The 57,671-nt window shown below is 58.8% G+C and carries 48 protein-coding genes (1 of these 48 running past the window's edge); 17 read left to right on the top strand and 31 right to left on the bottom strand.

Annotated features, from left to right (window positions below):
- From traM to EU556_RS24855, 10 genes are all read right to left on the bottom strand, one after another.
- Positions 1-1,267 carry the 5' portion of a conjugative transposon protein TraM gene (traM, locus tag EU556_RS24895; RefSeq protein ID WP_135436961.1) on the bottom strand. The gene continues 29 nt to the left of window position 1, outside the view, so only the first 1,267 of its 1,296 coding nucleotides appear in the window; the start codon lies at positions 1,265-1,267; its stop codon lies off the left edge, out of view.
- A gap of 11 nt (positions 1,268-1,278) precedes the next feature.
- A complete protein-coding gene (traK, locus tag EU556_RS24890; RefSeq protein WP_262709684.1) occupies positions 1,279-1,839 on the bottom strand; it encodes a conjugative transposon protein TraK in 561 nt (186 codons plus the stop codon).
- A gap of 90 nt (positions 1,840-1,929) precedes the next feature.
- Positions 1,930-2,949 (bottom strand): replication initiation protein, encoded by a 1,020-nt coding sequence (locus tag EU556_RS24885; RefSeq protein WP_135436959.1) that lies wholly within the window; start codon positions 2,947-2,949, stop codon positions 1,930-1,932.
- Between the two features lie 1,156 nt (positions 2,950-4,105).
- Positions 4,106-5,140: a replication initiation protein gene (locus EU556_RS24880; RefSeq protein WP_135436958.1), complete on the bottom strand. Its 1,035-nt coding sequence runs from the start codon at positions 5,138-5,140 to the stop codon at positions 4,106-4,108.
- Positions 5,141-5,273: 133 nt separating this feature from the next.
- Positions 5,274-5,396, bottom strand: a complete 123-nt coding sequence (locus EU556_RS26720) for a hypothetical protein (RefSeq protein ID WP_262709681.1) — start codon at positions 5,394-5,396, stop codon at positions 5,274-5,276.
- A 773-nt stretch (positions 5,397-6,169) separates the two neighbouring features.
- Positions 6,170-6,472 carry a hypothetical protein gene (locus EU556_RS24875; protein ID WP_135436957.1) on the bottom strand — a complete coding sequence of 101 codons (303 nt, stop codon included), beginning with the start codon at positions 6,470-6,472 and terminating at the stop codon, positions 6,170-6,172.
- Between the two features lie 117 nt (positions 6,473-6,589).
- Positions 6,590-7,342 carry a ParA family protein gene (locus EU556_RS24870; protein ID WP_167855713.1) on the bottom strand — a complete coding sequence of 251 codons (753 nt, stop codon included), beginning with the start codon at positions 7,340-7,342 and terminating at the stop codon, positions 6,590-6,592.
- Positions 7,343-7,893: 551 nt separating this feature from the next.
- Positions 7,894-8,301, bottom strand: a complete 408-nt coding sequence (locus tag EU556_RS24865; protein ID WP_135436955.1) for a hypothetical protein — start codon at positions 8,299-8,301, stop codon at positions 7,894-7,896.
- Between the two features lie 20 nt (positions 8,302-8,321).
- Complete coding sequence (locus EU556_RS24860) at positions 8,322-9,644, bottom strand: Y-family DNA polymerase (protein ID WP_135436954.1); 1,323 nt, start codon at positions 9,642-9,644, stop codon at positions 8,322-8,324.
- A gap of 36 nt (positions 9,645-9,680) precedes the next feature.
- On the bottom strand, positions 9,681-10,148 hold the full coding sequence (locus EU556_RS24855; protein ID WP_135436953.1) for a LexA family protein: 468 nt from the start codon (positions 10,146-10,148) through the stop codon (positions 9,681-9,683).
- Between the two features lie 590 nt (positions 10,149-10,738).
- On the opposite strand from EU556_RS24855, the gene EU556_RS24850 reads away from it, so the two are divergent.
- The 6 genes from EU556_RS24850 (at position 10,739) to EU556_RS24825 (ending at position 17,007) form a co-directional block, all read left to right on the top strand.
- Positions 10,739-11,377: a vWA domain-containing protein gene (locus tag EU556_RS24850; RefSeq protein WP_135436952.1), complete on the top strand. Its 639-nt coding sequence runs from the start codon at positions 10,739-10,741 to the stop codon at positions 11,375-11,377.
- A gap of 202 nt (positions 11,378-11,579) precedes the next feature.
- The gene (locus tag EU556_RS24845) at positions 11,580-12,986 is read left to right on the top strand and encodes a PP2C family serine/threonine-protein phosphatase (protein ID WP_135436951.1); all 1,407 of its coding nucleotides are present in this window, start codon (positions 11,580-11,582) and stop codon (positions 12,984-12,986) included.
- 69 nt (positions 12,987-13,055) lie between these two features.
- Positions 13,056-14,609 (top strand): helix-hairpin-helix domain-containing protein, encoded by a 1,554-nt coding sequence (locus EU556_RS24840; protein ID WP_210116374.1) that lies wholly within the window; start codon positions 13,056-13,058, stop codon positions 14,607-14,609.
- Positions 14,610-14,692: 83 nt separating this feature from the next.
- Positions 14,693-15,727 (top strand): hypothetical protein, encoded by a 1,035-nt coding sequence (locus EU556_RS24835; protein ID WP_135436950.1) that lies wholly within the window; start codon positions 14,693-14,695, stop codon positions 15,725-15,727.
- Positions 15,728-15,738: 11 nt separating this feature from the next.
- Positions 15,739-16,482 carry a hypothetical protein gene (locus EU556_RS24830; RefSeq protein WP_135436949.1) on the top strand — a complete coding sequence of 248 codons (744 nt, stop codon included), beginning with the start codon at positions 15,739-15,741 and terminating at the stop codon, positions 16,480-16,482.
- A gap of 258 nt (positions 16,483-16,740) precedes the next feature.
- Positions 16,741-17,007 carry a hypothetical protein gene (locus EU556_RS24825; protein WP_135436948.1) on the top strand — a complete coding sequence of 89 codons (267 nt, stop codon included), beginning with the start codon at positions 16,741-16,743 and terminating at the stop codon, positions 17,005-17,007.
- Between the two features lie 1,128 nt (positions 17,008-18,135).
- Here EU556_RS24825 and EU556_RS24820 read toward each other — a convergent pair.
- The 6 genes from EU556_RS24820 to EU556_RS24795 all read right to left on the bottom strand — a co-directional run bounded on the left by EU556_RS24820 (position 18,136) and on the right by EU556_RS24795 (position 24,990).
- A complete protein-coding gene (locus tag EU556_RS24820; protein ID WP_210116373.1) occupies positions 18,136-18,696 on the bottom strand; it encodes a hypothetical protein in 561 nt (186 codons plus the stop codon).
- A gap of 73 nt (positions 18,697-18,769) precedes the next feature.
- Positions 18,770-19,249, bottom strand: coding sequence for a hypothetical protein (locus EU556_RS24815; RefSeq protein WP_135436946.1), 480 nt, complete (start codon positions 19,247-19,249; stop codon positions 18,770-18,772).
- Positions 19,250-19,355: 106 nt separating this feature from the next.
- Positions 19,356-21,104, bottom strand: coding sequence for a S8/S53 family peptidase (locus EU556_RS24810; protein WP_135436945.1), 1,749 nt, complete (start codon positions 21,102-21,104; stop codon positions 19,356-19,358).
- An 11-nt stretch (positions 21,105-21,115) separates the two neighbouring features.
- Complete coding sequence (locus EU556_RS24805; protein WP_135436944.1) at positions 21,116-21,976, bottom strand: caspase family protein; 861 nt, start codon at positions 21,974-21,976, stop codon at positions 21,116-21,118.
- Positions 21,977-22,049: 73 nt separating this feature from the next.
- Positions 22,050-22,646, bottom strand: a complete 597-nt coding sequence (locus EU556_RS24800) for a M15 family metallopeptidase (protein WP_135436943.1) — start codon at positions 22,644-22,646, stop codon at positions 22,050-22,052.
- Entirely contained in the window at positions 22,627-24,990 is a 2,364-nt protein-coding gene (locus tag EU556_RS24795) for a C1 family peptidase (protein WP_135436942.1), read from the bottom strand. The genes EU556_RS24800 and EU556_RS24795 overlap by 20 nt, the downstream gene beginning before the upstream one ends.
- A 658-nt stretch (positions 24,991-25,648) precedes the next feature.
- On the opposite strand from EU556_RS24795, the gene EU556_RS24790 reads away from it, so the two are divergent.
- Positions 25,649-26,389 (top strand): hypothetical protein, encoded by a 741-nt coding sequence (locus tag EU556_RS24790; RefSeq protein WP_135436941.1) that lies wholly within the window; start codon positions 25,649-25,651, stop codon positions 26,387-26,389.
- Between the two features lie 416 nt (positions 26,390-26,805).
- Here the strand turns inward: EU556_RS24790 and EU556_RS26225 are convergent, their stop codons facing one another.
- Complete coding sequence (locus EU556_RS26225; protein ID WP_167855712.1) at positions 26,806-26,958, bottom strand: erythromycin esterase family protein; 153 nt, start codon at positions 26,956-26,958, stop codon at positions 26,806-26,808.
- Between the two features lie 290 nt (positions 26,959-27,248).
- Between EU556_RS26225 and EU556_RS24785 the strand changes: the two genes are divergently transcribed.
- The 5 genes from EU556_RS24785 to EU556_RS26800 all read left to right on the top strand — a co-directional run bounded on the left by EU556_RS24785 (position 27,249) and on the right by EU556_RS26800 (position 35,650).
- On the top strand, positions 27,249-31,763 hold the full coding sequence (locus EU556_RS24785) for a hypothetical protein (protein WP_135436940.1): 4,515 nt from the start codon (positions 27,249-27,251) through the stop codon (positions 31,761-31,763).
- An 856-nt stretch (positions 31,764-32,619) separates the two neighbouring features.
- Positions 32,620-33,588 carry a tyrosine-type recombinase/integrase gene (locus EU556_RS24780; RefSeq protein WP_135436939.1) on the top strand — a complete coding sequence of 323 codons (969 nt, stop codon included), beginning with the start codon at positions 32,620-32,622 and terminating at the stop codon, positions 33,586-33,588.
- 633 nt (positions 33,589-34,221) lie between these two features.
- Positions 34,222-34,374 carry a hypothetical protein gene (locus EU556_RS26220; protein WP_167855711.1) on the top strand — a complete coding sequence of 51 codons (153 nt, stop codon included), beginning with the start codon at positions 34,222-34,224 and terminating at the stop codon, positions 34,372-34,374.
- 308 nt (positions 34,375-34,682) lie between these two features.
- Entirely contained in the window at positions 34,683-35,093 is a 411-nt protein-coding gene (locus EU556_RS24775) for a hypothetical protein (RefSeq protein WP_135436938.1), read from the top strand.
- Between the two features lie 98 nt (positions 35,094-35,191).
- Positions 35,192-35,650 carry an NAD-dependent epimerase/dehydratase family protein gene (locus EU556_RS26800; protein WP_317128734.1) on the top strand — a complete coding sequence of 153 codons (459 nt, stop codon included), beginning with the start codon at positions 35,192-35,194 and terminating at the stop codon, positions 35,648-35,650.
- Between the two features lie 168 nt (positions 35,651-35,818).
- Here the strand turns inward: EU556_RS26800 and EU556_RS24765 are convergent, their stop codons facing one another.
- From EU556_RS24765 to EU556_RS24740, 5 genes are all read right to left on the bottom strand, one after another.
- Entirely contained in the window at positions 35,819-36,181 is a 363-nt protein-coding gene (locus EU556_RS24765; protein WP_135436936.1) for a DoxX family protein, read from the bottom strand.
- Positions 36,178-37,245, bottom strand: a complete 1,068-nt coding sequence (locus tag EU556_RS24760; protein ID WP_210116372.1) for an alpha/beta fold hydrolase — start codon at positions 37,243-37,245, stop codon at positions 36,178-36,180. Before EU556_RS24760 ends, EU556_RS24765 begins: the two co-directional genes overlap by 4 nt.
- 126 nt (positions 37,246-37,371) lie before the next feature.
- Positions 37,372-38,007: a hypothetical protein gene (locus EU556_RS24755; RefSeq protein WP_135436935.1), complete on the bottom strand. Its 636-nt coding sequence runs from the start codon at positions 38,005-38,007 to the stop codon at positions 37,372-37,374.
- On the bottom strand, positions 38,004-38,516 hold the full coding sequence (locus EU556_RS24750; RefSeq protein ID WP_135436934.1) for an RNA polymerase sigma factor: 513 nt from the start codon (positions 38,514-38,516) through the stop codon (positions 38,004-38,006). The genes EU556_RS24755 and EU556_RS24750 overlap by 4 nt, the downstream gene beginning before the upstream one ends.
- A gap of 806 nt (positions 38,517-39,322) precedes the next feature.
- Positions 39,323-39,709: a hypothetical protein gene (locus tag EU556_RS24740; protein WP_210116371.1), complete on the bottom strand. Its 387-nt coding sequence runs from the start codon at positions 39,707-39,709 to the stop codon at positions 39,323-39,325.
- 1,080 nt (positions 39,710-40,789) lie between these two features.
- On the opposite strand from EU556_RS24740, the gene EU556_RS24735 reads away from it, so the two are divergent.
- Both EU556_RS24735 and EU556_RS24730 read left to right on the top strand, forming a co-directional pair.
- Positions 40,790-42,208, top strand: coding sequence for a trypsin-like serine peptidase (locus tag EU556_RS24735; protein ID WP_135436931.1), 1,419 nt, complete (start codon positions 40,790-40,792; stop codon positions 42,206-42,208).
- Between the two features lie 134 nt (positions 42,209-42,342).
- Entirely contained in the window at positions 42,343-42,675 is a 333-nt protein-coding gene (locus EU556_RS24730) for a carboxypeptidase-like regulatory domain-containing protein (protein ID WP_167855709.1), read from the top strand.
- 904 nt (positions 42,676-43,579) lie between these two features.
- Here EU556_RS24730 and EU556_RS24725 read toward each other — a convergent pair.
- Positions 43,580-45,301, bottom strand: a complete 1,722-nt coding sequence (locus tag EU556_RS24725; RefSeq protein WP_135436929.1) for a serine hydrolase domain-containing protein — start codon at positions 45,299-45,301, stop codon at positions 43,580-43,582.
- A gap of 97 nt (positions 45,302-45,398) precedes the next feature.
- Positions 45,399-46,208, bottom strand: a complete 810-nt coding sequence (locus tag EU556_RS24720; protein ID WP_135436928.1) for a helix-turn-helix transcriptional regulator — start codon at positions 46,206-46,208, stop codon at positions 45,399-45,401.
- A gap of 814 nt (positions 46,209-47,022) precedes the next feature.
- On the opposite strand from EU556_RS24720, the gene EU556_RS24715 reads away from it, so the two are divergent.
- The 3 genes from EU556_RS24715 (at position 47,023) to EU556_RS24705 (ending at position 49,320) form a co-directional block, all read left to right on the top strand.
- On the top strand, positions 47,023-47,724 hold the full coding sequence (locus EU556_RS24715) for a hypothetical protein (protein WP_135436927.1): 702 nt from the start codon (positions 47,023-47,025) through the stop codon (positions 47,722-47,724).
- Between the two features lie 239 nt (positions 47,725-47,963).
- Positions 47,964-48,797, top strand: a complete 834-nt coding sequence (locus EU556_RS24710) for a helix-turn-helix domain-containing protein (RefSeq protein ID WP_135436926.1) — start codon at positions 47,964-47,966, stop codon at positions 48,795-48,797.
- Positions 48,798-48,876: 79 nt separating this feature from the next.
- Positions 48,877-49,320, top strand: a complete 444-nt coding sequence (locus EU556_RS24705; protein ID WP_135436925.1) for a nuclear transport factor 2 family protein — start codon at positions 48,877-48,879, stop codon at positions 49,318-49,320.
- A 342-nt stretch (positions 49,321-49,662) separates the two neighbouring features.
- Here EU556_RS24705 and EU556_RS24700 read toward each other — a convergent pair whose 3' ends face one another.
- The 7 genes from EU556_RS24700 to EU556_RS24670 all read right to left on the bottom strand — a co-directional run bounded on the left by EU556_RS24700 (position 49,663) and on the right by EU556_RS24670 (position 57,522).
- On the bottom strand, positions 49,663-50,142 hold the full coding sequence (locus tag EU556_RS24700) for a DUF3641 domain-containing protein (protein WP_135436924.1): 480 nt from the start codon (positions 50,140-50,142) through the stop codon (positions 49,663-49,665).
- Positions 50,048-52,327, bottom strand: a complete 2,280-nt coding sequence (locus EU556_RS24695) for a histidine kinase dimerization/phosphoacceptor domain -containing protein (protein WP_135436923.1) — start codon at positions 52,325-52,327, stop codon at positions 50,048-50,050. The genes EU556_RS24700 and EU556_RS24695 overlap by 95 nt, the downstream gene beginning before the upstream one ends.
- Positions 52,328-52,403: 76 nt before the next feature.
- The gene (locus EU556_RS24690; protein WP_210116370.1) at positions 52,404-53,759 is read right to left on the bottom strand and encodes an FAD-dependent oxidoreductase; all 1,356 of its coding nucleotides are present in this window, start codon (positions 53,757-53,759) and stop codon (positions 52,404-52,406) included.
- Between the two features lie 95 nt (positions 53,760-53,854).
- Complete coding sequence (locus tag EU556_RS24685) at positions 53,855-54,433, bottom strand: PPC domain-containing DNA-binding protein (protein WP_135436922.1); 579 nt, start codon at positions 54,431-54,433, stop codon at positions 53,855-53,857.
- A gap of 152 nt (positions 54,434-54,585) precedes the next feature.
- Positions 54,586-55,389 (bottom strand): enoyl-CoA hydratase/isomerase family protein, encoded by an 804-nt coding sequence (locus tag EU556_RS24680; RefSeq protein WP_135436921.1) that lies wholly within the window; start codon positions 55,387-55,389, stop codon positions 54,586-54,588.
- 121 nt (positions 55,390-55,510) lie between these two features.
- Positions 55,511-56,509 (bottom strand): alpha/beta hydrolase, encoded by a 999-nt coding sequence (locus EU556_RS24675; protein ID WP_135436920.1) that lies wholly within the window; start codon positions 56,507-56,509, stop codon positions 55,511-55,513.
- 74 nt (positions 56,510-56,583) lie between these two features.
- Positions 56,584-57,522 carry an NADP-dependent oxidoreductase gene (locus EU556_RS24670; protein ID WP_135436919.1) on the bottom strand — a complete coding sequence of 313 codons (939 nt, stop codon included), beginning with the start codon at positions 57,520-57,522 and terminating at the stop codon, positions 56,584-56,586.
- Positions 57,523-57,671 lie beyond the last annotated feature (149 nt).

The following is a 57,671-nucleotide window of genomic DNA, read 5'->3' as shown; positions in this document are numbered from 1 at the left end:
CTTTGAGGTGGATTTTAACCAGCTTGATTTTCTTGCCGGCCAGCGCCTTACCAGTCTGCAGCGCGATGCCCGCGGCCTGGGCTCCTAAGTTGGGCGACATGGTGGGCAGGTCGGCCGAGCTGGCCCCACCCGCCAGGCCCTGCTTGGCCGCGTCCCGGTTGACCGAGCCCGGAATGCTCAAGCCCTCGCCCCCATCCATATCGTAGGCTTTCAGGCGGAGGGGCAGCACGCTGTTTTGGTACTGCACCGCCGTCGCTTCAATGGTCAGGCGGTTGCCCGACACGTCACAGGTGCCATAGACAAAGCTATTGCGCGGAATAACGCGGCCTTCCAGCTGCACATCGGCGAGCAGGCGCATCTTCACCGTCGAACCCTGGCTCACGATCACGTCGTCATGAATCACGGCCGGTACCGAGTTCAGCTGGCCAGCGTTGCTTTCCCCCAGGCCGTGGAAAGAGTTGCCGGCAGTCACCACCACGACGGGCGTGCCCAGGCCGGCGCGGCTGCCCAGGCTGGTGACCACCGATTGCGGCACTTCCGTCATCACGCTCATGCCTTTCGGCTTGGGGGCTGTCGCACTCGTGGCCACCAGCGGCGCCGCTGGGGCCGCAGCGGGAGCAGCGACCGGCGGCGAGTTGAGGGCCTGCAACCGCCGCTCATACTGGCGCCGCAACTCATCCAGCTCCCGGATGGCGTGGTCTAGCTCGGCATCCTTGCCGGAGGACGCCGGCGCGTCGGCGCTCGGCGGAGCGTACCCGCTACTGCCATATCCCCCGCTTGACCGACTGTAAGCGGGCTGAGGGGCCGCCTGTTGCTGCAGGTGCTGCAGGCGGCTTTGCACGGCCGCCACATTGGAGTCATGGTGGGGGTCGTAGCACTGGGACGACTGGCCGGGCTGTACGGCGTAGTTTAGCCCACCAGGTACGGCCGTGGTGCTCGAGGCCTCAGGCGCCGCAGCGGGTGCATCCATTGGCTCGGTAATGTCCCCGACTGGAGTAAAGGCCAGGCCGTTGCGATGGGTGCTATCCTGGGGAGCCTGGTAGGCTTCCATCTTATCCTCATACAGCGAGCTTGTGCCCGCGGAGGGAAGCGACGTGTTGATGCCCGTAAGGCTCGAACCGGCGTTGGCCGTCGCTTCCGCCACGCCCTGGCCGCCGCCACCCAGATGGAAGAGCAGCGTTAAGCAAATAACCCCCGGTAGCGGAATAAAGACCATCATCCGACGCTTGTGGATGAACTCCTGCGTCTGTTTGGGAGAGGTTGCCATAGCGATAGGGGTTAGCGGCGCTCGGTGCGCAAATCGTTATTTTGGACCACCCGCCAGCGCTCCATCAGAAAACCGTGCGGGTTGTTGCTGGAGCGCGACACGTCGCGCAGGTAGCACTCGGAGATGAGCAGGCGGCTTGTGGTGTTTGAGGCCCGGATGATTTGCTGGTGCGCATAACACTTCGCGTAATAAGGGTAGCGGGCCGCGTTGATGCGTACGCTGTCGACCTTGATGTCCTGGCTGATGTTGGCCTGAATCAAGTCGTTGTAGTAGCCGCTCTCCTTCAGGTTCTCGTACGCGCGCCGGGCGCTTTCATCGGCCAGAAACAGCGACTGGCTCACGTTGTACTCGATGGCCTTGGCATCGGGGTCGAGCGTGAAGAAAAATTCGTGGAAGCGCTTGACGTGGTTCTGGGCTTCGACCGGGCGGTTCTCCTTGACATTGTGGGAGACGGCCGCCAGCAGGTTGCCCTGATCGAGCACGTAGATGCGCCCTTGGGCAGCGGCCGTCGTTTGCCGGGCCGAGTACACGGCGTAGGCGGCCAACGAGAAGCACAGCAGCATGAAGAGCAGCGCCAGCGTTTTCGTCTAATATGGGCGCTACTGCCGCGCCCTAGCCAGAGAAGCCGCAGAGTCAGCAGAACCAGAACCAACCTCAGTCGGCTAGAGCTTCGCGAACAGCCCAGGGATTTCGGTCTTCAGGTGATTGATAGTTGCTCCTCCAATGTTGTCATACACCTTGGATTTTGTTTCGTAGTTGACGAGCAGCTGATGCGTGGATTTCAGCAGCTTCGTAAACTTAGTTTCATCATCGCCCAGGTAATCGAGTACCGTTCTGATCTGCGCATCGGTGACCTGGAGCTTTTGCAGCCGCGCAACAATGCGCTGGTGCAGCGTGGGCATTTCCGAAATGATTCCTAGTGCCAGCTGATCCGATTGCTTCTGCTTGGCGCGTCCTTTCGGGGTTATATCGATTGTTTGCGGTCCGGTACTCTCCGCAATGACGTGCTTGGGAATGGTGAAAAGAACTTTGCCGACCTTCTTACCCACTTTTATTGGTTCCCAGCTAACCATCCAACCGATATCCTGGAGCTCCTTGACCGCGGGCTCCAGGACATACCGTTTGAAGTCATAAAAGATGGTGTACGCCGTATCCTCAGTCCCGACCATCTGCTCCCGCAGGGTATCTAACTCTACTTCCCAACTCCCAACGTCATCCCAGCTGGTTAACAGCCAATACAAGCGATGCGCATGGGCGCTTTTAAGGGTCAGGATGGTTTCAATTTCTACGGTGGTGTACTCACTGGCTAGTTCCAGCAAGAAAGGCTTTATTTCTGGCGCAAAATTGCCCGTCACGTACCCAGTGCCTTCGTCAATCTCCATGAAGCTGATGATACCGTAGTTCTTGATATTCATCTTGCCCTTGGAGTTGGTTTTGGCAATGCTCACCACTTTGCTCATCAACGTCTTACAGGCCGCATCAATCTGCTCGTAGACTGGGCCCGATTTAGACTTTGGGATCACCCGCAGCATGGGGATTCGGATCTGGGGTAATTCCAGCGACTTTGAGTTGATGCAACCTAGTGATAAGGCAAAGATCCGAGCCTCAATATGATTGAGCTTGAGGGGAGAACGAACTAGAATGTTGGCTTGACGGGCCTGGGGGTACAGGGTAGGTTCCATAAGGGAGGGTAATCATGGCGAGCGTAGTCTAAATACGGAAATTTTATAGATTTTTCCGTACGTGAGCCTAATTCCATTCCGAAAGTGTAGTTTCTTCCGTAGGTGGTGTAACTTCTTCCGTGGGTAGTGTAGTTTCTTCCGTAGATGGTGTAACTTCTTCCGTAGGTGGTGTAGTTTCTTCCGTAATAAGGTGTAATTCCTTCCGTACTTGGGTGTAATTCCTTCCGCATTTGGGTGTAGTTTCTTCCGTAATAAGGTGTAATTCCTTCCGTATCAAATCAAGCTAATTATCTGCTTTACAGCGCTTTATGGTGACAGAAGAAAGAAGAAAGGAAGTATAGAAAAAACTGAAGAGACTTCTGTTTTTTAAAGGGGTAGCTTGACGAAAAAGCTTCCCCGGGGTCCCGGCTACTTCTTACCCAGCCTAATTAGCCTCTAGCAACCTATGACTCAAATCTTTCCGAGCAACTACGGAAGAAATTACACCGCAATCCCACTCGTACCGCCTACTACTGCCCTCCTAACCACCCCTTATTAACTCAGGACCGCCGGTTGGTTTCGCTTTACGAGCCCCTCCTCCCCTGCCCGCTGCTCTATCGGCAAGCCATCCTGCCGGTACACCTGGTGCAGGTGGTGTCCGAACGTGTCCGCGCGTTGACCAGGGCGTTGTGCTGGACCACGATTTTGCTGCTGGCCTCCTCCGGCTTGGGCGAATCAGACAACAGTACTTGCATCAGGGGCGAACGGGTAGCCGGGTCAAGATGACACCTTCTTCCCGCTACTACAGAACTCCAGGTTTGCAATAGATTCTTAGCCACGCGGCCTTTAGTAAGTGAAGATTCCGGCTCTCGTGGTTTTGGTAATAGGTAAGGGCATTTTTCTCGTGGTTTCTGTAATCGCGACCGGGACCAGGTAGCCTCAAACTATTGGGCCATCACTACCTGGAAAGTCTAGCTACTCCCTACTTGACCCCCTTATTCAGGCGTGAAGTAGGACGTAAAAGCGGGGAAGCTTATCCGGCCTGGTTTACCGCCCAGCCAACCGCGGCGGCCCAACGTTTAGCTAGCGACGCCAAACTCATTACTCCCTGGTGTAGCAGTGATCAGGCTACTGCTACCGGACTAAGACGCTACTGAGGGAGCCATTAGCTGCTGGCCTATTTCAGGATCGCGTACAGCCCCGGAAATTCCGTTTTCAGCAGGTTAACCGTGGTTCCCCCCAGGTTGTCGAACACCTTGTTGCCGGCTTCGAAGTCCCGCAGCACCGGGTGCGTGACTTTCATCAGGCGGGCAATCCGAACTTCATCATCCCCCATAAACTCCAGCACGTGCTGGATCTGAGCCGAAGTCATCTTCAGTTTCTGCAGGCGGGTGATGATGCGCTGCTGCAGGGTGGGCAGCTCCGCCGGCAGGGCCAGCGTCATCTGCTTTTCCACCGGTCGGACCGGACTGGTGGTGGTCAGGGGACTCCCCTCCGCCGCCGGCTCGGCGAGCCGAACCTGCGGCTTGGGAATCAGGAAGCGGACGGCCTTGACCTTCTTGCCATCCTTGAGGGGCTCGTAGTTGACCACCCAGCCCAGGGAGTGCAGCTCGCGCATGGCGGGCTCGAGCACGTAGCGCTTGAAGTCGTAGAAGAGCGTGTACGTGACGTCGTTGTCATCGCCGAGCACCTGCTTGCGCAGGGCTTCGAACTCCACCTCCCACACCCCCACGTCATCCCAGGACTTCAGCAGCCAGTACAGGCGGTGGGCGTGCGCGGATTTAAGCGTGAGCAGCGACTCCAGCTCCACGTGGGTGTACTGCTCGGCCAGCTGCAGCAGAAACGGCTTGATTTCCGGGGCGAAGTTCCCCGTCAGCAGGCCCGTGCCTTCGTTCAGGTCCAGGTAGCTGATGATGGAGTAGGCCGTAAAGCGCTTCTTGTTGCCCTTCTGCGACTCAATGCTGACGACCTTGGACATGAGGCTTTTGCAGGCGTCGCGGATGGTCTCGTACACGCTGCCCCCCTTCTTTTGGGTCATCACCCGGTTGATGGGAATCGAGATGCCGGGCAGCTCCGTCTGGTCCTGGTGAATGCAGCCCAGGGCCAAGGCAAATATCCGGGCTTCCACGTGCGTGAGCTTCAGGGGCGCCCGCACCAGCGCGTTGGCCTGGTAGGCCCGGGGATAGAGCACGGGAACGAGCGGAGCATTCATACGCAGGCAAATACGGGAGGCTACCCCACGAAGTTAGAAGGATCAGCGTGAAATTCTAGGGGCTTTCACGCAACAGGTCGGGGAGTGCCATTTTTCACGCAGCACCGGACGGGCCCGCACCGGGTGCCATTTTTCACGCTGCACCGACCGCTCCGGCGGCCCCGGTGCCATTTTTCACGTAGTGGTGCCATTTCTCACGCCGCAGAGTGCCGTTTTTCACGCAGATGGTGCCATTCTTCACGCAGATGGGTGCCATTTTTCACGCAGCAGAGTGCCATTTTTCACGCAGATAATCGCCTTAAAATGTTATGGACCAGAGGGTTACGCCGACCTGAATATAGAATAGATAGAATAGCTTAAGAAGACAGAAGAGGCTCTGCTTTTTGGCTGGATATTTTTTTGCTGATGGCTGGCTAAAAAGTTCGTTTTCGGCTCGCCCAGGCTGTTTTTAGGGGGTTTGGCCCGGACCAGGTGATGGCCACCTGGGAAAAATCTCTCCGGGGATCTGCGTGAAAAATGGCACTCCCACCCCTACCCCCAACCTACGGTCTTCCCGGCTTCGGAATGAGCCACTTAGCATCTGCGTGAAAAATGGCACCCGACCGCCCCCGACTTTTACCGGGCTACCCTTCGGGCAAGCCCCGACTGGTCAGAAGCTCTCCGCGGCGGCTGGGGAGGAGGTTGGCCAACCAGCCGGCGATGCTTTGGGGCAGGAAAGGCCAAGATGGTTGAGCGGGGCGGCGGCCGTCACCTCGCCTTTCAGGTCACGAACGAGGATATTCCCAAAGCCCGCCGGCTGAGGCGCTAGCTCGGGGCCTGAGCAGTCCCAGGCCAGCCACCGGCAGGCAGAGCAACCGAGCCCTGCAAAAGGATAGGCCCGCCCTTATCGGCGGGCCTATCCTTTTGCAGAGGGGGCTTCATTGGGCGCTCCGGCCCGGCTGTCAGCTCGCGACGTAGGGACTGCCTACGCGTGGAGCGCTCACCGTTCGGATACTTGGCTGACCCGGGCCCGCTAGCCGCGGCGGGTTGCTACGGCAGCTTGCGGCGTTTCTTTTCCTCCGCCGGCAGCTCCCGCTGGGAGTCGGGGTGCTGGGCGAAGAAGGCCAGCAGGGCCTGGTCGAGCACGGTGGCCAGGTCCTTGCGCTCCCAGAACGAATACTGGTGCAGCTGGCGCCAGGTATCGAGCGGCAGTTGATTCGAGAACTTGATCTTGACCGCTTCGACTGCCGGCGCCTCGGGCAGAGGGGCTTTAGCAGCCTTGGGTTTGAGCAGGAAATCATCGGGATTAGCGGGCAGCAGCTGATCCAGGTCGAATTTGGGTTTGGAGGCCATGGTAACGGGTCTTTAGCGTAAAGCCGGTCTTTATTATCCTGCCAATATAGCTTATCTTGATAGTATGTATTATCAAGAATGTAAATATCATCAAGATAATAAAGACTGGCAAGACAATCAGGCCAGGATTTCCTGGGTGAGGGCCTGATAATCCAGCTGGGCATTCGAGCCCGGAGCAGTCTCGTGCAGGGGCCGCCGCTGCACCTGCGCTTCCGGGATGGCCACGTTATCGCGGATGGTGGTGTGCATGATCAGGGGGCCGAACTGGTCCCGCATGCGCTTCACGAACTGGTGGTGTAAGCCCTTGCGGTAGGTGGCGGCGTACTTGGTCAGGAAGATGCCGCCCACTTCCAGCTCCGGATTGTAGCTGTCCTGGATCTTGGTCACGAGCTCCAGCAGGCTGTTCACCCCGTCGAAGCTGAACAGCTCGGGCTGGGCCGGCACGTACACCTTCGTGGACGCGGTCAGGGCCGCCACGGTTAGGGGGGAGTTGGGCGAGGGCGGGCTGTCGATCAGCACGTAGTCGATGTGGGCCGCGAGGTTTTTCAGGGCCTTCTTGAACAGGAGCGGATACGCCAGGTCGGCGCCCAGCCCCTTCTCGGCCACGACCAGGGACTCGTCCGCCGCCACCAGCCACAGGTTCGGGCCCACGGGCTGCATGACCTCGAGCAGGGTCGCCTTGTGGTCAATAACCCGGGTTAAGCCCTTATCCGGGGCCACGGCGGGCAGGCACCGGGTGAGGTTGGCCTGGCCATCAGCATCAATCAGCAGCACCCGGTGGCCGGCCTGGGCCAGGCAGTGGCCCACGGCCCAGGCGGAAGTGCTTTTTCCCGTGCCGCCCTTGCGCAGGGCAAAAGTGAAGATTTCCATACGTTCTTGCTTATCTAGGCGATAAAGAACGTCCATCCAACGTAGATAAGCAAGGAAAGCAGGACAATCTATATTATCAAGATCATAAATATAATCTTGATGAACTTGATCCTTCTGCCCGTTATCCAGCACGGAAGGGAGGGGCCCGAGGGAACCGATCTGCTCCGGAGCGGGGCATTGGGAAGGCGCAGCCGGCTGATCGCCACCCTAGGGGCCAAGGAGGAGGGGCGCTGAGAGTACGACGAGGCGCTTCCCAGCCAAACGGGCTCACCGGTCTAAGCTAGATCATCTATCTAATCTTGTTTATCTATCTTATCTTGATCATCAAGATAAGATAGATAAACAAGATTAGATAGATGATCTAGATGCTATCAGTCCCGCGCTGCTACCCCACCCGTACCGGTCCACGGAGGTGCCACGGCGAGCCCGGCGGCGCTGCCGAAGCGCGCCAGCGGCGGGTCGACCAGGGCCCGGGCTCCCGCCCGGGGCGGCGGGAATGGGCACCGGGGAGCAGGGGAGGAGGAGCTTTCGGAAGATCGGGCCGGGGCCGGCTAGGCCGCCCGCAGCTCCGCTTCGTAGTAGCAGTCCCAGTAGCCGTTGTCCAGCCGGTACACGTTGAGGCGCTGCACCAGGCCGGTGCGCGGGTGACGCGCTTTGAGCTGGCCGCGCCAAATAACGGGCCGGACCGGCGCCCCGGGGGCGGGCTGCACCGCCTGCCCCAGGGCGTAGGCAAAGCCGCCGGCGGTCCCGGCGGCCGGAGCTTCGGCTGCGGCTTCCCGGCCGGCGGCCGGGGGCGCGGTACTGCAGGCCGCTTCGTGCCAGGCCAGCAGCTCGCCGCAGCTTGGGCACAGGGATGCCTGCACATCATCGGGGGAGTCCAGGGCCGCCGGGTACTCGGCATCTTCCGGCCGGGGGGCATCGAGGACGAGGGTTTGCGGAGCTTTCTTGCGGGTTGCCATAACGAAAGAAGTGAGGAAAGTTAGCGGACCAGCAGCAGGTCCTCCAAGCGAGTGGTGTAGGCCGGGCTGCGGTACTGGGCGTTGCCTTGCCAGGGGGCCGGCTGGCGGCCGGGGATATTTGTGGCGGCGGGCCGCACGGCGCCGCGGCCAAACTGCCGGTTCAAGCGGTCGAGCGTGCGCATCAGCTGCTGGGCGCGGCCCGCCTCCGGGGCGGGGACCAGGGCCGGCGCGGCGGGAGCGAACAAGCTCAGCTGCTGGCCCCGGCCGGGCGGCTCCAGGCCGTCGAGCACCACGCCGGCTTTCACGTAGACGCGGCCCGGCTCGTAGAGCCGTTCGAGCAGCCGGCGGGCGTAAGCCAGCAGCTGCAGGGTGTGGCTGGTGGGCCCGCCGGGCAGGGTGAGGGTGGTGGAGCGGGTGTGGGGTGGGGGCAGGCGCGGGTCGTAGCGGTCCTGGCTGAGGAAGACGGTCAGCACGTGGGCCTGGTCGCCCTGGGCGCGCAGCTTCTCGGCGGCCCGGCTCAGGTAAGTCGTCACGGCCCCCCACAGGTCCTCGAAGGCGGTCAGGCGCTGGCCGAAGGAGCGGGAGCAGCGGATACTGCGGCGGGCCAGGGTGCCGTCCTCACTCGGCAGCAGCCCCTGGCAGGGCTGGCCGCGCAGCTCCTGGATGAGGCGCCACCCCACGACTCCGCCCAGGTGCTTGCGGGCCCAGGCCTCGGACACCCCGGCCAGCTCCCAGGCCGTGCCGATGCTGTGGGCGGCCAGCAGCTGGGCGTACTGGCGGCCGATGCCCCACACGTCGGCGACCGGCAGCGCGCGCAGGGCCCGCTCGCGGCGGCTTTCCGTGTCGAGGCGGAGCAGGCCCTGCAGCTCGGGGTACTTTTTGGCCAGGCGGTTGGCGGCTTTGGCCAGGGTCTTGGTCGGGCCCATCCCCACGCAGGTGGGAATGCCGGTGCAGGCCAGCACGTCGCGGCGGATGGTGCGGGCGCGCTCGTCGAGGCTGCCGCAGTAGGTGGTCAGCCCGTGCAGGTCGAGGAAGGCCTCGTCGATGCTGTACACTTCCACGGCGGGCGCCTGGTCGGCCAGGCGGGCCATGACGCGGCGGCTCATGTCGCCGTAGAGGGCGTAGTTCGAGCTCAGGGCGTGGCCCTGGTGGCGGCGCAGCAGCGCGCGCACCTCGAAGTAGGGCGCCCCCATGGCAATGCCCAGCTGCTTGGCTTCGGCGGAGCGGCTCACTACGTTGCCGTCGTTGTTGCTCAACACCACGACGGGGCACCCGTCGAGCCGGGGCTGGAACACCCGCTCGCAGCTTACGTAAAAGTTGTTGCCGTCCACTAAGCCGAACATGCCTGGGGTAAGTTACAGTGAGAGAAAAGATGCGGCCTAGTCGCGGCTGCGCAGCAGGGCGGTGAGCTTGCCGGGAATCAGCTCGTGGACGACGTGGGTGACCACGCCCCAGATGCGCAGGCTCTCCGGATCGGTGATCTCGTAGTCGGGGTAATCGGGGTTTTCCGCCTGCAGCCACCAGCCGCTGCCCCGCCGCACCAGGCGCTTGACGGTGCACTCCCCGTCGAGCACGGCGACGACGATGTGGTTGTGGTCGGCCTCGAGGTGCTTGTCCACGGCCAGCAGGTCGCCGGCGTGGATCTCGGCGTTGGTCATGCTTTCCCCGGCGACGCGGATCAGGTAGGTGGCCTCGGGGTGGCGGAACAGGATGCGGTTCAGGTCAAAGAGCTCTTCCAGCTCGTCGGAGGCGGGCGACGGAAAGCCGGCGGGCACCAGCGTCGCGAATAAGGGCAGCCACCGGGTGGTGGTCGGATCGCCAACTTCGATCAGTTCGATAGTTGTCATAGGGGCAGTGGGGTAAAGAGCACCGCAATTATACTAAAATAATTAGTAGTTGGTTGGCTAGGCGAAACGCCGAGGGGTGCTGGGACGGTGGATTATTATATTGATTTACTGCTATATGTAATTGCTGGCTGGGATGTCCGCTGGCTTCGCCGCCTTCGCTTTATGCGCTGAGGATACTGTTTGGGCGCTAAAATAACTAGTACGCTCGCCGTTCAATCCAGCGTCAACCGAAAGGGCGGTTATTAGAGCGGTGAGGACCCATGGAAACCGCTCAAAAAGTAATAGTGCCCAGCCCAGCAGACTTCCTGCGCGAACATATCCTGGATGAGCCGGTAGTACCCGCCTAGCGGCCAGGCATCTTACTTGCTTCCTAAATCTACCTCCGGGGAGGTCGGGCTGTCTCGCTTGGTGAATGCGCCGCGGGACAAAGGCAGATGCGTGCCCTCCCAATCGAATAGAAGCCCACGGGGTGCCAGCATGCTGGCACCCCGTGGGCTTCTATTCGATTGGGAACATTGCCAAGGCAGCTACCAAACCTTGCCCAAACGGCTTCGTTAAACGGGTCAACCGCTAATTCAAACCCTAACACGATGAGGAGACTACCCGTCTATTTATTACTGGACACCTCCGGTTCCATGACCGGCGAGCCCATTGAAGCAGTTAAAAATGGGGTTCAGGTCATGATTAGTTCGTTGCGGCAGAATCCGCAGGCCATTGAGACGGCCTTCATCAGCATCATCACCTTTGACAGTGAGGCCAAGCAAGTAGTGCCCTTAACCGACCTGGCTTCCTTTCAGATGGTGGACATCCGGGCCACGGGCACGACCAGCTTGGGCGAAGCGCTGAAGCTAGTTTCTACCTGCATCGACCAGGAGGTTACCAAAACCACGGCCGAGCAGAAAGGCGACTGGAAACCCCTGGTGTTCATCATGACCGATGGTATTCCCACCGATGACTGGCAACTGGGCCTAGAGGAATTCCGAAAACGCAAAACCGCCTTTACCGTGGCTTGCGCCGCGGGTAGCGCCGCCGATTCTGCGCTCCTGCAGCAGATCACGGAAAATGTCGTCAGCCTTGACACCGCCGACAGCCAAAGCATTGCCAAGTTCTTCACCTGGGTGAGCGCCTCCATTGGCGTTTCCTCCACCAAGGTGGAGGATGGCGGCCAGGAAGTAACCGGAATGGGAGAATTGCCCCCGCCTCCCGCCGAGTTGAATATCGTCACCTAAGCACGTGCCCACCTCCCCAAGCAAGGAAGGGGCTGACCAGAATATGCAGCTGCCTCTTCCTTGCTTTCTTATCGGATTAGGCCCCCGGCAGTAGACTGCGCGGTCAAGGACGATCAGGGAGCGGCAGCCTCAAGGGCAACAGGGTAGCCTGGAGAGTAAGCCTCGAGCAAGTGAGTTTCACCCCGTAAGCCCAACCGCAGGAATGGCCGATGCAAAACAACTGGTAACTGATCTTTTCAAGCGCAACGGCCTACTCATTCCCGAGCACCGGATGCAGTTGTTCGACCGCTTTTTACAGGAAGAACACAATCTTGCCATTCTCGACCAACTCAGAAAAAATCAGGAACAGCTCATGGCTAATTGGAAAACCAAAGACCGAATAGCTGAGATCGTGCAGCAGCCCATTCGTATTCCAAATGCTACCGTGGGCAAACCCTATGCGGCTCCCTTTGACTTTGAGGCCTATGGGTGGAACGACCTTATCGCCTTTAAAATAGAGGGGCTGGAAGCCCTGGGGTTGAGCTACAGCGCCGAAAACAACCAGATTACTGGGGTGCCCACCCAAAGCGGCGACCTGAAGTTTACGCTTCACTTCAAGGTGGAAGGACAGCCTGAGGAGGCACCCTTCCACCAAAAAGACATTCTGCTCATCATCAACCCCGATCCTAAAGGCCTCTGGAAAAGCCTGGAGAGCGACAGGAACGATCCCTACTGGAAGGAAGACGAGGTCACCTTGCTCTCTCCCCTGGGCGACCGGCACCTGCTGGTTTCTTCCAAGCGCGGGCGCTCCCACGCCAACGTGGGCTCGTTCCGGGAAGATGACTTTGCGTTCAAGGAGCTGCCCAATGGCTGGAACATCGTGGTAGTGTCGGATGGGGCCGGGAGTGCAAAACTATCCCGCAAAGGCTCGGCGCTGGCCTGCACCGGCGTGGTCGACTATTTTCTGGAGCCCGCGTCCGTGGAGAGCATGACCGAGTTTGACAGCCTGGTCCAGCAGCACGCCAGCCAAACCGGGGAAGACACCCAGAAAAACCTTAACCGCTTCGTTTACAACAACCTGGGCAAAGCGGCCTTTCAGGTGCACAAGCAGCTGGAAAGCTTCGCCAAGGCGCAGGAGGTCACGTTGAAAGACCTCAGCAGCACGCTCATCTTCACCCTGTTCAAGAAGTTCGACGTGGGGTACGCCCTGCTTTCCTTTGGCGTCGGCGACTGTCCCATGGCCGTGCTCAGCAAGGACGTGAGTGAAGTGACGCTCATGAACTGGATCGACGTGGGCGAGTTCGGGGGCGGGACCCGGTTTATCACCATGCCCGAGATTTTCCAGAATGAAAAGTTCGCTACCCGCTTTGGGTTTAAGCTGCTCGACGACTTCTCTTACCTGATCATGATGTCGGATGGCATCTATGACCCCAAGTTCGTGGTGGAGGCCAACCTGCCTAACGTGGCCAAGTGGCAGGAGTTTCTCGCGGACTTACAGGGGCAGAACGAGGATAAGGCCGCGGTGGAGTTGAGCACCACGAACCCCGACATTGAAGCGCAGCTCTCCCGCTGGATGGATTTCTGGAGCCCCGGTAACCATGACGACCGGACGCTGGCCATCGTTTTCTAGCTCGTTAAGGGAAGAAAACCTGAAAAGGCACCTGAAACAGAGTACTACCTCTATTATAGCATTGAACCTGTGAGCCAAGGCAGTATCCCCACCTTCTCCGTTAACCTCGGCCAATCCGCGAAGTCGGTGCCATCCATCATCACGCCCGGTAAAACCTACCCCTACGTGGATACGGGCGAGCCCATGCGCGGCGGCATGAAGGACGTGTATTTCGGGCCCGATAAATCCTACGTCATCGCTTTCTACCGCGACAAGCAGGATTACAACTCCCGGGAGCGGCTCCGGAAACTGGTGACCCAGTACTACGATAGCTTCTTTAACCGGGAAGGGGGGCAATATTATAAGGAGCTGTACTGCTGGCCCACCGACATGGTGGAAACCCCCGACGGCAAAGTTGGGCTCGTGGTGCCCACCTATAACAAGAACTTCTTTTTCCAGAAAGGCTACGCCACCAGCGAAGGCATCAAAGGCAAAGAAAAGCAAGGCTTGTGGTTTGCCTCGGCCAAGTTTCGGCACCCGCAGTTCACCCTGCGGCTGGATGAGAGCGAGCTGGGCAACTGGCTTAGCTATTTCCAGATCTGCGTGAAAATTGCCCGGGGGGTGAAGCGCCTCCACGCCGCCGGGCTGGCCCATTCGGATTTATCCTACAAAAACGTGCTGATTGATCCGGTCAGCAAATCCGCCACCATCATTGACATTGACGGGCTAGTAGTACCGGGTTTGTACCCCCCGGATGTTATCGGCACCGCCGATTTCATTGCCCCCGAAGTCCTGGCCACCAAGCACCTGGAGCTGCGCGACCCCAACCGCAAGCACGCCAACCGCACCACCGACCTGCATGCCCTGCCGGTCATGATTTACCTCTATCTGCTCTACCGGCATCCGCTGAAAGGCGGCAGGGTCAACTCCCTGGATACGGAGCAGGACGATCTGCTGTCCATGGGGGAGAAGGCCTTGTTCATTGAGCACCCCACGGACCTCTCCAACCGGCCGAAGCTGGATCAGGTGTCCAAGTGGACGCTGCCCTGGGCGGATGTTACGAAGCTGCCTTACACCATCACCGGCCCCTACCTGAAGGCGTTGTTTGACCAGGCCTTTATCACCGGCCTGCACGACCCTAACCAGCGGCCCAACGCCGACCAGTGGGAGCAGGCCCTACTCAAAACCACCGATCTGATGCAGCCCTGCAGCAACCCGGCCTGCCAGCAGAAGTGGTTTGTGTTTGATAATACCACCTCGCCCAAGTGTCCGTTTTGCGGCACCCCGGTAAAGGGCACGCTGCCCGTACTGGACCTGTATTTTGAGTTCAAGCCCACCGTCTGGCGCCCCGAGAATCACCGCCTCATGGTCTACCATAACCAGTACCTGTTCCAGTGGCACGTGAACCGGAACGTCGTCCGAAATGAAAAACTGACGGACGAGCAAAAGACCCCGGTGGGGTACTTCACCTTTCACCAGAATAAGTGGGTCTTTGTCAACCAGAAGCTCACCTCTCTGAAAGACCTCACCGAAGACAAGGAGATACCCGTGAACACCATGGTAGAGCTCACCGACGGCAAGAAGCTCCTGCTCTCCAAGGAAGAAGGCGGCCGGGTGGTGGTGATTACCATGGCCAACAAGTAGAGCCGCTACGGTCGTGAGAGACCAGAAAAAACAGAGAAGCTGAGAGAGGGGAATAACATAAAGACTCACTAACCCTTACCACGATGAGAATAAAGCCACTAGGAATACTTGTTGTTCTGTTGATCATGGGGGTGCTGGCCTATTTCGCCCTCAAACCTCGTTTGTCAGGGAGCACTACCGACAGTACTACCTCCGCTACTACCTCACCCACCATACCCGGTAGTAACCAGACCACGGACAATACCACGGCGGCAGCGGCTGGCTCAACGACTACGCCTGGTACCGCTGCGGCCGGCCCGACCGAGGAAACCCGCGAATTCACCTACACGCCCGAGAAACCCGAGAATGGAACGCTGCGGGGGGTAGTGGAAGTAGGAGCCACGGGCTTTAACTCCTTCGTCATCAACATGGATCGGCAGAAGCGCTGGGAGATTGTGTCCAAAGATTTCGGCGAATCCCTGGCCTACGAAGGCCTGGCCACCACCGCCGACATCAGAGCCGGCCTGAAAAAATACCTGTCGGCCATGTTTGACAAAGGCGTGGCCAATAGAAACATGCACTTCGTCATTTCCTCGGGCGCCCAGAAAGAACCTAAAACCGCCATCATCAGCAACGAGCTGAAGAAGATGGGGTATGTCGTAAACAATGTCACGGCCGAGCAGGAAGGCAAGCTGGGCTTCTCGGCCACCGTCCCGCCCGCCTTCGCCGACAACTCTTTCCTGGTAGACATTGGCTCCGGGAATACCAAAATCTCCTGGCAGGAGAATGGCCGCCTCCAATCCATTGAGCTGCCCGGCGCCAAGTACTACGAGAAAGGCATCGCCGATGAGCAGGTGTACAACCAGGTGAAAACGCTGGTGGCTAAACTGCCCGAGAATAAGCGCAATATCGGCTTCATCTTGGGTGGGGTACCCTTTACTCTGGCCAAGCAGCACCGCCAAGGGCAGGAGAGATATACCGTATTAAGGGATCCCGGGGCGTACCAGGCAGTAGATAAGAAAATGGCCTCCGGCTTGACTATTTACAAAGCCTTGGCTGAGGCCTCCGGCACCGACACCTTCGTGTTTGACTGGGATGCCAACTTCACCATCGGGTTCCTGCTGAGCCTCAACCAATAAGGCCTCTTCTCATGAGTTTCTTAAAGCAGTTGTTGACTCCTTTTGTGGAGTTTGAAGACGAGTCCAAGCAGAAACCCGCAAAACCAACGCCACCGGTCCCCGCTCCGGCGGAGCCTACATCCCCTTCCTTCCTCCCTCCAGCAGTACCGGCTGCTCCCGAGAACGCCCAGCATCCGCTGATCAATGGCCCCACCGCCCCTATTACGATTCCAGACCATGTGCCCACCTATTCGGCCGGAGGTACCATCACGGAACCCTTGCCCGAGCACGCCCAGTACTTTGAACGGTTGGTGGAGGAGGCCAACGCCCGCAACCCCTTGTTCCAGGGAGCGGATTACAAAGAGTTCGTGGACAGCAAACTAGACATCGACGACATTCAGGACGAAGCCCTCAAGTACCAGACTGCTTTCAACGTGTTGAAAAGCACCGGCCTCACCAAGGAAAAGCTTCTGGCAACCGGACAGGAATACCTGAATTTGATTGGTCGGGATTTAAATGCTTTTCAGAGCGCCCAGGCGCAGCAGTACCAGAAGGAGGTGCGGCCCCGGGAAGAGCAGCTGCAGCAGAAAGCGCAGGAGCTGCAAACCCTTACCCAACGCCTGAATACCCTGAAAACGGAGATCAACCAGATATCCCAGGAGATCACCCTCACGAAGGAGAAACTGAACACGACTAAAAACTCTTTCTTGCTGGCTGGCGAAAACAAGCAAAAGGAAATTCAGACCGAGCTGCAGAAAATAGCGCAACACTTTTAAAGGGTTAGCACCCGGCGAGGTGAAACTCGCTTGCTCTGCGGCGTGGCCTCTTCTCTGGTTGAAGACATTCACCGCGGCGCCTTTAGAAGCGAAGCCGGGTGTAGCTGCCGCCAATTCCTGCCAGTCAAGCAGCAGGGTCTTCTATTTGGGGCATCGGGGTGCAGGTGGGGTGGGCCACTACAGAAAGGCTGTTGCACTATGCGATATATGATGCCTCGCTTAGCAGGACTTATAACAGGGGTTGATATTGTATAGGCTATGAACATCCGTGCCCTTGCCCATCTGGAGGGGAAAGCCATTCCCTGCGTAGGGAAAATAACGCTTCGGTCTCTTACGTACCCGACCGCCTACCTGATCTGGTATTTAGCGAGTGAGCAGGACGTGATCGCCTACAAAGCGGCCCCCTTGTACTTCCCCTATGGCGAGGAGGAAGCGCATCGCTTGTTCGAGATGGTGCTGGCCTACATCCCCACCTATCGCATCGGCCGGAAGCGCGTCTTTACTGACGTAATGGTTGTTCTATAAGCATTAGAAGCACTCAACGTGCTACCTAGACTCCGCTGCTCACTAGCGTATCTGTTCTGCTGGCCCTGGGCTGGTCTAGTCAAAAGCTCTGCTTTATCTGAACATCATGTTTAGCTTAACGAGGTATGCTGGTGACCACTATATACTGCGTGAGGCGGGTTCCGAAAGAGCAGCCAAGCATCTAGTTGGCAGGCTAGAACCAAGGAATCCACGAGGCCAAACCCGTTCCCTTTTCAGTTCAGCAGCAACCCGCGCAGGTTTCTCCCGAATGCGTCCTTATTGAACCACGAAAGGAAGGCGGTAAAAAAGAGTACGCCACCTACCATGAGCAGCAGCGACCGCACACAGGTGGGAACAAGTAGGTGTTCGTTGAGCGCGTACGTGACCATCCACGGAAGCCCAACGTCGGCAGGTGGACGGGCCTAATGAAAACTAGAAAGGCCAGCTTGAAGGGGTAAAGTAGCAGCGCCACCAACAAACTCACAGTCAGCCAAATCATGCGCTTTATCATCGTTATGTTAACGGTAACGTAGTGCATGCACCCTATGATATAGGGCTAACAGATACAGTAGGTTAAATTTGGAGTACCCTTCTTTTCCTGTTGTTAATGCCCGTTTACCGCACGTAAAACTACCTTTAACACAGTGTTTTTTAAGTCAGATGCTGCTTGCGAGAAGAGGCTCCGTATCTATCGGCCTGCGCTTTTTTGTTAGCCGCACGATGGTTGGGCGCGAGATACTAGTCAATCGAACAATTAGTTGCGAAAATCCCTACTAGTAGCTTTCCTGTGTGTAGTGCGCTGCTTCATGGGGCTCCGTTGGCGTAAACAACGTCTGGATAACGGCAAGTGTGTATTGATACTCGGGCTGCACGTTCAGGCTACCGTTTTTGCATAGTGCCGCGCTACCGCATTTTCTGCTAGGAAGCGTAGTTGGGAGCATCGGACAAGCTAACAATCACCTGTGATTTTACCACAGTCAGATAATATAACAAATCATCTAATTAATCGAGCCGGATATGATGAATAAATTATATCCAATAATATTCTATAGTATCAATTAAGATCAAATTATATTTATTATAGTTATAGTAAAATTAATATAAAAAATGCAATATCAAATCTATGAACTATTTGTTTTTTTCATCAATGACTGTAATGTCATGTCCGAATAAAAAGCACAGTTGCTTCACGTCATTAAACTCGTATCTGTCTATATACCCCCATAATTCATGCTGCAGCTCTTTTAGGTTCTCTTCCTCTGTAGGTCCTGCTATTAGTTTAATATGATATTTAATATAGGGCTCTATATCTTCCTTAGTCATTAAGCCGCTTTGTTCATAGCGGTTAAATAAGCTAAGCTTGTCTAAATATTGATCAAAGTTTGCTCGCACCATAGCATTTAATTTCATATCAACACCTTTTGGTTTTGGCTGCAAACAAAGAGTTACCTTGTCTCTGGTAATAATTCCAAGTTGCTTATTTACAAATCTTGATTGATAGTCAAGTGTCTTAATGGCAAAAATAACCGCTGTATCACTAGCAAATTTTTCATACTGATTAACAATAAATTCCCCTTTTTTCCACTTCTCTGTGTCGCGAATATTTTGTGAGGAAAACCACAGAGCACCAGCGGTAGCAATTAGACCTAACAATGTAAAAAAATGGTCTAGATTCATTTTTTTAAACATAATACAAGTGTTTTTAAGTAGTTTGCCTTACAAAATATGCTATTTTAGAATGAATAAAGAAGTCATTGTAATTCTATTGTATCATAAAAGTATAAGTGCTCTTGAATCCTGGTATTTGTTTTATGCCGTTTGTGTATGTATTATTTTCATATATTTTAATCCAAAAAAATACTCCCTTACACGGGGATATTTCATTCGCTTTGAATTTTATTTCAATTGAATTATTCCCTACTTGGTTATTGAAATTAACCATATATCTATATTTTGTTTCATCTTTAGATAATTTATTATATAAACTAAATATTTTATTTGAAGCTTGTTGTTCCATGCTTTGTTCCGGGTTGGAGTAGCATGCTGTAGCTTCTACTTTATCCAAGGCATGGCTACTTGGAATTGAATTAGGTAAAGTGATTAATATTTTTATGATATCTTCGTTCTTAACAAGAATTTTACGATCATTGTTTACAATTCCATTAATAGTGAGTGTGGCATTTTGTCCGAGTACAAACCTAGAGCAAACCGCCAGAAGCAACGTCAGAATAAACTTTACCATAAACGTTAAATTAAAGTTGTAAATTACTTCTGTGTAATTTAAGACGTTGAATAATTAATTTAACCAAGAAGGTAGGTTCTGTTATTTAATAATTGATAATGCTAACCTAGGCTCTCGACTTCAAATATGTCCTGAGGGCCTGAGAAGATTCGTGCATTGCTAGAACTCTCTCAATAAACTCATTACGCGCTGGACGGGCGAGTTGGGCAGGGTATAGAAGTTGGTCCCCGAGTAACTCTTCTAGCTCATGGTGCTGTTGGGTTAGCTGCAGCAGTTCTTGAGTCAGCATTTCAATAGCAACGCTGTCAGGAGCCGGACGAGTGGCACCTTCTCCGCGTAATGAACTTGGTGGAGCCTCCCGAAAGAGTACATTGAAGATGGGAAAATGGACCTCGTCAGCCGGTGTGAGTTGTAACTGATCAGGCGCTGGTACGGGCACCTCTAAGGCGGCACGGGCCCGCAGCAGCCCATGCCCAAAGAACAAATCATGATCCTCGTCATCCGTTATGATTGTGCTGCGGCCAGCCGTACTAAACAGGGCTCGACGAACCGCTTCTACCCGCATCCAGGGAGCCGGTAGTTGCTGGAGTTCTTTCTCGTGCCGTCGCCAATAGCAAGCGGCGGCGGCGGCCACCTGTGGGGTAGCCGACGAGGTGCCCGCCCCATCCAGATCTATTTGGGCGGCATCAGCCATCTTAGCCCAGGGTAGATTAGGGGTGTACGCTGCCATAGCATGCCTCATCAGCGGCAAAGGTCCATAATTGCCCTGCATTTCAGTGCCATTGTCGCGCCGGTTGTACGGGCTACTGTCATAGCACGCACCACAGGCTGCCACTACCCGCCCAAATCGGGCGGGGTATACCAAGTGACGGGGCGTTTTATTGCCCATGTTGTTGCCAGCAGCCGTCACGATGAAAATGCCGGCTTCATACGCTCGATTCACGGCATCAGCCCAAGCTCTGGAAGCCAAGCCCCCCATACTCATCGTAATTATCTGTACTTGGTCAGCAGGAGGAAGGCGCACCAAGTGCTCCAACGCCTGTACAAATGAGCTCGTGCGCCATAATACCACGCTAGCGCTTATTCGCAACGGTAATACTTCCGCAAACGGGGCTCCTCCCAGTTCTTCGGCAAATCCATATTGCGCAGGATTTATAATGCCGCCCGCTAAAAGCGCTAATGTCGCCGTCCCGTGGCCGGGATTGAGCATGGTGCCCTCGGCCCCCCGGTCATACGCCTGAGTGCCGCCATCCACAAAGTCCCGCTGATTGCGCGTGTCCAAATGTTGGGGGCAAGTAAGGTGGGTGGGGGAGTAGCCCGTATCGAGATGGGCGATGCGCACCTTAGCATTCGACGTACCCTGCTGCGCGTATTCTCGAGCTGCCCGTAGCTGAGAGAAGTCGTCGTCCAGATGCCAGATGCGCGGCTCGCTAGGGTGCGGCCAACAGCCGCTATAAGGCGTACCATCGTCGCACTTGTCTGGCCCAAAAGAGCGGGTACGCAGCCCTTGCGGCGCGCGGTCGGGCTGAAAGGTGTAGTCCTGCGGCAAGTCAGGCTCCACGAAGCCCACGGTTGAGCCATGCTCCGCCCGATAAGCATGAGCCAAATCCCAAGGCAACATGTCGGATACCACCGGGGTATGAGCCAGATAACGAGCCGGCCTACCAGCAGTGGGCGTACTGCCTGGTCCCCGACTGCGGGTGCCAGCAACAGCTGACTGCAACGGTTCTACTTTAAACTTAAGGTCAGCAAGGTGCCGAGGAGGCGCTGCGGAAGGGCCAGCCTTAGTGCCGCGGGTGCGGGAGGGAGCTGCTTCGACGAGCAGACCAGTAACTGGGGAGGGAAACGGGCACATGGGCGGAAAAGCTAAACGGTGAAAGGCCGTTGACGGCCGTAGGCGGCGTTGCGCGCTCCTACCGTCATATGATTGGGTTGCTGTTCCTCGGGCATCCTACGCTTGATTGCCTGCACAAACTTGCTATAGGGTCCCTGGAACTGTCCATCAGCCCACACGTTCTTGAGCTGCATCGTGAACAGGCCATTATCATCCAAGTCTTGAGAAAGTTGGTCGGATTGACAACCTGAAATCAGCCGGACGCACGCCTTTACACGCCCTTGCTCTTCCGCTTCAGCCGTTACTTTTTTATCGTTGGCCTCGTACTGCTCCTTATTTTTCTGATTTGTGCCCACTCGAGTGCTACGGGGCATAAATCGGTAGCGCTTGCCCTCAGCCGTACGGTTGTCTGTAGTAGAGGTACCGTAGAAGCTGTTCTTGACTACCGAACCGCTGTGGCAGCTGTCGGATAGAACTAGGAGGCGGGAGCCTAGTGGAAAGTGTGCCCACAGCATGTACAGTTCATCATCCGACATCTGGCGGTCATAAAGGCACCACGTTTCATCCAAGCCATCCTTTTCGTCCTGGGCTTCGTCGTCATTGAAATCTGTAAGTTGACCGCCATGCCCTGAATAGGTGAGCAGAAACAGATCGTCAGGCTTCATTAGATCGGCAAATCTGCGCAGCGAGCTGTCAACGAAGTCCGCCGTTACTTCTTGGGTCAAGGCTATTTCTGACTGGGCGAATCCTTGTTGGCGGGCGAGCGCGGCTAAGTCGCGGGCATCGTTTTCGCAGCCATACAACTCTCCATTCCAACCCTGGCCAGCAGAGGTCACATAGTGAGTGGGGTCAACGTAGTTGAGTCCCAGATGTAAAGAGTAAGCTTGTGCCATGGTAATGAGGCTAATAAAGGGGGATAGTTGTCATTCGAGCTGGGGCTCACTGGTTGCCCAAGTGGTCCGGGCTTTACTGTTGGCTGCGCAATGCGGTAGGGGGAGCCTCTGCTAGTTCCTCCGTACGTTCCGGGTTGAAGTTTTCTATCTCGTGTAGAGGCTCTTCAGTGGCAGCAATAGCCTCACGAGTGCGGGGCCGCGAGGCATTCAGGTAAGTGCGCCAGTCGCGCAACTGAAAGTGGGGGGAGTCTTGGAAGCTAGTCCAAGCTCCGCCCCACTCCGTGCCGGCTACAGCTAGTACTAATGGCGCGAACAGGGCGAATAACTGGGGGTTCCAGTCCACTCTCTGGTCGGTGGTGATAAAGGCCACATCAAAGGCCAAGGCTGGGCGGTAGTTATGAGCCGACTGGCCCGGTGACGCGTTCGTGACGCGCTTCTGACCTTCCGAGGCTCCGATTGGCGTCATACCGGCGGCGTTGCGCAGCTGATTTATTTCGGTCAACGGCAGGCGGCCTTGGGCGTGTAGTGCCTTTTGCTCTTCCTGTGAGCGGTACGTGCAGGTGACGAAGGGTTGCGGCCGTTGCGGATACTTCTGGTGGTACTCGTCACGGGCACGGCGATAGGCCTGCGCCAACAGCGGGTGTAGATCATCAAGCGAACGAGAAGCCATGGCTAGGGAAATGAAAGGATGGCAGATGAGGGAGGGAAGAAGCCGATGGCATCTTTGCCGTTGCGGTTTGCAAGGCTCGGAAATCAAACCGGTCAGCAAAAAAGTCCCGTTTCCCGGGGGTATCCCGTATGTTTAGAATACGGGCGCAAGTAGCCGCCCACGTAGCGGGGTCAGTGGCAAAGCCTCGATGCGTACTGGCGTCCGAGCGTAGCTGTTGTGGTAGGTTTTCGGGGGTTGGTGCTACCAACCAACTGGCCTTTGCGGGGGCAGCCCTGGCGGATACCCCAACTGACATCCCGAAACATAGTTGCTGCCCCGTCGCGCGGTCGGCATGCGGGTGGCGATAAGGCAGCAGATCTCGAGTCAGGCCAGCTAGCTTTAAGGCACCTGCTTCGTGTCGATCAAGCGAACGTGCCACTAGATGCAGCAGAGAACGCCGGTAGTAAGGCCCAACCTGATCTTTGGCCTCGGCCTCGGGGGTGAGCGTAAACAGCGTAAAACGGCATGCGGGATGCCGCCGCACGTATTCACCCACGGTGTTATTGAGCAGCGCCAGGGAGCAAGCAGGAGCCCAAAGTGTGATGCTCATCGGGTGCAGAAGCGAAAACCTTTGCGTAGACTTTCCCTGCTCGGCGTCCTTCAGTAGTGTTTGTACCAATCGTACGATGGCAAGGCTGCCGACGCCATGCCCCAGTAAATGCAGCTCGGCTTTACTAGCCGCCTCCCGCAGCTCTTGCAGCCGCAGCAGTAAGTCGTACCCAATGCCGTAGCACCCTAGCTGGCGGGGGTCCGTGGTGGCCGGTCTCCCATTTTTGGCAGGAAGGGGGGGGAGGGGCTCCACCGGCTCTGGCAGCGATGCTCGCTGTTCACGAAGCAGCTCGTTTTCGCAGGAATCCTCCTGATCTTCGGCCCAGAATAGCCGCCACGCGGCCTTTTTCCATTCCTGCCAGAGCAGTTCACCCCGGGTGCGAACCAATGCTTCCAGCGTGTCCGGAAGTCTTTCCCGCACGGAGGGTAGTACGGCATCTTTATCTGCCCCTGAATCAGGCTGGCGTTGCTCATAGGCCAATTGCAATTGGCTAAGCAGCGGGGTTCCCAGGCCGCTACGGCGATTAAGTAGTAGCGGGTAGATGTTCACCTCTTCGTGCAGAAGCGTTGGTAGCACGGGCAGCAAGCTTCTCGCGGCCTGATGACCATCTTCGAGTCCTTCGGGAGCATAAAGCAACAGGCGCAGGGGGGCTTTACGGTTCAGGTAAGGATCTAGGTAGGAGGAAGGTAAGGGTGGCACGGCCCCCTCGGCTGACTTCAGCAACAGCTGCCGGACTGCGTCGCGGCTGTTGCCGTAGGTACCGGTCTCTTGGGGTCCCCCGTGGTTGCAGTAGCTTACAATGTGCGGACGGAGATCAGCCAGAACCAGAGATTTAGTGACTTCACTGGCTGATATCTCATGCAGGCTGGTCGTGCTCTCATCCCCCCGTAGGTTAACTCGGACGGGGGCACCAAGCTGCGCCACCCACACGTCACGCCCGTTGAGGAGCCAGTCATCGTAGCTGAGTAATCCGAACCCCTTTTTTCCCCAGGCGGTACCCCAGGAGTTCTGAATCCAAAACCCTCGGTCATCATACCCTACAATGGCAAAAGCGTGGCACACGTCAATGCCACTGAATTGTTCCTGCTGCTGTTCTTCAATAGCTTCCGAGCCCCCGGAACGGCGAGCTGGCGTGTAGTTGATGAGGCCCGTAGCCGGGTCGGGCCCATCTAAACCTGGGCCTCCTCCCCAGCCCGGATGAATTTGGGCTGTTGCCAATAGCACCCCAACTTCAGCTAAAGCCGAATGCATTTCTACCAAGTCCTTGTGGTTGACCCGGTAATAGGACCCTAGTGGGGTGCGGGAGGCATCTTCGCGTACTGGTGGGGGCAGCAAGTTGCCTGGCGGAGGAGTGTCAGGTCCCCACTCCTTGAGTCGGCATACCCCGTGTTTGTGCCACCCCTTCATCGCTCCACGTGCGCTAGCCCACTCATACGCTTCCCCTTGCCAGGAGTCATAGCGCCGCGCCATGGCAAAAAGCATGTGGGGGCTGACGGGCTCAGTTGCGCACTCCTCGCCTTGGCGTAGCTGCCGTAAACAATTGATGACTGCCGCCAGTGCAAATCCCGTGCAATGACCTGATTCCTTTTGGTCAAGGATATGAATGGGATGGCCGGCAAAACGCATCTCATAATCCTGCACGGTAATGCGAGCTGGTACCCGCACTAGAGAAGGGCGATAGCGCTGGTCTCGGAAGTCAAGCGTATCCGGACGGGTGCTGAAATAGCGCTTTTTAGGAATAGGCTGAGAGTCCACCGCGATGTTGAAAAAGGCAGATCGGATTTAATCCTAGCAACAGCGAATAGCAGGGCAATTTGCCCTTTTATTCAAATGAAAAATTAAGGCTAGTGGGATACATACAACTGCTTGGCGGCCTATTTGGGCCGCCAAGCAGTTGTACAATTCTATCCTTTCAATCTCTTCTTCAAATCAGTGCCAGCACTGAACAATCAGCAGCGTCATCCACCAGTAACCTCTCCACTTGCAGTTGTGCGGTCAGAGCTTGTACTAGGGCAATTCTGATTTGGTAGGATAGCTCGTTTGAAGCTGATGTGGTGAATACAGAATTCAGTGCCAGTACTGATTCGATAGCACCAGTGGGATGGTAAGTTGAATGAGAGATAGCAAAACCTGCTCTCGGCGTCGAGAGAGCGTGCTAGTAACGCTCAGTTGACGTAGCCTAACTACTCTCTACCGCGACAAATAGGAAAGTCCCTGCGAATGATTAGTGTGCTGCTAATCGTAGGTGCTTACCCTACGCAAAGCCACACCGGTCGTGAATCCGACTTCAGCTTCTGTTCCGCTGGTTTACGCCTCACTGTCTTTTCAACGCACCTAGCGATCTAGGGTAATTCTCCATAAAACGCTGCTTTCCAAGGAACAACATACAGGCACTTTCATAAACATTACAGCCATGGCCCTCTCATTGCAAGCTGATGCGTTTATCGACACCATCAAGCTCCCTGATTCCAATCATCGACTCGTTCGCGCGCGGGGGGGAGATATTCCACAGTCTAGTGAGGTCTCTGGTATCGAAGTGCGCCTCTCCCAAGTCCTAATTAAGGATAATGGCACCGAGACTATATGGCCTTTTCCGGGGTATGCGGACGTTTACGTGCTCATAGTGGTGCTGGATAATTTAACCAAGGAGCCTCAAACGCTCACCTTGCAGGGATTCGCGGGAGTTGATGATCATGAGTCGTTACCCGTTGACCGAACCGCCTATTTTTGGAAGAAAGAAACGGATAGCTCGCCCGCCCCTTCTCAAATTCATGTATTACTGTCAGTGCTTAAGAGTAAAAACAAGCTTCGTAACACAGGCAAGGTCTTGGCTCACGTAAAAGAGAATCCTGAATATACTTCTCTGATAGCGCAAATTGGTAAAGCTGTAGCTGGTCCTACAGGCGTAGCTGTTGACTTGCTGCTGCAGGTCGGCACTGTGGTAGGAAGCATTCTCGAACGAGTGGAAGATAAGCCCCTTTTTACGCAAGTTATTAGCTTCACTGATCTCAATGGCAACTTTGATAGCTTAGGCAAAACAACTCATTCCCAGCAAAATAACAACGTTGAAACCGTGCTTACGCTAACTATTCGGGACCGGAAGCGCGAAGCTATGATGGCTAAATCAGTTAATGAAGTGACGGCTTCGGCCTAGCTCGCCTTATTGATTGCTACGTGCTAACAAAGTAAATCTAGTTTTCACCCCACGTAAATCTGTTAGCGCCTTCTTGGGCACCACAGCGGGTCGCCAACTGCTGTGCCATCGGCAGGAGATGAATCAAGCCTGACGAAGGAGAGAAGACCAGGCCTGAGCGTGCGGGATCAAGAATTACCGTTTTTTAAATAACTCAGCCCCCTCCGCGTCAGCCCCAGCCAAATTCAATTCGAGTTGCGTGTTATCCAAGGCCACTTCCGCCCCAACCGTGAACGCACCCCGGGCATGGATGCTCGAGAAGGCAATTCAGCTTTTGACCACCGCTTTCACTTGGTTGGGTACAACGCTGGGGTGGGATAGAAAGCTACCCCGCTGCAGCTGGTCGGTTACGGGCAAGAGCCCCGCATATGGTCGCGTCACGCCTCAACGGGCTTAGGAAGGGGCGGCGTTAGCGCGAGGGCATGGACCATCCAGTCTTGGTTGAAGCCGCTAGCCGTGCCCTGGCCCGTGGCGAAGCCTTGAGCCACGTAGGCTGGTCCGAGCGGCTTGGACAGGTACTGGGTGCTCACGCCGCCCCAATCTGCCCGCAGGTCATTAAAGCTCGGGTAGTGCCAAGGCGGTGGACACGTTAAAGATCTAGGCTCCGTTCCTACTCCCCCGCATAATAATCCGAGATATCCGCACTGGTTCTGAGCATAGGGGCCACCTCCTGCTTGACGCGTAGCGCAGGCTGAGCAGCTGCCAAGAACGACGGTAGAAGCGTGTTCAGTGCTCAGAAAGTAAGCGCCTCTCGTGGCCCCTGACTTTCTTTTCCTGCTGAGTGCAAGCGAAGAGTATCAGTTCTGAACTTAACTGAGTGATGCGTTCCCCTACCTATCTGCTGCATCGCCACGGTTTGACCTTGGGCCTTACTCTTCTGTTTGTACTGGCCATGGCAGCCTATGCGCTGAGTTACCTGCCTGCCCGGGAAGAATACCTTCGGGCTCGCTATTTCCGGGTCCTGAATCGTATGGGGGAAAACATAAAGGGCAAAGCAGAAGCATACGAAAAGCGCGTCACTGCTATGCGGCGGGAGATCCTTTATAACGTTTCCCTCAACAAGTCCGGCACCCCGGTATCAACGCCCCGGCACTTACCGGACTCCAACCGTATCAAATCCGTAGCTGCTACCCTGCGCTACACTTGGAACCGACAAGGATTAAATAGTCCGGCCTTTGAAAGACTCAACAGCGCCGCAGGCACGCCCGCAGGGCACCTGTTAAGCACTGCCTGGCTCCCTATGCGACAGCAGGTGCAACTGAACTACGGCTTCAACGAGCAGCTGCAGCTCATAACCACCGTAGGCATAAAGGACGTGGTAGGGGACCTATTGCGACCGGACGTGTTTGCTCACTTTCTGGTTCTGGGGCCGCCCTCGTCAGGAGAGAAAGAGGCGTTGCTGCCAATATCCAGGGTGTACTATAGTACGTTTGAAGCGCCAGCTGTCGTGCTGGGTCCGCAAGATGCCGGAAAACATTTCTGGCTGCAAGACACCACTGGTATCTTGAGCGCCCGACAGGGCGAACTCAGCATTAGCGGACGATCCCACCAGATCTTCACCCAACCCATCAGGCTTAGCGGAGGGGTGACCTGGCTGCTGGTTGGCGCAGTTCCAACCGACAGTTTTCGCGCCCAGCAGCGGGCGTTACCCGACAGCGTCCTGGAGGTCATGCTGGCTCTTATTCTGTTTGGTATTCTGGCTCTGCCCTACTTGAAAATAGTGCTGATGCATGCCCGAGAGCGGTTGAACTACACCGATGTAGTAGGCTGCGGGCTCTCCTTGGTATTCGGCACCACCTTTCTGGTCGTGTTGTCAATGTCTCCAGTGGCCAAATACGACATAGAACCGGATCTGCAGCACCATCAACTCACTGAAATAGTGGGTCGCGCCGATACCCGGTTGCGTCAGGAGCTGACCTGCCTGGCTTTGTCCGCGGAACGGGCAGAGAATGGCTTACTTCAGGACCAGGCGCAGCAGCTGCTACAGAAGCAGGAAAAACCCCTGCGATCTTTGCGCGCCAGTTATCATGAGAGTGCTAGGGGAGGGAAACCTAAAGAATACTTCCTGCCGGGGCTCAAGTTATTGCCAGGGCAGGTCTTATCGTCAGACTGGGGGCGCACCTGGCAGCCTGATGACCGCCTACACTGGCTAGACTCTGCCGGGGAAGCCCTGGTGCTGATTGACAGCTTACCGACCCGTTTCAACCCGAGTTTACTGGACCGGGACTTTGTACGTGCGGGGCTCCTTGGCCAGATGTGGCAGTTGCCGGCTGTACTTACACCCGACAGCTTCTGCCAGGGTACCCCTGCGGCATCGTTCCGGCTGGCTTCGGTAGTACGCTACGGACGCGCCGGCAACAAGTCCGCCGTATTCGTGCGCCCGTCGCTGCTACGTTTTTTTAGCAGTGGCCGCTTTCTAAATAATGCAGCTGTTTCCGCCGGTACCCGAGCGACCAGCCCGGTGCCTCTGAACCTTTATACTACCCGGCTGCGCACGTTTGCCTCACCGGTGCTGCCACCTGGCTTCAGCTTTTGCCTCATCGACGCTCAGGGACAGGTACTGTTTCACTCTGACAGCCGGCTTGCGCTAAGTGAAAATTTACTCCAGGATGCGGAGCCGGGCAGCCTGCTTCGTACGGTGATGCTTACCGGGCAGCCGGCCGAGGGAGTTGTGCAATATCAGGGAAGACCCCACCGGCTGTACGCTCAATCATGGGCTAACCTGCCGTTGTTTCTGGTTGCCATGATAGATTTGAGGCCGGTGCGCACGCATCACATGCAGGCGCTGAGCTTCGCGTCTACCTTACTGGGCATGGTCGCACTGGCCCACCTGCTGTTCCTGCTGCTGTATATTATTATACTGCCTAGGCGCCACCGCATGTTTGATATCGTTTATCAACTGCGACGACTCTGGGCAAGATCGGAACGGGAGATGCATTATTGGAAGATAACTGCGGCACTGGCTGGTGGGATCGTGCTGCTGTGGTTGTTTTCCTTGTTCATCAAGGCCCCAGTGCTGATCTTTTTGCTCGTCACCTTACCCGTACACCTGTTTGGTTATGGCTTCCGAATCCTGCAGCTGCCCGAGGACGCGACCAAAGCTTCGCCGCGGGTGTTTGGGTTGGTAGCCGCCACACTGACCGTATACGGTATTTTAGCCTTTTACTGGACCGGCCCGGCGTTGTCTGCCGAGGCTCAGGCCCCCCCCGACGACTGGGTACCGTTTGCTACGATAGTATTATTTCACACCGCCCTTTTTCTATTGATGCGGCTTGTCGGGTACGTTTCTGGCCGTTGGAAAGCTCCCGAAAACAAACACGGAGGGCGGCGGTCATACAAGTATTTCCGCCGTGCCTATATCTGCATGCTGCTGGGTTGGCTGGTTGTACTCAGTATTGCGCCGGCAATATACTGTTATCACCTCGCTTACCAGGTTGAACGTGAGCTCCAGCTGCATCACGATCATCTGCAGTTGATCAGCCAGTTACGCGCAGCAGAAGACCGGGCAGAGACCGAACACCTCACGCCAAATGAGCGCGCGGCGCAAACAGCCTATTTATCTGGTTTCTTCGGCACCAAGTACTACTCATCTGATTCTGATGCATGGGAAAAACTTCCTTCTAGGGCAGTGCGCAACTTCCGACAGATCGTCCAGTGGCTGCATCCCGGTTTCGATACGCTGCAGCAAAGTGGACGCAGCACCCTGCCCTTTGGAGACTACGCTACTTATTGGGGAACGAAAAAGCGGGACAACGATACCCGCGTATGGTCTTATCATGCCCGCCCCGATGGGTCTCATGACAAGCTCATGTCCTTCGTCAGCGACGTGGCCTGGGGGAGACACTGGTACTGGCCAAGTGCCGTTACAAAGGGCGAATCTTGGCCTCACTACCTGCCTCGCACCTTACGGCAACTGGGCATGCTGGCCTTACTGCTAGTAGTGCTGTACATCCTGCTTTCACTTCTGGCCCGGCGGGTATTTAACCTTGACTTGCTCAGCCTTAAAAACCTTATGCAACAGACTGCTCTCAGTCCCGATCTGCCACTTGTAGCTGAGCCAGTTGCTGTCCACTGCTATCTAATCAATCCGACAGGGGGGGGACTTCCGGATCGTTACAAAGCGAATGAGTCCGTAAGCTGCTATCGCCTCGTGCCTGCAACAGAAGACGAAGCCAGCTCGGAGAACAATAAGGCTTTGCTAAAGAAGGCCGTTGAAGAAGCAAAGTCCGCTGACATTTATACCCTGGTTTTGGATCATTTTGATTACCGGGTCCACGATACGTCAATGACGCGGGCCAAAATTGAATTATTAGAGTATCTCGTTACTGAGTTGCCCGCTGCCGCGCGACTGGTGGTAGTATCGAGGGTTCACCCATCCTTATTTGCTGATTGCGGCCATAGCCCTCAGCAATGTCCCAGAAAAGATGAGCACGAGGTGTACTGGCAACAGGGTGACAGGCTGCTGGACGTGTTAGCGGGCTTTGTGATAGCCTATGAGCCCTTTCACCCCCGGCGGCCACTGCGCCCTGATGTGAGCTGGACCGCCGACGGCCAGGAGCTCACGCGGGATAAAAGCAATTTCGAAGATAAATTGCGAAAGGCATTAGATCGGACGTCCTTCCCCGCTGAGGGGATAACGGGGGGGGTAAAGGCACCATCCCCATCCGCTGAAACCCTGAATATAAGGGAGGTCAAGCATTACCTTCTGCTCCGGTGGTATGTGCGGGTTGAATGCGATGCCCTTCCCTTTCTGGCACCTCTGGAGTCGGAGCTGGAGCAGTTCCTGCTTGCTAGTGCACGATCAGGCCGGCAGCCCACGGAGGACGATATCATTCTTGCTATCCACCGCCGCGCGCAGTTGCAACTGCGTCAGCTTTGGGAGACTCTCGCCCCGAACGAGCGCCACCTGCTCTACGACCTGGCTCAGGACGGATTGGTAAATGGCCGTGAGCCCCAGCTAATTTATGACCTCCTGCACCGTGGCTTGCTGGTGTATGATCAACTGGGCCTGCGGATTGTTAATGAAACATTCCGAACCTTTATCCTGATTGGTCTGCCCCCTTCCCAGGCGCTGCGCATTGAAAAGGAGGCCGAGCAGGAAGCAGATAAGGTTGGTAGCTGGCGTCACCGCAGCTTTCCAGTCTTCTTGCTTCTGGTCGCCGCCTGCCTGTTTATCATCGTAACGCAGCACGGTTCCCTGAGCCAAGCAGAAGCTTTACTCACAACGGCTTTGTCAGGAGCACTGCTGCTTTCACGCTTTTTCGGGCTGCCCACTTTCGGCAGTGCGCCTTTGCCGAATGCTGCCACCAAATCTGGTGAAAATCCTGTGCAGTAAGGCCCAAATACCATAAACTTCAGCCGATCTACGCTCTGTGGAGTTCTACCCGGCAGTTGGCTTTATCTGTATTGGCCCGTGTGCTGCACCAGTGAAACGTCGGCCAGATGCTGGTTGAGAATAGGAGCGGCGCCTCCACACCCGCCGTCCCCCAAGGGCTTGGGCCGGGCAGTTACCGCCGCGCTGCACAATTAGACCACATCGGGTTCCGCCGCCTGGGTAACTTTTTGTGACCTTGCCTGCCACATTATCCGGCCGTGAGATTGAAAACCCGAGGCCGTTGGCTGCCTGTTAGGTCTTTGGTAACGCCCGCCGTGCCTTGTAGCGGGATGCCTCCGCCCAGAACAGTTTCTGCGGTTGTGTTCTGCTCACACTTCGGCCACGAAAACTTCTCGGCGGTTAAGAACGGCTACATAAGCAAACTGTCTTTTGCTTCCTGCAATGGCAGTGTATCAAGCAGAATGCTCTCGTCGGGGATTTGCGGCGACCAAGCCGTTGAGCTCCGCTAACGCACGGTGAGCAGCCGGTAGTTTTTTCAGTACGGCTCATGTTTCCAGTTCTACCGCAGGCGGAAGAGCAGCTGGTGGCCAGTTTGTTTGCACGCAGAAAAAGAACTAGCTAGAAAGGGATGCAAGCTAGCTATGTCAAGAAACCCCTCGTTTGTTTTACATAGCTAGCTTGACCTATGTAAAACAAACGAGGGGTTTCTTGACATAGGTGATGTAACTATCCTCGTTTGCGGAGTGCGATTACCCAGGCAGGGTGAAAACTATAAGGACTGATAAGGTTCACTTATCGGTCCTTATCGTAAATTCGTATTTCACCCCGTTTTTTAGGCGCGCTACTCCTTATATATATGGCTACCGAAAACCAGTTGCCCGTCATCACCTCCCAGCCGGCTGGCCAGGTGCCGGCACACCTGCTCGAATCCACCCACCGCTACATCGCCTCGGGCCTGCGCGGGGCAGCCAACACCGTGCGCGCCTACGCCGGGGACTGGAAGCGCTTCACCGCCTGGTGCACCCTCCACGAGATGGCGGCGCTGCCGGCCTCGGTCGAAGCGTTGGTCGGATTTCTGACTGAGCTCGCCGACACGGGCAAGAAGTACGCGACTATCGAGCGGCATGCGGCGGCCATTGCCAAGGCCCACGAGCTGGCGGGCGTAGAGTCGCCCACGACGGACAAAAAACTCAAGGTGCTGCTGCGCGGCATTGCACGCGAAATCAAGACCCGCCAAAAGCAGGCGCCCGCGTTTTCCCTCGATTCGTTTAAGCGCACCATCAAAAGCATCGATGTCACGGTGCCCGCGGGTTTGCGCAACCGGGCCTTGCTGCTGCTGGGCTTCACCGGCGCGTTCCGCCGCTCGGAGCTCGAAGCGCTCAACATTGAAGACCTGGCCTTTGATGACGACGGCTTGGTGGTGACGCTGCCGCACAGCAAAACCAACCAGCTGGGGCAAGCCGAAGAGAAAGCCATTTTCTACTCGCCGGACTCGGCGCTGTGTCCGATCCGGTCATTGCAGGCCTGGCTGCGGATGCTGGGTCGCACCGAGGGTCCGGTGTTTGTCTCGCTGCGCAAAAACAACCAGCTGACGACCCGGCGTATGACGACCAAGTACACCAACCTGATTGTGCAGCAGTACCTGGGCGCGCAGTATACGGCGCACTCGCTGCGGGCTTCGTTCGTGACGGTGTCCAAACTTAACGGCGCCGACGACTCCAAAGTGATGAACCAGACCAAGCACAAGACGAGTGCGATGATCCGGCGCTACACCCGACTCGACAATGTGCGCCAGCATAACTCGGCCAAGGAGCTCGGGCTCTAACAGAACAAATCTGGACGGCAAAAAGCGACCTTGGAAATCCGGCCAAAAAGCCGGTTTTTTGACCCAAACTTAGTACCGACAATTGAGCATTATCGGTACTAAGTTTGGCGCCGGTGCCTAGGCGGCCTGGTCAAGGGTCGCGGCGTCAGCCGGGGGTAACGCCTGGGCGCCCGGTCTGAGCGGAAGTTGCTTGGAGGAGGAGGAGCCGGGGCGGCGCCACGCCGCGCCCGGGGAACCGGGTGCTCGCACCAGGGGGCGTAGCCGCCCGCAGGCCCGTTGCGGATCCAAGGGGCCCGGCGAGACCGGAGGGCAGTTCGCCAATCCACCTAGCACCCGCCCGAGGCTGGGGAGCTAAACTCGCGGCGAGTTCCGGCGCCCGCGACCGTGGGGGCAGCTGAATACTCGTTTGCGCTGATGGGTGCGAGGGAGCTTATGCCTGCTAGTGCTGTTGTCCGGGCCGTCGTAGGCTTGTGCCTCCCAGTTCCCCGCGGGAAGTGCCCGCCGCTGGGCCTACTCCCGCGGCTGGATGTACGCCGGGGCTGGCGCAGGAACCACGCCGCCCGCCCCGCCCCGGGGCGTTACGGGTGAGCTGGGTGGGTAGCGGCAGGTACGAGGGGCCCCCGGTAGCCAAGGTTGCCGGCGGTTCCCCCTGCGGCTACACCCGGCGAATTCCTGCGTGACGAGCTGGCCGCCCGCCCCGCCCTTACCCGGCTTGCCGCCGGGGCGGTGCCCCGTGGCCACTTCTGGTTTCGGGAAGTGTCGCGCCGTAACTTGGCCCCGCGATAGGTTCAGTTCCTGCGCCCGGGCTCCCCTGGGCGCGAGAATAAACAGTCCGCGAGCGATTACATTGCCTACCCTTGGGCGACGCCGGAAAAGGGAGTGCGCTGAAGCGGGCTGCTATCCTTTCTGCGGGCGTACACCTGCCTCATTCCCTAGATTCGCGGCTGATTATGGCTACCACGACAACCACGCCTTCCCCTCTGGCTCGTGCCGGGCACCTGCTCCTCGCCGTCCTCCTTGGGGCTTGTCAACCGCAGGAGGTCTCCCCCGCGCTGCCGGCCGAAACAACCCGGGGCGCAAACCACGCGGGCTGTTTGGTCGATGGCGCGGTGCTGATTCCTCGCAATGGCCGGGGCCGTTCTGGCACGAGCCTGGCTTTCCGGCTCGGCACCACGGCCACCCACTCGAATTTTTCGCTCGGCATTACGGACGAAAAAAGATCTGACTCGCCCCTGCTGTTCCTGGAAGCCGACAGTATGGTGCTGGAAGCGGGAACCACGTATCCGTTCTCGCTTTCCCCTCACAAAGGGGGAGTCAAGGGCTGGTACTACTCCCCCGCTGGCCCGTACAGCTCCCAGGCTCCCGCCTCGGGCACGCTGACGCTGACCCGGGTAGACCGCCAGGCCCGGATTCTGGCGGGGCGCTTCGAATTTGTCGCCACCAACCGGGCCACTGGCCGGCAGGTGCGGATCACCCAGGGGCGCTTCGACTACCAAATGGAATAGCCCTACTTTACTGGGCGCAAGGAGCATCAGCAGGATCGTGGAGTGGATAACATATCCCAAACGGTCGATTAGGATCCATTACAAGCAGCTTCAGGTGGATGATCTGGAGTAGTCCGAGCCAAGCAACAGAGCGTATTTTTCCATTGGTTCTGCGCGGTGAGCTCCTCCCCCAGTACGGCGGTCTGCGCTGCGTCTTCATCCACCCGCGCAATGGCTCCTTTCACCCGAGTGAACCGGCTCGTGCGGCGACCCGGCTGTACGGCCCATCTTTGCCGCTGCCAAATCCTCCTCCTCAAGGCGTTGTTATCTGCAGGCGAATGAAAATAGTCGTGACCGGTAGTTCCGGGCGAGTGGGACGCGCGATCTACAACCAGCTGGCTAGTCAGCATGAGGTAGTAGGCATTGACCGAGCGCCGTTTGCCACCACGCGGATAGTTGCGGATTTCGTAGACGCTGACGTGTTGCGCCGGGCTGTGCAGGGGGCGGGCATGGCTGCGAAAGTGTGGGCCCAGATACACGTGGCATCTCCCCCTTCTTGCCCCGGCACAAACGCGTAAACCAAACCCTTCAGGGGTAAGTCAGTAAGAGGCACCAGGTAGAAGCACTAAGCCCAATGGCCCGGGAGGCAGCCCCCGCTAAAAACATTGGTCGGGCAGTAACCTTTGGCGAAATTCGCCGCTTTCGGTAAACCAACGGCCAACGTTGTGTAGGACAAGACCCTACCGTTACCCTAGGAAGTGGCGGCGGCTGTAAGCCACCACAAGCGCGCTAGCGAGCAGGAAGAGTAGGAACGGCAGTCGGTTGAAGGCCCGTTGCCGGGCGTGCACCCCGATGGCGGCCGCCAGCACCACCCCCATCCCGCCCGCCGCGAGTGGGGTTAGCCAAGGCAAGACGCCCGTCCCCTGGGGTACCAGCACGCCGACGGCCCCGAGGAGTTCCACGGCCCCCAGCCCCCGCAGGAAGGAAAGGGAAAATCCAGCCGGCGCCAGGGCCCGCACGGTGGCGGCCGGCTGGGTTAGCTTCACCGTGCCCGCTAGCAGAAATACCGCCGCCAGCAGGCCTTGCAGACTCCACAAGAAAACCGTCATTGTGGCCGTGGGTGAGCGTACATCGGTGGCCGGCGGTGGGCGCGGGCGGCCACCGCCGCAATGGCGTCAACCAGGACCGGAACTACTTGAAGCGGCACCTCGTGCCCCACCCCCGGCAGGAGAAGCCACTCCGCGCCGGGAATGGTGGCGGCCACGTCTTGGCCTGCCGCGACGGGTACCAGGGGATCGGCATCGCCGTGCACGACGAGCGTGGGCACCTGGAGGGTGCGTAGCTGCGCGCGGCGGTCGTGCTGGCTCTCGACCAGGGCCGCGGCGGCGTGGCGCTGGTAGCCCGCCGGGTAGCAGCTCCGGCGGAGCTCGCGCGCTACCTCCGCCCGGATGGTCGCCTCGGCCGTGGGGTAGGCGGGACTGCCGAGCAACTGGCGCGTGCGCACCCCATAGACCAGGGCCGCGGCCGTGTCTGGGTCGGTGGGCGGCGGGGGCGCCTGGGCCAGCACCTCCGGTTTGGCCAGGGGCGGCAGGCCCGGCTTACCATCGGTCGCCATGAGGGAAGTAAGCGAGAGCACCCGGGTAGGGTAGGTGGTGGCGATTAGTTGGGCAATCATGCCACCCATGGAGGCGCCCACCACATGCGCCCGACGAATATCCAGCGCGTCGAGCAGCCCCACCGCGTCCCGGGCCAGGTCGGAGAGGGTGTAGGCGAGCGGGACCGATTGGCCCGCGGCCAGCCGGGTCATCAGGCTGGGCCAATCCGGCAGACCAGCGCCCTCCAGGCGGGTGGAAAGGCCGCAGTCGCGCTGGTCAAAGCGGATCACGCGAAACCCTTTCGCCACGAGTGCCTGGCAGAACGCATCCGACCAGTGCGTGAGCTGACTACCGGTGCCGCCAATGAGTAGAATGGTTTCCCGCCGCGGGTTGCCCAGGCTTTCATAGGCCAGGGTCATCCCATTGGCGGGTACAAAGCCGGCTTGCGCCGCCGCTGGGGGCGCCAGGAGGCTCTGCGCGAGCAGCAGCGCTGCCCCCGCGACGAAGCGAGCCCAGCGCCGCCGCACGAAAAAGTTGGCGGCGCACCGCGGCCACCCGGAAGTCGGAAGATAAAACATATGGTCAGGAAGTGAAAAGGTGGCTCAGCCATAGGATCTAGCCTGTTCCTCATGGCTTCGGCATAAGGTGCCTACCCCCGCGGCCATCCGGCCGCGGGCTTGGCGCAAATCCTGGTGGGGCGGTACTTAGCCGGTGGTTCCGCTGGCGTCCAGGTCTTGTCGCAGCGCGGACAGGCGCTGCAAGGGGCCGGCAAACTGGTGTTGGTTTTCCCAGCGCAGGGCCAGGGCAAAAATCCCCACGATGAGCCCGCCCAACAGCAGGCTAGGCGTGGGCGATGTAGTGAAAGCCGGCACCCAGCGCAGGCGAATAAACAAGCCGACCATCACCAGGGCCGTAACCGGCGTGGCGAGTAGGTCAAAGCGTTGTTTAAAGCGAAAAAACTGCCGCAGCGCTTCGTACTGCTCCCCTAGGTGGGCCTGCACCGCCGCACTCGAAACGTCATCGGCTCGGTAACGGCGGGTGTAGCCGCGCAGCTGGCGCACGAACACCACGGTGAAGGGCAGGTACAGCAACCCGCCCAGGCCGCAGTAGGCGAGCGTGCTCGGGTCGGTCCGATAGCGCAGGGCCAGATAGCTCAAGGCGGCGTAGACCATCGCCTGCCAGCAGACCGACCCCACCACATAGTTGCCCACCCGGCGCTGCTCCCGCCGGTACCGGGCCGCCACCAGGGTCCGCAACTCGTTGGCTTGTAGGGCGCGGGTACTGGCGGGCGGGGCGCCTTGTTGCCAGGCCGCTTGGAGCAGTTTCCAGTCGGGGCTCATGCGGGGAGGTCGGCTAAGGCCCGTTTGAGGGCGTGTTCGAGTTTCTTTTTCAGGCGCACCAGCCGCACGCTTACGTGACTTACCGTCAAGCCCGTCACCTCGGCAATCTGGGCGTAGGTCTGCTCTTCCAGGTACAGCAGCACGATGGCCCTATCCACGGCCGAGAGCTGCTCAATGGCCGCGTACAGCACTTGCACCTGCTCCGCCTCGGGGGCTGGGAGCGGCGCGGCGAGTTCGAGGGCCCCGTCGGGGAGCGGCGCGGCGGCGGGGCGGCGGCGACGCTGGCGCTCGTAGGTGAGGGCCGTGTTCAGGGCGACGCGGTAGAGCCACGTGGAAAATCTAGCTCTGCCCTGGAAGCTCGGGTAGGCTTTCCAGAGTTGGTACAGGATTTCCTGCTGTAAATCCTGGCGGTCATCGGTGTCGCGGCAGTAGAGGCGACACACCCGGTACACTAGTCCCCAGTGCGGGTGGAGCGCGGCTAGGAAAATGGTTTCTTGTTCCTCGCACATGGGAGTGGGTCGTGACTCAGAAAGGTAGCTACGGCATTAGTAGCCAGGTCCCCCGAAAAACTACGTGCGCTCCGCATATTTTTTACAATGGGCCCCGTGCGCTTAGATAGCAAAGCAGGCATGCTGCAGCCGGACGCATTTGGTTGGCAGTTTTCACCTGGTTAATCAATTTTGATAGCCTGGTCTTTCTGACCCGTTCAGCGAAGGCCGGAGGGATGGAGCCAGTAGTCCTCGGCTAACGTACGCCTGTCGCCACTTTGTCAACTGGGCTGCACGAGGTACCCCAATGGCTCAAGAAGGTGGAGTGATCCAACCCCGTCACCAGGCATTGGGAACCAGTTGGGCCCACTAACCGAGCTCCACTACTCCCCCCCGTCGGGCACCCACAGCGGCCACCCACGATGCAAAATCAAATGCTCCGGCCGCACCAGTATTTCCGGCTAGGTACCCCAAGTCCTGCTCGTGACAAAGCACTGCGGGAGCAAAGCCCACCGCTGCCATTCCTTGCCCTCCTCCCGGAGCGGTGCGAGTAGAGTCAACACCGCGTGCGTGACTGCTACCCCGGAAGCCACGCTGCGCGGTAAGTCCTGTCCGGCTTGCGCGGTGAGGACCGTGGCAGGTGGTGCGGGAGCCTGGTACGGTCCCAGTCGTAGGCGTTCTTGTTCGTGCATCTTGCTGAAAAAGGGTAAGAGAGCTTTTCGTCCACTATGCGGTCAGCCAAAAGCGAAAAAGTACTTAGCCTACTACGCCGCTGGTAGCCCCCTTACTCGTACGCCGAGTTATGTCCACCGCCGGCGTTCTATCCTTCACTTGGTAGGGGTTTGCTGCCGCAACCACGTGACAGCCTGCTCCCGCGAATCGGCTACGTAGTAGCCTATCTGACGCTGGCGCAGCTGGGAAAGAAAATCGATAAAGCCCAGGTGAGCGAACAAGTCCCGCGGGGGAAATAGGGCAAAGCACCACGCCCCCGCCCCCTTGGCCCGCGGCAGCCAGTTGTAAAGCAGCCACGTGTGATAGCCCAGCGGGAAGGACGGCAGCGGCGGCGGCTTGATCAGCACCTTCCCGTAGCCGGTGAGGCGCACCCAGACCAGCAACTGTTCCAGCACCAGCTGTGCCGCCAGTAGGTGCCACGCCGCCCGCTTCCATTCCACCCGCAAATACTGCCCCTCGGCTTCCGCCAGGATGACGGCCAAGTTATTTTCATAGCACAGAGAGGCGGGGATGGACACTAGGCTAACACGGGAAGGGTCGCAGTTCGAATATACGGAATACAGTTGAGCTTGCCATTGGTATCGCGCCATGTAATGTGTTGTTGATTAGATTATTGCATATATATTAATTTTTCTATTATGTTAAGCCCTCCTTTGCTCCCCATGACCCTTTACCGGGACGGTCTCGTGCGCCAACGAAGTCGAAGAGCATCTACGTCGGTGTGAGCCCCCGGCCGCCAAAACCTAGGCAGCCCGTGACGACCTACTCGTTATGGAAGGTCTAGCTGCTTTCCCCGTGGCCTGACCTCAACATCTTGCGCAAAATGCGTGGCGGGCGGCCGACGGGTAGTGGGGGGAGACCAGCTAGGGGTCTCTATTTTGGGCGTCGTCACGCCTTGAGCGAGCAGTAAGCTTCCCGACCTATCGCGTCGGGTGGCCACAGGCAGCAAACCGCGGCTTTAGCGACCAGCGCTCCCAGGAAGCACCGCCAAGCCGCCTTTTTGGCCGGAATCTGGTAAGGTCCTGCTTCACGGGGGGGCACCGCCTCCGGTAAGGTCAGCACGTGATACTGCTCCGGATGCGCGGCCAAGTACCTGAGTAAAGCCCGGTGGGCCCCGGCCGGGATGCGAAAGAACTCGCTGCCTACGCCGTGAAACTGATAGACTCCCATCCCCCCTACCCTGTGCGCTTCCTAGGCAAAGGCGATTAGTTCTCGAGCCCTTGTGCCTTCCTCCGCCATCCCGGTGGGCACCTGCATGGCGCCAAGCGGCAAGCCAGCCCAGATAACGCGGGCTACGCTTTAGGGACCGGCCGAACAGATGGGGTCCGCTAATCACACCCCCCTGGTTGTTGAGCGCTACCTGGAGGGGGTGGGCACGGCATCACTAGCTGCAGGGGGGCAATTTTCTCCGCCGGTGCTAGCCCTCGCAACGGGCAATAGCCTTCTGGTAGTACAACCTAATAAATATAGTAACATATTGATAATCACATAATTATATAGTTGACCTTCCTCGGGGCCGTTAGTAATTTAAAGCATACAGTAACCTTTATACCCCCTTTATCATGGAAACAAAGTTCAGAGTATCCCAACGTAACGGCCACGACCAATTCGACCTGCCGCCTACTGGCTCCGGCTTGATGGGACAGCCTAGTGAAAGTGACGCTGCGGATGAAACCGGGCAGCCGGAGGTCATGAATGAAGTGCTCGGCAAAAGCGATAACGCGGAAACCAGCGGGGGCTTTGGCAGCGAAACAGATACGGAAGCAACGCTGACCGATGGGCACCGGCCGGTGAGCAGCCCCACGTCGCGCGCTACCAAGGCGAACAACGAAGGGGCTACCGCCGACGAGTCGTTCGCCGAAGCCGATGAGGCAACGGACACGGAGTCGCAGTACGAGAACGTGGAAGGGTGGCAGGAGGCTCAACCGGCGGAAGCCAGCGCCGAAGCGGAGCCCGTCGTGGAAGCCTCCTTCGCCGATACTGAAGCCGGCCCGGATGGTCAGGAGTTTTTCGGGGCCCTGGCCGCGCTGGTACTCCCCCTCGCCAAAGCAGTGCTGCCCAGTCTGGCCGGGGCGGCGGTAAAGCAAGGCACCAAGCTGGTAAGCAGTATGGCCAAGCCTAGCGGCCGGAAGCTCAGTCCCGCCCTGCTGCAGATGCTGCGTCAGGCCGGGGTCAATCCAACCATCATCAAGCAGTTGGAAGCCAGCGCGGCACCGGATGGGGAAGCAAGCGCTGATGAGGCAGCCGAAACCGATGAATCGGCCATTCAATCGCTGGCTCAGCAAATTGAGGCGCTGGAAGTTGTCATTGGGCTTGATGACCGGGTGCGCGTGAATGACACCACGGTAGTTCCCTGGAAGCGCATCTGTCACCTGAAAATTCAGGCGGCCGACGGCAAGAATTACCTGGGGACCGGCTTCTTTATCGGGCCGCGCACTATTCTTACGGCGGGGCACTGCGTGTACATTCACGGGCACGGGGGCTGGGCCCGGCAAATTGTGGTAACCCCGGGCCGCAACGACCAAGCCGAACCGTTCAAGCACTATACGTCCCAGGCTTTCCGCTCGGTGCAAGGCTGGGTCTCGAACAAGTCCCGGAACTACGATTACGGGGTCATCCAGCTGGCGCGCACCGACAGTATTTCTCCCAACATCGGGGCCTTCGGCTTTGGGCAGTTCCCCGATGATTTCCTGCTCAACAAACGCCTTAATACGGCGGGCTACCCCGGGGATAAACCCGCAGGTACGATGTGGTTTAATGGGCGCAAAGCCAAGGGCGTCACGGCCCGCACCATTACGTACGATATGGACACGGCCGGCGGACAAAGCGGCTCCCCCGTCTGGTTTAAAAGTCCCGACGGCAGCCGCATCGTGGTGGGCATTCACACCAACGGCGCCACGTCGGGCAACTCCGCGACCCGCATTACGAAGCCGGTCTTCGACAACCTTAAAAAATGGCGGCTAGAAGGCGGCGCGGCCTAAGGTCCCGGCGGAACCAAACCATTCGGGTAGGAAGCCCGGGCGGGGTAGCCTTATCCGGCCTGGGCTTCTTATTGCTTATGGTAAGCTTCAGCGGGCTAGTGCTACGTTATCTCACCCCTAATGCACCAACTGTCATGGGATCTATCACTGGTATTGTCCTGAATACCCATAACCTCCCGGTGGAGGATGTCAACCTGGTTATTGTGGCGGGCCCCTCGCACCCTGACATCGCGGCCCTCACCGATGCGAAGGGGTTGTTTAGCTTTGACAACTTGCGGCCGGGCCACTATATCATCAAGGCTTTCGGGCAGGTAGCCAGCGATGACATACCCGTTCAGGTGATTCGCAACAAAACCCCTTTCGTGGAAATATGGCTGGATCTGGAGCATCCGCCTACCGGCGACCTGAATGTTATCGGGGAGGAGCACTTTTTTACGGATGACTCCGCGCAGCGGGAGGAGTACTAACCCACTCGGGCAAGACCCGCGTGTAGGTCCACCCCTAAACACTCCTCCCCGCGCCGGGCCAGCCACGGGGCAGGTGGCCCAGCAGGGCGGCAAAAACAGCGGTTCGCGGCGACCGGCCTACGTGAGGCGGGCACTCCCCAGTGGTTCCGTCACGGTGCCCCCGCGGTTTCGACATAAAAGCGGTAACTCGCGGGTACCGGACCAGACTACGGCCTTTGGCCCGTCAGACCGTGAGGGGCATCCCCCTAACAAGCACCGCCGCACTGGCTGCCCAGCCGGATGTAATCAGGCCCCCGCGCCGCCCTCGCCGCCCCTGGCTGAGCCCAATGCCGAGCCGCAAGGCGCCGCTGCCCCGCCGAAAGCCCCGGCCCAGCACCACGCGCGGACCCACCGGGCTTGCCAGCCGGGCGGCGCTGGCGATCGCCCAACTCGTGGTGCGCCGCGCCGCGGTCCTTTAAGATACTCAAGCACGCTCCGGCCCCGGGGCCACCGCGCCCGCGCGCACCGGACAACTACCTGCGACTGGTGTTCCGTCCGACGGAATGACTGCGGAGAAGCTGCCCGTGTTTAACTACGGGCTCCACGATGTGCCGGCGGTGGTAGCCCACCAACTGCCGCCCTCGTCTACGCATCATAGAACCGTAGCGCCGAAGACCACCTGTTTTCTGTACGTGCTCGTCCTCGGCACCCGAGGCGTGGGTGGACCCATCCGCGTGCAGGGAGAGAAGTGCTACTACCGCGTCAATGGCACCGGGATCTACTGCGGGCCCGCGCCGCGGAACCACTTCACACCCTGTAACAAGCAGAACCACCCCCCGACGGCGACCAGGGCTGGCGACAACTTTTACGAATAGGCTGCCTAAAGGCTCGTTTTTCTAACTCGAGGGCCAACAGAAACGGGCGATTAGCGCACGTACCGCCGCTGACTTGCGCGGGGCCGGGGGGGCGCGGCGGCGCGGCCTGGTTTGCGCGGCCTGGTCCCTAACACGGCCGGTAAGATAAAGTCAGTCATCATTTTGTCGACCTGCGCATGGGCGTTGGAGGCCCCGTAGGCGGTGGCGGTCACGACCACCACCAGGGGCTGGTCCTTGAACACGAATATCGTATTGCCTCCGTTGCCGGCGCAGTAGTACGTTTCGTAGGACTTGCCTTGCACGTGGTAGGTTTTATTCCAGAACAGGTACCCGTAATACTCCTTTACCCGGTGGGGAAGGGCGACCTGGTGGCTCAACGTTTTCGCGACCCAGGCGGCGGGCAGCAGTTGCTGACCCTGCCACCGGCCCCCGTTCTGGTACAGCAACCCGTACTTGGCAAAGTCCAGCGCGCGCAGCTGCACGCCCCCGGCCGTGTTGGCGACGTGTTGGGGCGTGTACTGCCACCGGTAGTCGGTGATGCCCAACGGCCGGAAAAGCCGGCGGTCCGCGTACGCTTCCAGTCCGCCGGGCACGCGGTGCTCCAGCACGTCCCCCAGCAGGATCGCGCCGGCGGTAAAATACGCCCATTGTCCCCGGGGCTTGACCGAATCCACGGGCAGGCTCAGGGCAAAGCGCACCCAGTCCGACGTGGGGTACATGTGCTCTTCGTTGCCGGGAGAATCGGCTTCCTCATCGTTGCCCGCCAACGCGGAACGCATGGTCAGTAGCTCGCTGAGCGTGATACGGGCCTTGGCCGGCGTGTAGTGCGGGTACTGCGGCATGTCGTAGAAGTCACGCAGCGGCTGAAATTCATTGCGGAGGAAGCCATCGGCGATGGCCAGGCCCGTGAGGGTGGAGGCGAAGGATTTGCCCACCGAGCGCGGGTCATGCCGGGTCGCGCGGGTCGCGCCCTGGAAGTATTCCTCCACGAGCAGTTGCCCCTGTTTGAGCACCACCACGCTGGTGATCGCCTTGAATACCCCGGCCTCGATGTTGGCTTTCAAGGCCTTGATTTTAGCGGTATCCAGATGCGCCCGCGAAACAGGCAGCCCCGGATACGGAGCGAGCGAACGCAACCGGATGGTATTAGGGTCGATCACGGGCGGCTTCACCACCAGGGTAACCTGCCCGGCCGCCAGCGGCGGCCCCACCAGCAGCCGCGTGGTGTGCAGATAGGGACGAATTTCCACCCGCAGCAGGTGGGGGCCCGTGCGCAGGGCTTTTTCGCCGCCCGCCGCCAGGAACCGGTTCCACAGCGACTGGCTCCACCAACTGGTGGCGGTCTCGTTGTTGACCAGGGGCTTGTGCCACACCGTTTCCGCGTGTTTGAGGGCGGCGTAGGGGGCCCCGGGGTGGAGGTTGCTCACGTACACGGGCTGCTGATCCACGAGGAACGTAAACTGAAAATTTCCCCGCTGGGTCAGCTCTTCCGCCGTCGCGTCGGGAGCCAGCGCATGCAAGGCATTGGTCAGGGAGGTGCCCAAAAACACGGTCATGAACAGGCTGCTCTTCGGCGTGAAGACTTGGGAAGGGGCAAACGCCGAAGCAACGTAGGCCGTGGCCGGGAGGGCCTGCGCACTGAACAGGATTTCTCCCACGTGGGCCTGATGAAAGGGGGAAGTGATGCCGTGGTCCGGCACGAACGGGGCGGATTGAGCCCCGAGCCGAAAGGCCATGAACAGCGGCAGCAGCGGCAGTACCAGATGTTTCATCAGAGTTGGCAGAAGGGAGACAGCCGCAAAAATACCTTCCCTCAGCCCCGTTAAATAGGACAGATTTAACGGGGCCTCCTCTGCCCGGCGCTGCGGCTTACCGCCGCAGCACGCGTCGGTACTGCGTGGGTCGTTCGTGCAGCAGGGCCTTGAAGCAGCGGTTGAAATGGCTCTGGTCGTAAAAGCCGCAGGCCAGGGCAATATCCAGCAGCGACCGCTGCGGGTCGAGCAACAGGGTCAGCGCCCGTTGCACCCGCAGGTGGCGAACATACTGGCCCAGGGTAGCGGAGAAATACTGCGGAAAGCTGCGCGACAGGTGCGCCGGATGCAGGCCGACTTCCTGGGCCAACCCCGTCAGGGTCCAGCTCATGTCCGGCGAGTCGTGCAGCAGGTCCCGAAGTTGGGTGACCCAGGGCGGCGCCACGGTGCGCACGAGGGCCGCTCCCCGGGCCAAGTGCTGCAGGCCTGCCGTCAATAGTGATTCAATGGCCAAGGCGCTGGAAGCATCGTTGAGTTGGCTTTCCCTCAAAATCTGGTAGAGGATGGTGGTAACGGCCGGGTCCCGGACCAGCAGGCTCCCCTGCACGGCACTGGGCGTCAGGCCCACCGATACAAACCAGGCCGGGGGCACCTCCAGGTGGAAGCCGCGGGTGTAGCCCGGGGGCTTGCGGTTGTAGTGGGCTTCCTGCCAGTGGTGGTACAACAGCGTGCCTGCCGTGCACCACTGCTGGTGCTGACGACTTCCCTCCAGCATTTGCCCCGTGAGCAGCAGCGTGAAGTAGGCGTTCTCGTGATAGTGCCAGTCCACCTGCTCGTGGGTGTACTCGGTATCCGTGAGCGTAAGCGCCCCCACCTGCAGCAAGCGGTTGGTTTGCCCAAAAAACTGCCCGGTCCCTACGTAGTGCATGCATGGTGGCTTTAGGGGGCTGGTCGGACGTACTATTCCTGGTCGGTACTGCCCCCGTCCGGGGTTACGTCGCCCGCGGCGGCAAGATTTCTCGACCACGTCCAGGTTTAACGTTAAGATAGCACTATCTAAGCCAACCCCGCCTTTTTTTGGGTTGAGGCGGCTCAGGATCGGCGGCCCTTGAGCGGGTCCTCACCCCCCACACCAAAGCCCGTGGTACGGACCACATGCCAGCAGGAGGCTCCCCGCCCTGCGAGGTAGCCGTCGGTTAAAAGGGAACTGCATTGTCAGCCAACTCCGCTATTCAAGCGGACTGATCATCAACTCCCCGCAGTCGGCCGGAAGCCTAGTTGGGCACTGGGGGCTCATTCTCCGGGAGCTTCTTTTTACGACGGCACTCTCCCTGTGCTGAACATACTTTCCACTTAACGGAATGTAAGAACGAGACCCGGCTAATTTCTTTCGTTTATCTCCTCCGTGAAGGAGCTGCGGGGCCCCGCTGCTGTCTGCCTGGCCGTGGTCGGCCATACGGAGGAAGGCACCGGGCCTCGAACGTGAGCCGCCAGCCTACGCCGGGCCAGCCTACGAAAGGGACTTTTCAAGCAACAGAGAATAATCCCCAGCAAAGAACTACTCTAGTAGCGGAATCAACCATGGTCATAAACTCCCCATCGAGGTCACCTTAGACGCCCAGTTCAGCGGAAGCTTCGGTGGGGCAGTAAAACAATACGCGGCTGATGCGGGGAAGTACTGGATTTTGCCTACTATGAGTCGTCTATTATTCGTTTTAGGTGCCCGTCCTTTCCCTCGCCGCATGAAAATTAGGTTTGCTTGGTGGCCCTTGATGGCGTTCGTGGCCCTGCAGTTCTTCCTGGGCGAAGCGCATGAACTGGTGCACACGGGGGTGGGCCGCCTGCTGTGTGGCTGCTGGGGCCCGAGAGATTTCAACGTCTGGAGCCTGTGCGCAACCTGCGAGCAGGCCCCGCTCCGTACCATGGCGGCTACGGTTGCCGGTCCGTTGTTCACCTTCGCGATGATGGGCTGGGGCTACCGCCTGCTGGCCCCCCAAAACCCCATCCCGCACCGGTCGCTGGGCTTCGCGCTCGTGTTTGCCAACCTGCCCGTTGCTCGCCTGCTCGGCGCGGTGTTCATGGGGGGCAACGATGAGGTATATGCCCTGCGCCCCTTTTTGCCCTATCCCCTCGCCTGGGCTGTGGGCGCCACGTTTGTGGTCGCTGCGGTAGCCTTACCCGTGGCACGGGCGTACACGGCCTTGCACCCGCACGGCCGCCGGGGCGTGTTTTTGGCTTTCTTCTTCCTGCCCATGGCCTTGACGGTAGCGGTGGTACTCGGGGTGCTTAACTCGCTCTTGGCCGCGGGCTTTCTGGCCATGACCGGCGTGCTGGGGTCGCCGTGGCTGGTCACGGGCTGGACGCTGACGGTGTGCCTGGCCCTCGGCAGCACGTACCGGCACCTGTTCGCGTTGGGCCAACCCGCCACGGCGGTTCAAGCGTAACGACTCGATTTAACCAACAGCCAAGGTTCGATCATTGGGCTAAACTTTGCTAGCTGGGGATGTGGTGACACCTGCCAGGGGGGCGAGGTCTAGAGTTACGGGTCTGATCGCACAAGTTCTTATATTGGAGTACGTGAGCCGGAATTTCCAGGTGCGCTGTTCCACGAGCGCACGAAACCCTTTGCCTAGGGTGTAACCCGTTATAATCTTGGTTCGCCTTAGTAGTACGAGCGCCCGTGATGGACATTCACTACCAGACTTGGCTCCCTTCCGCTCATCTGCAGCCCTTCATCCGGGAGCTGCTGCTGCTGGACGTCACGGCCGCCCCGGGGGAAGTGGTGCCGGCCAAGGCCATGGCGGCCAATACGGAGCAATGCCTGGTGTTTTATCTGCGCGGGCAGGTCACGGCGGTTCACCCCGCATCGGGCACGACGGCCGTGTACGCCCCGACCGTGCTCAATGGCACCCAGTCCGCCCGGTTCGATTTCTACATCAGCGCCCGGTTTCGCATGCTGTCGGTGCAGTTCCAGCCGGGCGTGCTGGCCAAGTTTCTGCGCGTGCCCTTGCCCGAATTCACCAACGCGCGCATCGACGCGGAAGCGGTGCTGGCGGCCGAGATTCGGCAGGTGCAGGAACAGCTGGTCAATGCCCCCACCTATGCGGCCCTCGGGGAGCTGGTCGAGGCGTACCTCTGGCGGCGTATTCAGCGCCTGCGCCTGGACTTTCAGCCTTTCGATCGGGCGCTGCGCGCGCTGGCCGCTCAGCCGCAAGGCTACTCGCTTGACCAGCTGGCGCACGATGCCTGCCTGTCGGTGAGCCAAGTGGAGCGGCGGTTTGTGCAACAGCTCGGGGTGGGGCCCAAGCTCTACGGGCGCATCAGTCGCTTCAGCCAGGCCCATGCCCTAAAACAAGTCCACCCCGAGTGGGACTGGCTGCACGTGGCGGTCGCCTGCGGCTACTACGATTACCAGCATTTGGTGAAGGACTTCCGGCAGTTTGGTTACGCCACCCCGCCCGCCTTGCTGCTGGCCCAAGCGCAGGCCCCGGACCGCCTGGCGCGACCAGCCCGCTGAACTTGCGGATTTTTTACCACTAGGCCGGCTGCACTTATGGGTAGGTTTAGGCATTCATTTATCTTAAGCTGACCGTACCATGAACAAGCTAGTTAGCGGAAGCATCGCCCTGCTCCTGTCCGCCGCCCCGGCGGGGGCCCAGCACCAAGACGAGCCCGAAATTCGCCGGCTCGAAGAACTTGAAATTACGAGCGTGCAGCGGGGTGATACCGCCGCCCTATTCCGGCTCTGGCACCCGGAGTTCGTGGTCAACAACCCCTACAACCAGGTGGTGACGCGGCCCCAGATCCTGGCCTTCATCCGCCAGGGCCAGCTCGACTACTCGACCGTCCAGCGCGTAGTCGAGAAAGTAACCATCGTCGAGCCCGTGGCCATTGCCATGGGGCATGAAATTGTGACACCGCAACGCGCCACCGCCTTCGCGGGTAAGGTAGAAACCCGCCAATACACCAACGTGTGGCTGAAAACGAAAGCCGGCTGGCGGCTAACGGCCCGGCAAGCCAGTATTGTGGTGGTAAAGTAGGCGGGGCATGTGGGCAACCCTGGTGCTGGCACTTACTGGTCTGCCGCTTCGCTCCGGCAGCTAGTCCGGCGGCCAGATGGGCAACGCGCGGCCGAATGGGCTGTGCCCCTGCTGCGCGGCTGCCGCTGCGGGTAGGCTTATGTTCACTTACTAAAAGCCCCCGGCTAGTTGGTTCTCTTCCCGGCCCAGCCGGCGATGACCCCACTGAGCTGTCGAGCAGTCTATACTTTCGTGGGGGTGCACCAGCGCCCACGAACCCACCGCTAAAAAACTCCTCTTACAGAACGCAAAGCTGGGCTGCCGGAAGCCGTCAAATGGCTGTAGCAGCAGCTGAATGCCGCGTCAGCCGGCTCGCGGACACCCCCAGAACACCGCTCGCCCTGAGTCCCCTTCCGCTGGGGCACCGCCACACCTCGAGCCCCTACCGGCCGTGCACCCATTACAGGGCTGATCAACGACCACCGTTCGCGCGCGGAGGGCGGCCAGGTCAAACACCCGGATGTGCTGCACGGGGCTGGCCCCCGTCAGCTCCAGCATCTGACTGAAGTCGCAGTCACAGAGCCTCCCGTCCCAGCTGCCGGCAAGCGGGGTGCAACATATCACGCCCGCGGCGGCCACCGGGTTGAAGGCGTTCACCAGTTTCTCATGTACCCCGCCTAGCTGCCCGACTCCAGCAGCGGAATAACAAGATCGGAGCTCCCCAGTTCGTTTCGGCTTGAACCGGGGGCTACGCGGCCCAGCCCGGAGGGGCTGCTTTGGGTTCCACCTCAAACCGCAGGCAAATACGTACTCCTGGTCCAGGCTCAAAAGATAGCGTGCCATTCAGCTGCTCGCTCAGGCCCCGGATCATGGTCAGACCCAGCGTCCGGCTACTATTTACTTTCAATCCTGGGGGCAACCCGACCCCATCATCCGCCAGGCGCAACTCGTAGTCGTTCGTAGCCGTCTGCGTCAAACTAATGGCAATGCTACCTTCTTGTCCGTCGGGGAAAGCGTACTTGAGCGAGTTGGTTACGGCTTCGTTGATAATCAGGCCGAGCGGCGTGGCAACGGTTACATCTAGCTCAATGGCCGCCACGTCCAGGCAAGTTTGCACTAGCTCTTCACAATCGAAGGAGGCGACTAGGTGCTCCACAATTTCCCGGATGTACTCCTGCATGTTCACGCGGGCAATATTCTGGGCCTGGTAGAGCTTCTGGTGAATCAGGGCCATGGCCTGAATGCGGTTCTGACTTTCGCGAATGATGGCCAGCGTATGCTCGTCGCGCAAGTAATCGGTCTGCGAAGCTAGCAGTTCGTTGACAATCTGAAGGTTGTTTTTCACCCGGTGGTGGATTTCCTTGAGCATCCACTCCTTTTCCACTAAAAGGCCTTCTTTTTCCGCCAGCACCTGCTCTAGCGCCTGGTTTTTGTGGTCAATTTCGCGCTGCTGACCTTCCAGCAGAAGGTTGCTGCGCTGCTTCAGTCGGTACCGGTTGTAACCTAGGCCGAGCAGCAGCAGGAGCAGCCCGGAGCTGGCCAGCACGGCGTTGCGCTGCGTTTGCTGCCGCGCGATGTTAGCCTGTTGCACTTGAGTCTGTTTGGTCAGCAGAGCAATGCGCTGTTCCCGCTTCTCCGTTTCAAACTGCACCTGGGTCAGGGCCATTTGCTTGCTATTCCTCTCCGTGAAGATGCTGTCGGTAAGCTCCTTGTAGCGTTTGTAGTGCGCAATAGCTGGCAACAGGTGGCCCTGCGCCGAATCGGCCCGGTAGAGCAGCAAGTTGGTGTTGGCCAGGTTCGGCATATTGCCCACCTGCTCCACGGCTACCACGGCTTTCTTCAGCACGGCTTCCGCTTTGGTGTAGTCGCGCGTAGCTAGGTAATACTTACCGAGGGTTCGGTACACCCTAGCCTGGATGTGGTAATTATCGCGCAAGAGGTCAGTTTGCAGCAGGCGAAGCAGCTGTGCGGCGCTGGTCCGTGCCTGGGCGTATTGCTTTAGGCCGAGGTAGGATTGGGTGAGGCCATCCGCCAGCATGAGGCGGGAGTAGTCGTCTTGGGGCGGGTGCGCCTGGCGCTGCCGCATAAGCAGCGCCAGGGCCTGTCCGGGCTCGTTCACCAAAATCAGGTTGTGCACGATGGCCGAGGTGCTCTCCGTAATCCCGAAGGTGCTGTGGATGCTTTCTGAATTGCGCAGAGCTAGCCGGTAATAGTCAATGGCTTTTCGGCGCTGATTTAAGTGGGCGTACACATCGGCCACTCGTGCGTAGAAGGTTGCCAGTGAGACGGTATCGTGGGTGGCAGTGGCGCTGCGCACCGCGGCCAAGGTGAAGCGCAGTGCCTCCGGATAATCGCCGAGCACGTCGCTGGTGATGCCGAGCAGGTCGTAAGTGTAGTGCAAGAGCGGGTAGCCGTTGCGCCGGTACAACGAGAGAACACGCTGTAGCTCCTGCCGGGCCAAGCGCAGCCTACCTTGCTGAAAGTGGATGTCGGCCATTTCCTTCAAACTCCGCCCTTCCACTTGCGGCTGGCGCACCGCGCGGGCTAGGCTAGCCGCTTTCGTATAGTATTGCAGGCGGCGGGCCGAGTCGGCGGGCGTGTTATACGTTTCGCCCAGCATATACCACCCTACCGCCGCCCGGGCAGTGTCGGACTGCTGCTCACTCCGGGCCAGGCCTTGCGCGGCAGCTTCACGCGCCTTAGGACCGTTGGTGTCGCGTAAGAAGCAGAAGGCCAAAGCGTAGTCGCTTTCAATCTGACCGGCCACGTAGCCGAGCTGACGGCTCAACGCCTGCGCCTGCCGGGCGTAGGCCACCGCCGTGTCCGCCGGATTATCAGAGTAGTACGCACGGCTCACAAGGTCGCGGCTCAGGGCGACCAACACGTTTACGCGACTGGTATCGGCCGGGCCGCGCCGTAGCTTCTGCCGCAGTGTCTCGATGCGGTGCTGCGCCAGCGCCGGATAGAAAGGCTCGGCCTTACTAGTAGTAGCAGCGGCAAGCAACAGCAACAGTACTAAGTACTTCATACAAATAGCACAGCATCTGGCCAGGGTACTGGCGAGCAGCCAGTCTTGGCTTTACTCAACTAACGTAGCCCCTCTCTTATACCTTACCAAATAGGTCGTTGAGGGCTTCCGTCATGGAGGGATGAATATAGATATTGTCGCGTAGAACCTCGTAGCGCACGCCAGCCTTCATGGCTAGCTGCACAGTGTTGATGACTTCACCTGCGTCGGCGCAGAACAGCGTGCACCCTAGGATGCGGCCGGTACCTTCTTCTATCACGGCTTTGAGCAGCCCGACGGGCTCTTGCAGCACTTGTGCCCGCGTGATGGCGGCGGCCGGCATAGTGGCTACCCGCACTTGGTAGCCCTGGGCGCGGGCCTCCCGCTCGCGCAGGCCCACGTGGGCCAGCGGCGGAGTCAGGAACACGGTAGAGGCCACGTGCTGGCGGTCGGCGGTGGTGCGCTGGCCGGCGCCGAACAGCTGGTCGCGCACGATGCGGTAGTCGTCGAGGGAAATGTAGGTAAACTGGGGGCCGCCGTTCACGTCGCCCAGCGCCCAGATGTGGGGCACGTTGGTTTGCAGCCGCTCGTTCACTTGGATAAAGCCGCGCGCGTCCTGGGTTACGCCGGCGGCGGGCAGGTTGAGGCTCGCTACCACCGGCTCACGGCCTACGGCCACCAGAACGGCTGAGGCCGATAGGCGCTGGGTGGCCCCTTGGGCATCTTGCAGCACCACGGTGTCGTGGGCGATGCCGGGTTCAATTTGCTGCACCTGCACGCCTTCCAGGAAGGTAATACCCTTGCTTTCCAGCATTTGCCGAATGGCGGCGGCCATGTCCTCGTCTTCGTGGGGCAGCAACCTAGGGCCACTTTCCAATACCGTGACGGCCGCGCCAAACTGGGCGTACATGCTGGCAAACTCCAGCCCGATAAATCCGCCGCCGATGATAACCAGCCGCTCAGGCAGCACGGTTTGCTCCATGAGGCTGGTGCTGGTGAACACCCGCTGGCTTTCGCGCAGACCCGGGATGGGCGGCAGGCGCGGCACGGCGCCGGTATTGATGAAGATGTGGTCAGCCTCCACCAGCACTTCTTCGTCCGTTTCGAGCAGGTGCACGCGCACTTGGCGCTCGTTCACGAACGCGGCCTGGCCTAGCAGCAGCGTGGCCTCGGGGTGGCTGGTGAGGTTAGCTAGGTTGCGCCCGCGCAGAAAGGAGGTCAGGCGGTTCTTTTCGGCAATGGCCTCCGCGTAGGGCCGCCCTGTTTCAGCGCTATGTACCAGCGACTTGGTCGGAATGCAGGCGATGTTGATGCAGGTGCCACCGTACATCTGGGCCGACTGCTCCACCAGCGCCACCTGCCAGCCTTGCGCGGCCAGAAAGCCGGCCAGCGTCTTCCCCGCTTTGCCAAAACCGATGATAAGTGCCTGATAGTGTCGGATGTCAGAAGCCATTGCCATTGCGTGAAAGAATTGCTGATAGCTAAGCTATTGCAGAAAGGATTTTTGTCCATCATACCGCGCTCAGTATGATGGTTATGTAGGTGGCGCTATTTTGTTAAAGCGGGATCAATGACGTTGGCGTCGAACTCTGGATTCAACTTTTTATAGAGCGGCGTGGGTTCCACCGCCATGAACAGTTCCAGAGTGGGGCCAACAACCAACTCTAGCAAGTGGCCGCCGCGCACGCTGCCGTCGGGGGCGGCTAGGTTCAGGTGAGAATGCGGCGCCGGCTTGCCGTTGAGCACGGCAATGTCGCCGGTCAGCGACGTCACCTCGACAGGCTCGGTGATGGGAATGACCTTGAACTGCTTGCGGCTGTAGTCGTACACGCCAATCTGGGCCGAGAGGGCATCGCCAATGGCCTGGTAATGCGCACTTTTGACGTTGTACTTCTGCGCAAATTCCATCAGGCCCGACATCACCTCATCGCCCTTGCTGAAAACCAGGACGTAGGTTTTGACTTGCCCGCTGGTGCTCAGCAGCTTTACCTTCATGCCGGGCGCCTTGCCCAGTTCCACGGGCTTGCCCGACGCGGGCGATACATATTCTTGCGCTTCGGCGCAGAGGCTAGCCCCAGCAACGAGCAGCGCGGTGGTAATGAGGCGGGTAAACAGCGTCTTCTTCATGATAAGGTATGGGTTACGTGATGTCCTCCCATACGGCAAGCACGGCAGCAGGTGGGCCTGTACACCTTGAAGCCAAGCAGTATAACTGGCACCTACCCCTAGGCCTAGGGGCCCGCCCCACCGAAAGCGGCCTAGCAGGACTGGCCTAGGGGCTAGAGGTACTTGCCCAGATTCATCTCCACGTCGCCGGGCTGGTGCAGGCCTTTTTCAAGCAGAGCTTTGATGCGCTTTTGCACGTGCGGCGTCGCCAGCGACTGGAAGAAGCGCGTCTGCGTGTCCATCAAATGCTCGTTTTTAGGTAGCTCTGCGCGCTCGTTGAGGGCAGCCTTAATAGCGGCAATAGCTGGCTTATCGAACGAGGCAATTCGCCGGGCCAGGTGATCCACGAAGCCGTCTAGTTCAGCATCCGGCAGTGCGCGGTTGACCCAGCCGTACTGGGCCGCCGTGTCGGCGTCGTAGTCTTCGCCGCTCACAAGGATTTCCAGCGCCCGGGCCTTGCCGGTGAGCAGGTGCAGGCGCTCTAGGCCCCCGCCGCCCGGAAACGAGCCAATACCCACTTCGGGCTGGCCTAGAATAGCTTTTTCCTTGCTAGCGAAGCGCATATCAAAGGCCTGGGCAAACTCGCTCCCGAGGCCCCGTGCCCGACCCCGGATGACGGCAATGCTCGCGAAAGGCGCCTGCTCCAGCCGCTTGGCAATATCGGGCCAGGAAGCCGACAGGCCGGTGCGGCCGGGCCCCTTGGGGTAGTCACCGGGGTTGATGAGCTCAGCGTGGGCAATGAAGAAGTCTGGGTTGGCGCTTTCAAACACCACCACTTGCAGGGCCTCGTTGGCTTCCAGCTCGTTCATCAGCGGTATCAGTTGACGCGAAAACTCGCCGTCGAACACGTTGATGGGCGGGTGGTTAAACGAGACTTTCCAATACGTCGGGCTGATTTTGTCGATGGCAAAAATCATGAGAGCAAGGGAATTATGGGTGGAAGGCACTGCCGCGGCAGCATGGTGCGGCTGTCACAACTTGCGGCCGCGACAGTGCCTTGCCTAGACGATTTTGTTTTCAAGGGTAAGTGCTACCCGCCTACCCTAGGTACTTCTGCAACTCGGCGGCGGCGTGCACAAACAGCGACTTGGTAGCGGGCACCTCGGCCAGGCCGTTGAGCAGGCCAAAGTCGTGAATCATGCCGTTGTAGCGAATGGTGGTAGCGGGCACGCCGGCCTCGCTGAGCTTGCGGCCGTAGGCTTCGCCTTCTTCGCGCAGCACGTCGTTTTCGGCCACCTGGATGAGCGCCGGCGGCAAGCCTTGCAGTTGCTCCAGGGTAGCGTGCAGCGGCGAGGCGTAGGGCTGGGTGCGCTGGGCCGGGTCGGTGATGTACATGTCGTACATCCACTTCATCAGCGGCGTGGTCAGGAAGCGGTCTTGGCCGAAAAGCTGGTACGATTCGGTTTCGAAATCAGCATCCACGATGGGCCACATCAGGATTTGCAGCTTGATGTGGGGGCCGCCTTTCTCCTTGGCTTGCAGGGTCGTAACGGCCGTCATGTTGCCGCCCACGCTGTTGCCCACCACGGCTAGGTTCGTGCCGTCGACGTTAATTTCCGCACCGTTCTCCGCCACCCATTTCGTAGCCGCGTAGATTTCGTTGATGGCCTGCGGAAACTGCGCGTCCGGCGTGCGGGTGTACTCCACGAACACCGCGGCGAAGCCCGACAGGACAACCAAATCGCGCACCATGCGCTTATGAGTGGGGAAGTCGCCGAGCACCCAGCCGCCACCGTGAATGAAGATGAACACGGGTAGCACCGTATCGGCCGTGCCCGTGGGGCGCACGATGTACAGCGGCACGGTGTAGCCGTCTTGCTCAATTGTTTTCTGCGTGACTTCAATGCCCGATAGGTCCACATCGACGCTGGCCTGAGCGCCTTCCAGCACCTTGCGGGCGTCGAGGGGGGCTAGGGTTTCGAGGCCGGGGCTGCCGTTGTTCAGGCCCTTGAGAAAGGTAATAACCTGCGGGTCGAGGTTCGGGTCGGTGGCGAAGTCGCGCACTTGGGGAGCGGTGATTTCAGCAGTGGCGTTCATGATGCGAGGGTTAAGTAGCGAAACAAGTATTTACAAACCAACTAGTTGTCTTCTGATTACGCAGGCAAGAAAGGCTACAGCGTCACGACTACCTTACCCTGGGTTTTGCCGCTTTCCACTTGGCGGAGGGCGTCGGGCAGCTGCTCGAAAGGCAGCGCCAGCGACACGTGGGCACGCAGACGGCCATCAGCCAGGCGGTCGGCCAGCTGCTGCATCTGCGCGCCGCTGGACTCTACCAGGAACGCCGTGGCCGTTGCCCCGCGCTGCTCGGCCAGACTGCTGGCTTCGGGCGTCATGCCGAGGATGCTCACGAGGCGGCCGCCGGACTTGAGCACAGCAGCCGAGCGGACGAGGTTCGGCCCGCCGACAGTGTCGAGCACCACGTCCACGGGCGGCAGCACTTCCTCGAAGCGCACTTGGGTGTAGTCGAGGTGCTCATCGACGCCGAGCGATAACACAAACTCGCGCTTGGCCACCGACGAAGTACCGATGACGTAGGCCCCTAGATCCTTGGCCAGCTGCACCGCAAAGTGCCCTACCCCGCCCGCGGCGGCATGGATGAGCACCCGCTGGCCCGGCTGCACGTTGGCCTTGGTCACCAGGGCCTGCCAGGCGGTGAGGGCCGCCAGCGTGGCCGCTACCGCTTCTTCGTGGCTGATGCTCGCAGGCTTGTGGGCTAGGTGGGCGGCCGGCGCGGCCACGTACTCGGCGTAAGCGCGGCCGTGGCCGGGAAAGTTGACCATGCCAAATACTTCGTCGCCGGGCTTGAATTGCGTTACCTCGGCCCCGACCTGCGTGACGATGCCCGAAATATCCCAGCCCGGTATCAGCGGCTGCTCGTCCTTGAGGCGGCCGTACATGCCTGAGCCGTGGGTAGTTTTCACGTCGACGGGGTTCAGGCTGATGGCTTTTACTTGCACCAGCACGTCGGTGGCTCCTAGGCTGGGCGTGGGCAAGGTGGTAGGGTGCAGGCTATCGGGGCCAGTAGTGCCCGTCAGGATGAAAGCATTCATAGATGAAACGTTGGGGCGTTGAGCAGTATAAGCACGGCAGATAACAGGGCGCCGCGCAATACAAATCGGGAAATCATGCAGCCGGGAAGGGTGGCGCTTGGCTAGGCTACATCTGCTTGCTCAGTTTCCAAAGCCTGTGCCACCGGCCA

This window comes from Hymenobacter fodinae, assembly GCF_004745825.1.
Taxonomy (GTDB): domain Bacteria; phylum Bacteroidota; class Bacteroidia; order Cytophagales; family Hymenobacteraceae; genus Hymenobacter; species Hymenobacter fodinae.
Note: the sequence above shows the minus strand (reverse complement) of the source record. Positions and strands in the feature narration are given on the sequence as shown.

Excerpts from the sequence above, each read along its gene's own strand:
- EU556_RS24695 (WP_135436923.1), bottom strand. The coding sequence starts at position 52,327 with ATGAAGTACTTAGTACTGTTGCTGTTGCTTGCCGCTGCTACTACTAGT.
- EU556_RS24750 (WP_135436934.1), bottom strand. The coding sequence starts at position 38,516 with ATGTGCGAGGAACAAGAAACCATTTTCCTAGCCGCGCTCCACCCGCAC.
- EU556_RS24865 (WP_135436955.1), bottom strand. The coding sequence starts at position 8,301 with ATGGCAACCCGCAAGAAAGCTCCGCAAACCCTCGTCCTCGATGCCCCC.
- EU556_RS24800 (WP_135436943.1), bottom strand. The coding sequence starts at position 22,646 with ATGGCTTCTCGTTCGCTTGATGATCTACACCCGCTGTTGGCGCAGGCC.
- EU556_RS24885 (WP_135436959.1), bottom strand. The coding sequence starts at position 2,949 with ATGGAACCTACCCTGTACCCCCAGGCCCGTCAAGCCAACATTCTAGTT.
- EU556_RS24715 (WP_135436927.1), top strand. The coding sequence starts at position 47,023 with ATGAAAATTAGGTTTGCTTGGTGGCCCTTGATGGCGTTCGTGGCCCTG.
- EU556_RS24825 (WP_135436948.1), top strand. The coding sequence starts at position 16,741 with ATGAACATCCGTGCCCTTGCCCATCTGGAGGGGAAAGCCATTCCCTGC.
- EU556_RS24850 (WP_135436952.1), top strand. The coding sequence starts at position 10,739 with ATGAGGAGACTACCCGTCTATTTATTACTGGACACCTCCGGTTCCATG.
- EU556_RS24810 (WP_135436945.1), bottom strand. The coding sequence starts at position 21,104 with ATGTGCCCGTTTCCCTCCCCAGTTACTGGTCTGCTCGTCGAAGCAGCT.
- EU556_RS26800 (WP_317128734.1), top strand. The coding sequence starts at position 35,192 with ATGATCTGGAGTAGTCCGAGCCAAGCAACAGAGCGTATTTTTCCATTG.
- EU556_RS24760 (WP_210116372.1), bottom strand. The coding sequence starts at position 37,245 with ATGTTTTATCTTCCGACTTCCGGGTGGCCGCGGTGCGCCGCCAACTTT.
- EU556_RS24690 (WP_210116370.1), bottom strand. The coding sequence starts at position 53,759 with ATGGCTTCTGACATCCGACACTATCAGGCACTTATCATCGGTTTTGGC.
- EU556_RS24870 (WP_167855713.1), bottom strand. The coding sequence starts at position 7,342 with ATGGAAATCTTCACTTTTGCCCTGCGCAAGGGCGGCACGGGAAAAAGC.
- EU556_RS24805 (WP_135436944.1), bottom strand. The coding sequence starts at position 21,976 with ATGGCACAAGCTTACTCTTTACATCTGGGACTCAACTACGTTGACCCC.
- EU556_RS24780 (WP_135436939.1), top strand. The coding sequence starts at position 32,620 with ATGGCTACCGAAAACCAGTTGCCCGTCATCACCTCCCAGCCGGCTGGC.
- EU556_RS24735 (WP_135436931.1), top strand. The coding sequence starts at position 40,790 with ATGGAAACAAAGTTCAGAGTATCCCAACGTAACGGCCACGACCAATTC.
- EU556_RS24670 (WP_135436919.1), bottom strand. The coding sequence starts at position 57,522 with ATGAATGCTTTCATCCTGACGGGCACTACTGGCCCCGATAGCCTGCAC.
- EU556_RS24730 (WP_167855709.1), top strand. The coding sequence starts at position 42,343 with ATGGGATCTATCACTGGTATTGTCCTGAATACCCATAACCTCCCGGTG.
- EU556_RS24820 (WP_210116373.1), bottom strand. The coding sequence starts at position 18,696 with ATGTTTAAAAAAATGAATCTAGACCATTTTTTTACATTGTTAGGTCTA.
- EU556_RS24705 (WP_135436925.1), top strand. The coding sequence starts at position 48,877 with ATGAACAAGCTAGTTAGCGGAAGCATCGCCCTGCTCCTGTCCGCCGCC.
- EU556_RS24725 (WP_135436929.1), bottom strand. The coding sequence starts at position 45,301 with ATGAAACATCTGGTACTGCCGCTGCTGCCGCTGTTCATGGCCTTTCGG.
- EU556_RS24675 (WP_135436920.1), bottom strand. The coding sequence starts at position 56,509 with ATGAACGCCACTGCTGAAATCACCGCTCCCCAAGTGCGCGACTTCGCC.
- EU556_RS24875 (WP_135436957.1), bottom strand. The coding sequence starts at position 6,472 with ATGGCCTCCAAACCCAAATTCGACCTGGATCAGCTGCTGCCCGCTAAT.
- EU556_RS24720 (WP_135436928.1), bottom strand. The coding sequence starts at position 46,208 with ATGCACTACGTAGGGACCGGGCAGTTTTTTGGGCAAACCAACCGCTTG.
- EU556_RS24835 (WP_135436950.1), top strand. The coding sequence starts at position 14,693 with ATGAGAATAAAGCCACTAGGAATACTTGTTGTTCTGTTGATCATGGGG.
- EU556_RS24680 (WP_135436921.1), bottom strand. The coding sequence starts at position 55,389 with ATGATTTTTGCCATCGACAAAATCAGCCCGACGTATTGGAAAGTCTCG.
- EU556_RS24700 (WP_135436924.1), bottom strand. The coding sequence starts at position 50,142 with ATGGCACGCTATCTTTTGAGCCTGGACCAGGAGTACGTATTTGCCTGC.
- EU556_RS24790 (WP_135436941.1), top strand. The coding sequence starts at position 25,649 with ATGGCCCTCTCATTGCAAGCTGATGCGTTTATCGACACCATCAAGCTC.
- EU556_RS26720 (WP_262709681.1), bottom strand. The coding sequence starts at position 5,396 with ATGGCACCCATCTGCGTGAAGAATGGCACCATCTGCGTGAAAAACGGC.
- EU556_RS24815 (WP_135436946.1), bottom strand. The coding sequence starts at position 19,249 with ATGGTAAAGTTTATTCTGACGTTGCTTCTGGCGGTTTGCTCTAGGTTT.
- EU556_RS24710 (WP_135436926.1), top strand. The coding sequence starts at position 47,964 with ATGGACATTCACTACCAGACTTGGCTCCCTTCCGCTCATCTGCAGCCC.
- EU556_RS24765 (WP_135436936.1), bottom strand. The coding sequence starts at position 36,181 with ATGACGGTTTTCTTGTGGAGTCTGCAAGGCCTGCTGGCGGCGGTATTT.
- EU556_RS24785 (WP_135436940.1), top strand. The coding sequence starts at position 27,249 with ATGCGTTCCCCTACCTATCTGCTGCATCGCCACGGTTTGACCTTGGGC.
- EU556_RS24860 (WP_135436954.1), bottom strand. The coding sequence starts at position 9,644 with ATGTTCGGCTTAGTGGACGGCAACAACTTTTACGTAAGCTGCGAGCGG.
- EU556_RS24755 (WP_135436935.1), bottom strand. The coding sequence starts at position 38,007 with ATGAGCCCCGACTGGAAACTGCTCCAAGCGGCCTGGCAACAAGGCGCC.
- EU556_RS24880 (WP_135436958.1), bottom strand. The coding sequence starts at position 5,140 with ATGAATGCTCCGCTCGTTCCCGTGCTCTATCCCCGGGCCTACCAGGCC.
- EU556_RS24845 (WP_135436951.1), top strand. The coding sequence starts at position 11,580 with ATGGCCGATGCAAAACAACTGGTAACTGATCTTTTCAAGCGCAACGGC.
- EU556_RS24830 (WP_135436949.1), top strand. The coding sequence starts at position 15,739 with ATGAGTTTCTTAAAGCAGTTGTTGACTCCTTTTGTGGAGTTTGAAGAC.
- EU556_RS24685 (WP_135436922.1), bottom strand. The coding sequence starts at position 54,433 with ATGAAGAAGACGCTGTTTACCCGCCTCATTACCACCGCGCTGCTCGTT.
- EU556_RS24855 (WP_135436953.1), bottom strand. The coding sequence starts at position 10,148 with ATGACAACTATCGAACTGATCGAAGTTGGCGATCCGACCACCACCCGG.